58 protein-coding genes and 1 pseudogene (1 of these 59 running past the window's edge) are annotated in these 54,001 nt (G+C 71.0%); 35 read left to right on the top strand and 24 right to left on the bottom strand.

All coding sequences use genetic code 11. The features are described from left to right. The first annotated feature begins 808 nt into the window (after nt 1-808). Together ACFWJX_RS03190 and ACFWJX_RS03195 are read left to right on the top strand one after the other, a co-directional pair. On the top strand, nt 809-2,572 hold the full coding sequence (locus tag ACFWJX_RS03190; RefSeq protein WP_383236044.1) for an ABC transporter ATP-binding protein: 1,764 nt from the start codon (nt 809-811) through the stop codon (nt 2,570-2,572). A gap of 143 nt (nt 2,573-2,715) precedes the next feature. Next, nucleotides 2,716-2,907, top strand: coding sequence for a DUF397 domain-containing protein (locus tag ACFWJX_RS03195; protein WP_383237314.1), 192 nt, complete (start codon nt 2,716-2,718; stop codon nt 2,905-2,907). Here the strand turns inward: ACFWJX_RS03195 and ACFWJX_RS03200 are convergent. The 7 genes from ACFWJX_RS03200 to ACFWJX_RS03230 all read right to left on the bottom strand — a co-directional run bounded on the left by ACFWJX_RS03200 (nt 2,904) and on the right by ACFWJX_RS03230 (nt 10,761). Further along, nucleotides 2,904-4,970: a pectinesterase family protein gene (locus ACFWJX_RS03200; protein WP_383236047.1), complete on the bottom strand. Its 2,067-nt coding sequence runs from the start codon at nt 4,968-4,970 to the stop codon at nt 2,904-2,906. The genes ACFWJX_RS03195 and ACFWJX_RS03200 overlap by 4 nt on opposite strands. Nucleotides 4,971-5,094: 124 nt before the next feature. After that, nucleotides 5,095-6,525, bottom strand: a complete 1,431-nt coding sequence (locus tag ACFWJX_RS03205) for a sensor histidine kinase (protein ID WP_383236049.1) — start codon at nt 6,523-6,525, stop codon at nt 5,095-5,097. Further along, nucleotides 6,522-7,253: a response regulator transcription factor gene (locus tag ACFWJX_RS03210; protein ID WP_383236052.1), complete on the bottom strand. Its 732-nt coding sequence runs from the start codon at nt 7,251-7,253 to the stop codon at nt 6,522-6,524. The genes ACFWJX_RS03205 and ACFWJX_RS03210 overlap by 4 nt, the downstream gene beginning before the upstream one ends. 55 nt (nt 7,254-7,308) lie before the next feature. Continuing rightward, a complete protein-coding gene (locus ACFWJX_RS03215) occupies nt 7,309-7,518 on the bottom strand; it encodes a hypothetical protein (RefSeq protein ID WP_383236055.1) in 210 nt (69 codons plus the stop codon). A 29-nt stretch (nt 7,519-7,547) separates the two neighbouring features. Continuing rightward, nucleotides 7,548-8,702, bottom strand: coding sequence for a S1C family serine protease (locus ACFWJX_RS03220; protein WP_383236058.1), 1,155 nt, complete (start codon nt 8,700-8,702; stop codon nt 7,548-7,550). A gap of 169 nt (nt 8,703-8,871) precedes the next feature. Continuing rightward, complete coding sequence (locus ACFWJX_RS03225; protein ID WP_383236062.1) at nt 8,872-9,894, bottom strand: LacI family DNA-binding transcriptional regulator; 1,023 nt, start codon at nt 9,892-9,894, stop codon at nt 8,872-8,874. 87 nt (nt 9,895-9,981) lie between these two features. Continuing rightward, nucleotides 9,982-10,761 carry a winged-helix domain-containing protein gene (locus ACFWJX_RS03230; protein ID WP_383236064.1) on the bottom strand — a complete coding sequence of 260 codons (780 nt, stop codon included), beginning with the start codon at nt 10,759-10,761 and terminating at the stop codon, nt 9,982-9,984. A 174-nt stretch (nt 10,762-10,935) separates the two neighbouring features. Here ACFWJX_RS03230 and ACFWJX_RS03235 point away from each other — a divergent pair, with 174 nt between their 5' ends. From ACFWJX_RS03235 to ACFWJX_RS03275, 9 genes are all read left to right on the top strand, one after another. Then, the gene (locus ACFWJX_RS03235) at nt 10,936-11,775 is read left to right on the top strand and encodes an alpha/beta hydrolase (protein ID WP_383236067.1); all 840 of its coding nucleotides are present in this window, start codon (nt 10,936-10,938) and stop codon (nt 11,773-11,775) included. Nucleotides 11,776-11,838: 63 nt separating this feature from the next. Continuing rightward, nucleotides 11,839-12,093, top strand: a complete 255-nt coding sequence (locus ACFWJX_RS03240) for a MoaD/ThiS family protein (RefSeq protein WP_383236070.1) — start codon at nt 11,839-11,841, stop codon at nt 12,091-12,093. A gap of 1 nt (nt 12,094) precedes the next feature. Beyond that, nucleotides 12,095-13,366: a hypothetical protein gene (locus tag ACFWJX_RS03245; RefSeq protein WP_383236073.1), complete on the top strand. Its 1,272-nt coding sequence runs from the start codon at nt 12,095-12,097 to the stop codon at nt 13,364-13,366. A gap of 115 nt (nt 13,367-13,481) precedes the next feature. Next, a complete protein-coding gene (locus ACFWJX_RS03250; RefSeq protein ID WP_383236076.1) occupies nt 13,482-14,216 on the top strand; it encodes a DUF2993 domain-containing protein in 735 nt (244 codons plus the stop codon). 208 nt (nt 14,217-14,424) lie between these two features. After that, nucleotides 14,425-14,508 carry a putative leader peptide gene (locus ACFWJX_RS03255; protein ID WP_374684262.1) on the top strand — a complete coding sequence of 28 codons (84 nt, stop codon included), beginning with the start codon at nt 14,425-14,427 and terminating at the stop codon, nt 14,506-14,508. 134 nt (nt 14,509-14,642) lie between these two features. Continuing rightward, nucleotides 14,643-15,482 carry a sulfurtransferase gene (locus ACFWJX_RS03260; RefSeq protein WP_383236079.1) on the top strand — a complete coding sequence of 280 codons (840 nt, stop codon included), beginning with the start codon at nt 14,643-14,645 and terminating at the stop codon, nt 15,480-15,482. Nucleotides 15,483-15,525: 43 nt separating this feature from the next. Beyond that, nucleotides 15,526-15,813, top strand: coding sequence for a DUF1416 domain-containing protein (locus ACFWJX_RS03265; RefSeq protein ID WP_383236082.1), 288 nt, complete (start codon nt 15,526-15,528; stop codon nt 15,811-15,813). Nucleotides 15,814-15,870: 57 nt separating this feature from the next. Then, nucleotides 15,871-16,224: a DUF3099 domain-containing protein gene (locus ACFWJX_RS03270; protein ID WP_383236085.1), complete on the top strand. Its 354-nt coding sequence runs from the start codon at nt 15,871-15,873 to the stop codon at nt 16,222-16,224. A 10-nt stretch (nt 16,225-16,234) separates the two neighbouring features. Then, nucleotides 16,235-16,621: a VOC family protein gene (locus ACFWJX_RS03275; RefSeq protein ID WP_383236088.1), complete on the top strand. Its 387-nt coding sequence runs from the start codon at nt 16,235-16,237 to the stop codon at nt 16,619-16,621. A gap of 10 nt (nt 16,622-16,631) precedes the next feature. On the opposite strand, the gene ACFWJX_RS03280 is transcribed toward ACFWJX_RS03275, so the two are convergent. Next, nucleotides 16,632-16,994 (bottom strand): DsrE family protein, encoded by a 363-nt coding sequence (locus ACFWJX_RS03280; RefSeq protein ID WP_073495028.1) that lies wholly within the window; start codon nt 16,992-16,994, stop codon nt 16,632-16,634. A gap of 91 nt (nt 16,995-17,085) precedes the next feature. Between ACFWJX_RS03280 and ACFWJX_RS03285 the strand changes: the two genes are divergently transcribed. From ACFWJX_RS03285 to ACFWJX_RS03310, 6 genes are all read left to right on the top strand, one after another. Then, a complete protein-coding gene (locus ACFWJX_RS03285; RefSeq protein WP_383236091.1) occupies nt 17,086-17,874 on the top strand; it encodes a hypothetical protein in 789 nt (262 codons plus the stop codon). Continuing rightward, the gene (locus ACFWJX_RS03290) at nt 17,871-19,001 is read left to right on the top strand and encodes a hypothetical protein (protein ID WP_383236093.1); all 1,131 of its coding nucleotides are present in this window, start codon (nt 17,871-17,873) and stop codon (nt 18,999-19,001) included. Before ACFWJX_RS03285 ends, ACFWJX_RS03290 begins: the two co-directional genes overlap by 4 nt. Next, the gene (locus ACFWJX_RS03295; protein ID WP_383236095.1) at nt 18,998-19,918 is read left to right on the top strand and encodes a hypothetical protein; all 921 of its coding nucleotides are present in this window, start codon (nt 18,998-19,000) and stop codon (nt 19,916-19,918) included. The genes ACFWJX_RS03290 and ACFWJX_RS03295 overlap by 4 nt, the downstream gene beginning before the upstream one ends. A gap of 242 nt (nt 19,919-20,160) precedes the next feature. Beyond that, on the top strand, nt 20,161-20,736 hold the full coding sequence (locus tag ACFWJX_RS03300) for an FABP family protein (protein WP_383236098.1): 576 nt from the start codon (nt 20,161-20,163) through the stop codon (nt 20,734-20,736). 66 nt (nt 20,737-20,802) lie between these two features. Further along, nucleotides 20,803-21,276, top strand: coding sequence for a Fur family transcriptional regulator (locus ACFWJX_RS03305; RefSeq protein WP_383236101.1), 474 nt, complete (start codon nt 20,803-20,805; stop codon nt 21,274-21,276). A gap of 9 nt (nt 21,277-21,285) precedes the next feature. Continuing rightward, complete coding sequence (locus tag ACFWJX_RS03310; protein WP_383236104.1) at nt 21,286-22,251, top strand: YgfZ/GcvT domain-containing protein; 966 nt, start codon at nt 21,286-21,288, stop codon at nt 22,249-22,251. Nucleotides 22,252-22,261: 10 nt separating this feature from the next. On the opposite strand, the gene dtd is transcribed toward ACFWJX_RS03310, so the two are convergent. After that, a complete protein-coding gene (gene dtd, locus ACFWJX_RS03315; RefSeq protein ID WP_383236107.1) occupies nt 22,262-22,687 on the bottom strand; it encodes a D-aminoacyl-tRNA deacylase in 426 nt (141 codons plus the stop codon). Nucleotides 22,688-22,844: 157 nt separating this feature from the next. Here dtd and ACFWJX_RS03320 point away from each other — a divergent pair, with 157 nt between their 5' ends. The 3 genes from ACFWJX_RS03320 (at nt 22,845) to ACFWJX_RS03330 (ending at nt 26,065) form a co-directional block, all read left to right on the top strand. Then, nucleotides 22,845-23,423 (top strand): aerial mycelium formation protein, encoded by a 579-nt coding sequence (locus ACFWJX_RS03320; RefSeq protein ID WP_383236110.1) that lies wholly within the window; start codon nt 22,845-22,847, stop codon nt 23,421-23,423. A gap of 147 nt (nt 23,424-23,570) precedes the next feature. Next, complete coding sequence (locus ACFWJX_RS03325; RefSeq protein WP_383236113.1) at nt 23,571-24,827, top strand: GNAT family N-acetyltransferase; 1,257 nt, start codon at nt 23,571-23,573, stop codon at nt 24,825-24,827. A gap of 314 nt (nt 24,828-25,141) precedes the next feature. Further along, on the top strand, nt 25,142-26,065 hold the full coding sequence (locus tag ACFWJX_RS03330) for a GntR family transcriptional regulator (protein WP_383236116.1): 924 nt from the start codon (nt 25,142-25,144) through the stop codon (nt 26,063-26,065). On the opposite strand, the gene ACFWJX_RS03335 is transcribed toward ACFWJX_RS03330, so the two are convergent. Then, nucleotides 26,055-26,237 (bottom strand): hypothetical protein, encoded by a 183-nt coding sequence (locus ACFWJX_RS03335; RefSeq protein ID WP_073499159.1) that lies wholly within the window; start codon nt 26,235-26,237, stop codon nt 26,055-26,057. The two genes, ACFWJX_RS03330 and ACFWJX_RS03335, sit on opposite strands and share 11 nt — an antisense overlap. A gap of 165 nt (nt 26,238-26,402) precedes the next feature. Between ACFWJX_RS03335 and ACFWJX_RS03340 the strand changes: the two genes are divergently transcribed. The 3 genes from ACFWJX_RS03340 to ACFWJX_RS03350 all read left to right on the top strand — a co-directional run bounded on the left by ACFWJX_RS03340 (nt 26,403) and on the right by ACFWJX_RS03350 (nt 30,450). Next, nucleotides 26,403-27,278, top strand: coding sequence for a winged helix-turn-helix domain-containing protein (locus ACFWJX_RS03340; RefSeq protein ID WP_383236119.1), 876 nt, complete (start codon nt 26,403-26,405; stop codon nt 27,276-27,278). Beyond that, on the top strand, nt 27,278-28,030 hold the full coding sequence (locus tag ACFWJX_RS03345) for an HAD family hydrolase (protein ID WP_383236121.1): 753 nt from the start codon (nt 27,278-27,280) through the stop codon (nt 28,028-28,030). Before ACFWJX_RS03340 ends, ACFWJX_RS03345 begins: the two co-directional genes overlap by 1 nt. A gap of 248 nt (nt 28,031-28,278) precedes the next feature. Next, complete coding sequence (locus tag ACFWJX_RS03350) at nt 28,279-30,450, top strand: phosphotransferase (RefSeq protein WP_383236124.1); 2,172 nt, start codon at nt 28,279-28,281, stop codon at nt 30,448-30,450. Nucleotides 30,451-30,500: 50 nt separating this feature from the next. Here the strand turns inward: ACFWJX_RS03350 and ACFWJX_RS03355 are convergent, their stop codons facing one another. Next, entirely contained in the window at nt 30,501-31,466 is a 966-nt protein-coding gene (locus ACFWJX_RS03355) for a zinc-binding dehydrogenase (RefSeq protein WP_383236127.1), read from the bottom strand. Nucleotides 31,467-31,569: 103 nt separating this feature from the next. On the opposite strand from ACFWJX_RS03355, the gene ACFWJX_RS03360 reads away from it, so the two are divergent. The 3 genes from ACFWJX_RS03360 (at nt 31,570) to ACFWJX_RS03370 (ending at nt 34,801) form a co-directional block, all read left to right on the top strand. Continuing rightward, nucleotides 31,570-32,187 carry a TetR family transcriptional regulator gene (locus ACFWJX_RS03360; protein WP_383236130.1) on the top strand — a complete coding sequence of 206 codons (618 nt, stop codon included), beginning with the start codon at nt 31,570-31,572 and terminating at the stop codon, nt 32,185-32,187. 79 nt (nt 32,188-32,266) lie between these two features. After that, entirely contained in the window at nt 32,267-34,312 is a 2,046-nt protein-coding gene (locus tag ACFWJX_RS03365; protein WP_383236133.1) for a HelD family protein, read from the top strand. Between the two features lie 21 nt (nt 34,313-34,333). Then, nucleotides 34,334-34,801, top strand: coding sequence for an HAD domain-containing protein (locus ACFWJX_RS03370; protein WP_383236136.1), 468 nt, complete (start codon nt 34,334-34,336; stop codon nt 34,799-34,801). Nucleotides 34,802-34,844: 43 nt separating this feature from the next. On the opposite strand, the gene ACFWJX_RS03375 is transcribed toward ACFWJX_RS03370, so the two are convergent. After that, nucleotides 34,845-35,687 carry a GNAT family N-acetyltransferase gene (locus tag ACFWJX_RS03375; protein WP_383236139.1) on the bottom strand — a complete coding sequence of 281 codons (843 nt, stop codon included), beginning with the start codon at nt 35,685-35,687 and terminating at the stop codon, nt 34,845-34,847. A gap of 101 nt (nt 35,688-35,788) precedes the next feature. Between ACFWJX_RS03375 and ACFWJX_RS03380 the strand changes: the two are divergent. The 4 genes and pseudogenes from ACFWJX_RS03380 to ACFWJX_RS03395 form a co-directional block, all read left to right on the top strand. Next, nucleotides 35,789-36,010: pseudogene (locus ACFWJX_RS03380) on the top strand (SAM-dependent methyltransferase); the annotation flags it as partial. 87 nt (nt 36,011-36,097) lie between these two features. Beyond that, on the top strand, nt 36,098-36,550 hold the full coding sequence (locus ACFWJX_RS03385) for a helix-turn-helix domain-containing protein (RefSeq protein WP_383236142.1): 453 nt from the start codon (nt 36,098-36,100) through the stop codon (nt 36,548-36,550). A gap of 89 nt (nt 36,551-36,639) precedes the next feature. Next, nucleotides 36,640-37,302: a hypothetical protein gene (locus ACFWJX_RS03390; protein ID WP_383236145.1), complete on the top strand. Its 663-nt coding sequence runs from the start codon at nt 36,640-36,642 to the stop codon at nt 37,300-37,302. Between the two features lie 162 nt (nt 37,303-37,464). After that, nucleotides 37,465-37,803, top strand: coding sequence for a DUF2516 family protein (locus ACFWJX_RS03395; RefSeq protein ID WP_383237317.1), 339 nt, complete (start codon nt 37,465-37,467; stop codon nt 37,801-37,803). A gap of 54 nt (nt 37,804-37,857) precedes the next feature. Here ACFWJX_RS03395 and ACFWJX_RS03400 read toward each other — a convergent pair whose 3' ends face one another. From ACFWJX_RS03400 to ACFWJX_RS03410, 3 genes are all read right to left on the bottom strand, one after another. Continuing rightward, nucleotides 37,858-39,222, bottom strand: coding sequence for a PP2C family protein-serine/threonine phosphatase (locus ACFWJX_RS03400; protein ID WP_383236148.1), 1,365 nt, complete (start codon nt 39,220-39,222; stop codon nt 37,858-37,860). Between the two features lie 326 nt (nt 39,223-39,548). Beyond that, nucleotides 39,549-40,649 carry an NlpC/P60 family protein gene (locus tag ACFWJX_RS03405; RefSeq protein ID WP_383236151.1) on the bottom strand — a complete coding sequence of 367 codons (1,101 nt, stop codon included), beginning with the start codon at nt 40,647-40,649 and terminating at the stop codon, nt 39,549-39,551. Between the two features lie 321 nt (nt 40,650-40,970). Further along, complete coding sequence (locus tag ACFWJX_RS03410; protein ID WP_383236154.1) at nt 40,971-41,822, bottom strand: class I SAM-dependent methyltransferase; 852 nt, start codon at nt 41,820-41,822, stop codon at nt 40,971-40,973. Between the two features lie 225 nt (nt 41,823-42,047). Between ACFWJX_RS03410 and mshA the strand changes: the two genes are divergently transcribed. The 3 genes from mshA (at nt 42,048) to ACFWJX_RS03425 (ending at nt 44,765) form a co-directional block, all read left to right on the top strand. Beyond that, nucleotides 42,048-43,385, top strand: coding sequence for a D-inositol-3-phosphate glycosyltransferase (gene mshA, locus ACFWJX_RS03415; RefSeq protein WP_383236157.1), 1,338 nt, complete (start codon nt 42,048-42,050; stop codon nt 43,383-43,385). 7 nt (nt 43,386-43,392) lie between these two features. Continuing rightward, nucleotides 43,393-43,896, top strand: a complete 504-nt coding sequence (locus ACFWJX_RS03420; RefSeq protein ID WP_383237320.1) for a YbjN domain-containing protein — start codon at nt 43,393-43,395, stop codon at nt 43,894-43,896. Between the two features lie 62 nt (nt 43,897-43,958). Continuing rightward, nucleotides 43,959-44,765: a hypothetical protein gene (locus ACFWJX_RS03425; protein ID WP_383236160.1), complete on the top strand. Its 807-nt coding sequence runs from the start codon at nt 43,959-43,961 to the stop codon at nt 44,763-44,765. Here the strand turns inward: ACFWJX_RS03425 and ACFWJX_RS03430 are convergent. Next, nucleotides 44,758-45,594, bottom strand: coding sequence for an AraC family transcriptional regulator (locus ACFWJX_RS03430; protein ID WP_383236163.1), 837 nt, complete (start codon nt 45,592-45,594; stop codon nt 44,758-44,760). The two genes, ACFWJX_RS03425 and ACFWJX_RS03430, sit on opposite strands and share 8 nt — an antisense overlap. On the opposite strand from ACFWJX_RS03430, the gene ACFWJX_RS03435 reads away from it, so the two are divergent. Next, a complete protein-coding gene (locus ACFWJX_RS03435) occupies nt 45,593-46,069 on the top strand; it encodes a DUF2000 family protein (protein ID WP_383236166.1) in 477 nt (158 codons plus the stop codon). The two genes, ACFWJX_RS03430 and ACFWJX_RS03435, sit on opposite strands and share 2 nt — an antisense overlap. A 91-nt stretch (nt 46,070-46,160) precedes the next feature. Here the strand turns inward: ACFWJX_RS03435 and ACFWJX_RS03440 are convergent, their stop codons facing one another. Further along, nucleotides 46,161-47,444, bottom strand: coding sequence for an MDR family MFS transporter (locus ACFWJX_RS03440; RefSeq protein ID WP_383236169.1), 1,284 nt, complete (start codon nt 47,442-47,444; stop codon nt 46,161-46,163). Between the two features lie 162 nt (nt 47,445-47,606). Here ACFWJX_RS03440 and ACFWJX_RS03445 point away from each other — a divergent pair, with 162 nt between their 5' ends. Then, the gene (locus ACFWJX_RS03445) at nt 47,607-48,368 is read left to right on the top strand and encodes a phosphoglyceromutase (protein WP_319257254.1); all 762 of its coding nucleotides are present in this window, start codon (nt 47,607-47,609) and stop codon (nt 48,366-48,368) included. Nucleotides 48,369-48,446: 78 nt separating this feature from the next. On the opposite strand, the gene ACFWJX_RS03450 is transcribed toward ACFWJX_RS03445, so the two are convergent. From ACFWJX_RS03450 to ACFWJX_RS03480, 7 genes are all read right to left on the bottom strand, one after another. Continuing rightward, nucleotides 48,447-49,685, bottom strand: coding sequence for a tyrosine-type recombinase/integrase (locus ACFWJX_RS03450; RefSeq protein WP_383236174.1), 1,239 nt, complete (start codon nt 49,683-49,685; stop codon nt 48,447-48,449). A 72-nt stretch (nt 49,686-49,757) separates the two neighbouring features. Further along, complete coding sequence (locus tag ACFWJX_RS03455) at nt 49,758-50,000, bottom strand: helix-turn-helix domain-containing protein (protein ID WP_383236177.1); 243 nt, start codon at nt 49,998-50,000, stop codon at nt 49,758-49,760. A 442-nt stretch (nt 50,001-50,442) separates the two neighbouring features. After that, entirely contained in the window at nt 50,443-51,924 is a 1,482-nt protein-coding gene (locus ACFWJX_RS03460) for an ATP-binding protein (RefSeq protein ID WP_383236179.1), read from the bottom strand. Between the two features lie 2 nt (nt 51,925-51,926). Then, complete coding sequence (locus ACFWJX_RS03465) at nt 51,927-52,766, bottom strand: bifunctional DNA primase/polymerase (RefSeq protein WP_383236181.1); 840 nt, start codon at nt 52,764-52,766, stop codon at nt 51,927-51,929. Then, a complete protein-coding gene (locus ACFWJX_RS03470; RefSeq protein WP_383236184.1) occupies nt 52,763-53,320 on the bottom strand; it encodes a DNA methylase in 558 nt (185 codons plus the stop codon). Before ACFWJX_RS03470 ends, ACFWJX_RS03465 begins: the two co-directional genes overlap by 4 nt. Before the next feature lie 87 nt (nt 53,321-53,407). Further along, nucleotides 53,408-53,932, bottom strand: coding sequence for a hypothetical protein (locus ACFWJX_RS03475; RefSeq protein ID WP_383236187.1), 525 nt, complete (start codon nt 53,930-53,932; stop codon nt 53,408-53,410). A 17-nt stretch (nt 53,933-53,949) separates the two neighbouring features. Further along, a protein-coding gene (locus ACFWJX_RS03480; protein WP_383236190.1) for a hypothetical protein crosses the window boundary here: on the bottom strand, nt 53,950-54,001 show its 3' portion. The gene runs 239 nt beyond the window's last position; the window shows 52 of its 291 coding nt (coding positions 240-291); the start codon falls outside the window, past its right edge — the gene reads right to left on this strand; the stop codon is at nt 53,950-53,952.

The raw sequence follows: 54,001 nt of genomic DNA on the forward strand, positions 1-54,001 counted from the left end.
GCCCCGCGGTTTCCCACCCTTCAACCCTCAAGTAACGCCCGGGGGCGGGGGGGGCCACCCCCCCGGGGGCGGCGCCGCCCCCCCGCCCCCCCCCCGCCTCTCTGCGTATGCGCGTATGCGCGTATGCGCGTATGCGCATACGCGCGTATCAAGGCCATGCGCGTAATAAGACCTGTGTAAGCCAGGATTTGGTTCCCGGAGTCACCTGAAAACTCATCTCAGCTCCAATTAATGGAGGTCTAAGCGGAATTGGCTTTCCCTGCCTCTCGTGTCCCGTAGTGTTTTCCATGTCGAAAGCGAACGACGCAGAAGCAAACAACGCGAAGGAGAGCCCGATGAGCTTCCACAAGATTTCCCCGGCCAAGAAGACCCGTAAGGCCGCCGCGGCGCCCAAGAAGAAGGTGGCGAAGAAGGTCACCCCGAAGCGTCGCCCCGTCTCCCGCAAGGGCTGACAAGGTCGGTCGACAAGACAGTCGGCAAGGCGTACGCCTAAGTAAATCAAATCAATTCACAGGTAATTGCATCCGAAAGGAACAACCGTCATGAGCTTCCACAAGGTCACCCCCGTGAAGAAGACCCGCAAGGCCGCCGCGGCGTCCAAGAAGAAGGCAGCCAAGAAGGTCACCCCGAAGCGCCGCCCCGTCTCCCACAAGGGCTGAGACACCAGAATGCCACGAGGCGGGGCCACCGGTGGGCGAGCACGACTCGCGCCGGGGGCCCCGCCTCGGCCGTGACCGCCGTCCCGTACCGCAGCACCACTGTTCCGTACCGCACGACCGCCGTTCCGTACGAAAGGGAGTAGTCGACCATGAGGGAAGTCCGTGAGGCCTTCCGCCGCTTCTGGCCGCTCACCCGCGGCGACCGCAGGTGGCTGCTGGCGATCATCGCCTGCGTGGTGGTGTCCGCGCTCGCCGAGACCGCCTCGATCCTGCTGTTCGCGGAGCTGACCGACAACGCCCTGAAGGCAGGCTCGCTCGACGCCTTCTGGGGCCCGGCCGGCGCCTGGCTGGCCGTGGCCGTGCTGGGTGCGCTGGTCGGCTACCTCGGCAACTCCCTCGCGAGCTGGACCGCCGAGAGATTCGTCCTGCGCCTACGGGCAGGCGTCTTCCGGCACGTCCAGGACCTTCCCCCGCACTTCTTCCAGAAGCACCGCCAGGGAGACCTGGTCGAACGCCTCACCGGAGACGTGGAGGCCATCGAACAGATGGTCGTGTCCGGTGTCGTGGGCACGGTGTCGGCCGCCTTCTCCGCCGTCTTCTACGCGGCCGCCGCCTTCTGGCTCCGCTGGGACCTGGCCCTCGTCACCTTCGTCCTCGCGCCCCTCTTCCTCCTCGCCGCCCGCCGCTTCACCGGCCGCATCAAGGAGGCCTCGCAGGACGAGCGGGTCGCCGACGGCGCGATCACGTCGGTGGTCGAGGAGTCCCTCGGAAACATCGTGCTGACCCAGGCGTACAACCGCCAGGGCGACGAGGCGCAGCGCCTCGACCGCGAGGCCCGCGCGTGGATGAAGGCATCGGTGCGTGGCGCCCGGCTGAGCGAGATGTACGAGCAGTTCGTGGAGGTGGTCGAAACCCTCTGCGTTCTCACGGTCATCGGCCTGGGCGTCTGGGAGATCTCCGCCGGCCGCATGACCCTCGGCCAACTCCTGGCCTTCGCAGCCTTCATCGGCTACCTCTACCCCCCGGTCCGCAGCCTCGGCCAACTCGGCCTCACCCTCACCGCGGCGACCGCGGGCGCCCAGCGCCTGAACGAGATCCTCGACGCGGAGCCGTCGGTGAAGGACCCCGCCGCCCCCGTCCGAGCCTGGCCGGTCCAAGGCTGGGTCGGCTTCCACGGGGTGTCGTTCCGCTACCCGGGCGCGACCCGCGCATCGCTCGACGAGGTGACCTTCACGGCGTCCCCGGGCGAACTGGTCCTCATCACCGGCGCGAGCGGCGCCGGAAAGTCGACCCTGTCCACACTCCTCACCCGCTTCTACGACCCCTCGGCGGGCGTGATCACACTGGACGGCGTCCCGCTCCCCGACGTACCCCTGGCCTTCCTCCGCGAACAGGTGGCCCTGCTCCCGCAGGAGACCCTGATCCTCAACGGCACCGTCCGCGAGAACATCGAGTGCGGCCGCCCCGGCGCGACCGCCGAGGACATCGAACGCGTCGCCCGTGCCGCCGCCGCGCACGCCTTCATCACCGCGCTCCCCGAGGGCTACGACACCCGGATCGCCCCCGGCACGGCAGCGCTCTCCGGCGGCCAGCTGAAGCGCATCACCATCGCCCGAGCGATGCTCCGCGCCGCCCCGGTCCTGATCCTCGACGAACCCACAGCCGGCCTCGACTCCGTCGCCGCCCGCCAGATCATGAACCCCCTCCGCCGCCTGATGTCCCACCGCACCACCATCCTCATCACCCACGACCTCACCCTCGCCCCGGACGCCGACCACATCCTGGTCGTGGACGACGGCCGACTGGTGGAGACGGGCACGCACGCGGAGTTGGTGGCGCGGGGTGGGGTGTACGCACGGCTGGCGGGGCCTGTGCCGGGGAGGGTAGAGGACACGTTGGTGCTACGCGTGTGACGCGGCGGACCGAGCCGCTTCCACGTCGTCGGCGAGCCGGGAGAGTCTGCTGTCGGCGCTGTCGGCGCTGTCGGCGCTGAGGCAGCAGGGTTGGGCTTCTGGGGTGATCAAGGGGAGCAGGCGGAGACCTCGGTCCAGTGGATGTGGCTCCGCGATGTGTTGCCACTCGGCGCGAGTCGGGCTACAGCGACGGGGGAGCGAACAACTGCGTCGAGGTCGCCGACGGCTGCCCCGTCCTCGTCCCCGTCCGGGACAGCAAGGCCCCGGACGGAGATGTGCTCGTCTTCGGCGCGACCTCGTGGGCCGCGTTCCTGACTCACACGGCGCGCGGCTAGGCCGACGGCGTCCAGTCGCCCAGCCAGTCCGCGACCTCCTGGTCGGCGGCCTGGGCGTCGGTCAGGAGGGGGCGGTCGGTGCTCGTGGGGCCCGTGGCCGCGCCCGCGCCCTTGTTCGTGTACTCGGCGAAGCGGTCGTCCTTCCAGGAGAAGCCGCTCATGTCGGTCCAGGGGGTGGTCCGGATCGCGGCGCTCAGGGTGGTGTTGCGGACCGTGGTCTGCGGGTCGAGGGTGGCGTCGCCGCCGGCGTGCCAGGGACGGCCGAGGTAGAAGGTGCGGTCGGAGACGTCGCCGTTCACCGTGGAGTTGGCGATCAGGATGCCCTTGCGGCCCGCCGCCGTGCTCGGGGCGGTGACGTAGCCGGCGGAGGTGCCGTTCCAGCGCTTCTTCAGGGTGATGACCGACTTGTCGATCACCGCGGTCGCCCGGCCGAAGATGAAGTCGACGTTGCCGATGACGTACGAGTTGGTCATGTAGACGCGGCCCAGCCTGTCCTTGGCCGCGGTGTCCACCAGCAGGGTGTCCTGGTCGCCGCTGACGATGACGCCGTCGAGGAACACCTTGTCGGCGGCGGTGCGCAGGGCGACCGCCTGACCGGCGATGTCCTGGTGTGCGCCCTCGTCGAAGTCGTTGGAGATGGTCAGGTTGCGGGCCTGGAAGTCGTCCGCCTCCACGGCGACGGTCGCGCTGCCGCCGGTGCCGTAGGTGCCGGAGCCGTCGGGCTTCGGTGTACCGGACGCGTTGTTGTAGACGATCGTCGTGTCCTTGCGGCTGCCGCCGGTGCCCTGGATGGTCACGTGTGGCTTGTTGGACGGGACCTTGACCAGTTCGCGGTAGGTGCCCGGTTTCACGGAGATGACGACGCGCGAGGGATTGTTCGCCGGTACGGCGTTCACGGCGGCCTGCACGGTCCTGTACTGCCCGGAGCCGTCGGCGGCGACGGTGAGCGTCGTGGCGGCGGCCTTGGTGGTGGCGGAGGCGGTGCCGATGTTCGAGCGCGGCCCGACGCCGGCCTTGAGGAGCGCGGGCACGTCGGCGGTCTTGTCGAGGGTGTAGGCGTAGAAGGCCTTCGGGTCGAAGGCGGTGCCGCCGCTCTCGTTGCGCCCGCTCGTCCCGACGAAGGTGTTGCCCTTCTGGACGATCGTCGCGGTGCTGTCCCTGGTGACCGGGTTGTTCATGCCCTGGAAGTAGGAGTTCTCCAGGACCATCTTCGTCCTGCCGCGCGAGTAGTTGCCGTACGACGACTTGATCGTGGTGCCGGCCGCGTCCTCCAGGAAGTTGTTGTAGAGGTGCGCGTGGGCGGCGTTGTCCGTGGACGGGTTGCGCTGCTCGGTCTCGCGGAACCAGTTGTGGTGGATCGTGATGTCGGTGACGACGTTCGTGGTCCAGCCGATGCCGAAGGTCTTGTTGTTGTCGCTCAGCTTGTTCCAGGACACCGTGATGTTGGTGCTGTCCTTGCGGACGTCGATGAGCCCGTCGGCCATGTGCCGCAGATCGTTGTGGTCGATCCAGACGTGGTGCGCCCCGTCCATCTGGATCGCGTCGAAGTCGTGGTCCTTGTCGTTCCAGATGCCCTGGTACGCGTCCCGGATGGTCAGGTTCCGGATGATCACGTTGTGGACGCCGGTGCCGAGGAAGAACCCGCCGCCGACGATCTGCCCGGAGGTCCCGGAGCCCACGATCGTCTTGTCGGAGGCGACCTTGATCTCCTTGCCGACCGGGTTCATGTCGATCGTCGCCGCGACGACGATGACGTACGGCTCGGCCGCCGTCGCGTACTTCTCAAGATCGGCGAGCGTCTTCACGGTGACGGTCCTGCCGTCCCGGCCGCCGTACGTCCCGTTCTGCCCGAGCGCATTGACGGACGCGAAGCCGTCGGCGGCGGCGGTCGCCCAGGCCGGCGCGGCGGTGGCAGCGGACGCGTTGGCCTGCGCGTCCGCGCCGAACAGTCCGAGGTCCGTGCCGTAGGCGAAGGTGCCGGCGGCCGTGAGGGCGAGGGGCACGCCCATCGCCACGACGGTCCTGCGCCTGCGGTGCCGCGGCTTTCGACGGATGTCGGTCATGTGGGGTTCCGTTCCGTGGGAGGGGGACCACCCGGAAGAGGTGCCGGTCACCGGGTGGTCGCCGCCCACGGCGGAAAGGTTGCCGAACTCACCGACATTCGTGGGGAGTACGGCCGCGCATGTCCTACGGCAGCTCGGGCGGAGGCGTCGGCGCCCCCGGCAGCCGTACGGTCACCAGCGTGCCGTCGCCCTCCGCGCGGGCCACCGTGATCTCGCCGCCCGCCTGCTGGACCGTACGCGCGACGATCGACAGGCCGAGGCCCGAGCCCGGGAGGGCCCTCGCGCTCGGAGAACGCCAGAACCGGTCGAAGACGTGCGGGAGTTCGTCCTCCGGAATGCCGGGGCCGTGGTCGCGGACGGTCAGGACACCGTCGGCCAGACCGACCTCGACGGAACCGCCCACCGGGCTGAACTTCACCGCGTTGTCCAGGATGTTGACCACCGCCCGCTCCAGCGCGGCCGGCTCCGCCCGGACGTACCAGGGATCCAGCGAGGCCGTGATCGTCAACTCCGGGCCGCGCAGCCGCGCCCTGCGCAGGGCCGACTCCACGGTGTCCTCGAGCGAGACGACCTGGACCCGCTCACCCCGCTGGGCGTCCGAGCGGGACAGCTCCTGCAGGTCGCCGATCAGCGCGGCCAGTTCGGTCATCTGCGCCTTGACGGAAGCGAGCAGTGCCTTGCGGTCCGCCTCCGGGATGGGACGGCCCGTCTCCTCGCTGCGGCTGAGGAGTTCGATGTTGGTGCGGAGGGAGGTGAGGGGCGTACGGAGTTCGTGGCCCGCGTCGGCGATCAGCTGCTGTTGCAGGGCGCGGGAGTTGGCCAGGGAGGCCGTCATCGAGTTGAAGGAGCGGGAGAGACGGGCCACCTCGTCCTCGGCGTCCTCCTCCACGGGGATCCGGACGCCCAGGTCATCGGTGCGGGCCACATGCTCGACGGCCTCGGTCAGCTTGTCCACGGGGCGCAGGCCCGCGCGGGCGACGGCAAGACCTGCGGCGCCGGCGCCGAGGACTCCGATCCCGGAGACGAGGAGGAGGATGAGGGCGAGTTCGTTGAGGGTCGACTCGGTGCTCTTGAGAGGGGTGGCGAGGACGAGTGCCACCGGCCCATCGGTGGTCTGCACGGGCAGCGTCAGCACGCGTACAGCCTCACCGTTCTCGGCCGTGCTGTCGTAGAAGACGCCGTCGGCGGTGTCGTCCGCGTTCGCGATGACCTTCCGGTCGGTGGCGGAGACCTTCACCTTGCCCGCGGAGAACGAGTTGACGCAGACCGTGTCGTCTTCCGTCACCACCTGGAAGTAGCTGTTCCCCAAGAAGCTCTTGTTGGGTTGTGTGTCCTGCGGACACGTCCGGAGCACGTTCTCGATCTGGTCCTCGAGCCTCGGCTGCGCCACCATCTTCTGCAGATCGCCGTCGACCTGCTCGTACAACTTCCCCTGCACGATGAACCAACAGGTCACCGAAACCGCCGCCACCGCGAACGCGACCGCCGCGGCGACCAGCATCGACAGCCGGGCCCGGATCGGAAGGGTCCGGAACCGCCGTACGACCCTGTTCACTCCGCGCCGCCCTGCCGCAACACGTACCCCACGCCCCGCACGGTGTGCACGAGGCGCGGTTCGCCGCCCGCCTCCGTCTTGCGGCGCAGGTACATGACGTACACGTCGAGGGAGTTGGACGAGGGCTCGAAGTCGAAACCCCATACGGCCTTGAGGATCTGCTCGCGGGTGAGGACCTGGCGCGGGTGCGCGAGGAACATCTCCAGGAGGGTGAACTCGGTCCGGGTCAGCTCCACGGCCCGCCCGGCGCGGGTCACCTCCCGGGTGGCGAGGTCCATGCGCAGGTCGGCGAAGGTGAGGGCCTCGTCGTCGGGGTCGGCGCCGGCCGCCGCGGCGTAGGAGCTGCGTCGCAGCAGGGCCCGTACGCGGGCGAACAGCTCGTCCAGTTCGAACGGCTTGACCAGGTAGTCGTCGGCGCCCGCGTCGAGCCCGGTGACGCGGTCGCCGACGGTGTCGCGGGCGGTCAGCATGAGGATCGGGGTGGTGTCCCCGGCCCCGCGGATGCGGCGGGCGGCGGTGAGGCCGTCCATGCGGGGCATCTGGATGTCGAGGACGACCAGGTCGGGCCGGTAGGCGGTCGCCTTCTCGAGGGCGTCCGCGCCGTCCACGGCGACCTCCGTGTCGTAGCCCTCGAAGGCGAGGCTGCGCTGGAGGGCTTCGCGCACCGCCGGCTCGTCGTCGACGATCAGGATGCGCTGGGTGTCACGGTCGCCTTCGGCGGGGCTCATGGCGTGGATTCCTCGGGTGGGGTGGGGCGGCGGGGTGCTGCGGGCGGTATCGCTCTCAGCCTCGCATCGTAGTGAGCCGGTTCAACGGCACCTTGCGACGGTGCGGGCGGGCGGCGCTGGTGCGCAGGCCCATCATCTGCGGGGCGGCGACCTCGGGGGCCCGGGTCGGCGCCGTCGGGGCGTGCAGCTCGTACGCCACGTCGAGGGCCAGGGCGAGGTCGGCCGCGCCGACGCCGGTCACCGTGTGCGAAACCTGCTTGATCATGACGTACTCCCTGAGTGCTGGAAGGTGGTTCAGCTGTCGGAGCCGCCGGCCCGCAGTGTGGCGAGGTCGGCCTTGACGGTGTTGATCGGGATGGCGAAGCCGAGGCCGACGCTGCCGGCGGTGGAGGAGGTGGCGTCGGCGGCGGAGTACATCGCGGAGTTGATGCCGATGATGTTGCCGTTGGCGTCGATCAGGGCGCCGCCGGAGTTGCCGGGGTTGAGGGAGGCGTCCGTCTGGAGCGCCTTGTACGTCGTGGTGGACGAGCCGGTGTCGCCGTTGAACTCCTGGCCGCCGAACTCGAACGGCCAGCCGCCGCCGCCCTGCTGCTGTTGCTGCCGGCCCTGGCTCTCGTCGGTCGAGACGGTCACGTCCCGGTCGAGGGCGGAGACGATGCCGCTGGTCACGGTGCCGGTGAGGCCCTCGGGGGAGCCGATCGCCACGACCGTGTCGCCCACCTTGACGCCGTCGGAGTTGCCGAGGGTGGCCGTCTTCAGGCCGGAGGCGTTCTCCAGCTTGATCAGCGCCAGGTCCTTCTTGCTGTCGGTGCCGACGACCTTGGCGGTGTACTCCTTGCCGTCGCTGGTCGACACCTTGATCGAGGAGGCACCGGAGATGACGTGGTTGTTGGTGAGGATCTCGCCGTCACTGGTGATGATCACGCCGGAGCCGGTCGAGGAGCCGCTGCTGAGGGTGGCGTTGATCTCGACGACGCTCGGGCTGACGGCGGCGGCGATGCTGGCGACGTCGCCGGTCTTGCTGGACGGCACCACGCTGGTCGTCGTGGAGGAGGCGACCACCTGGTCCTTGCCGGTCAGCTCCTGGATGCCGTAGGCGGTGCCGCCGCCGATGGCCGCGGCGACGATCGCCACGGCGGCGAGCAGCGCCATCGGGCCGCGCGTCGCGCGCTTCTTCGGGGGGACGGGCGCGGGCTCGGCGGCCACGGGGGGCAGGAGAGCGGTCCCGCCGCCGTTGCCGTCACCGGCGGCCGCGGTGTCCCAGGCGGCGCCGGGCTGGGCCGGCGTCTGCCACACGGCGGTCGGCTCGACGGGCTGCGGCGCGGCCGGCCGGTACGCCGGCGGGGGCGGCCACTCCGGGTTCACGGGGGCGGAAGCGTGCTGCGGGGCGCCCTGGTACGGGTTCTCGTGGTTCTCGTACTCGCCGCTGCGGCGGATGCTCTCGGTCATGGAACAGAGCTTTCCGCCCGACCATGAGAGCCGCCTGAGTGCTCCCTGAGAAGCCCGGCAGAACCTCGTATGCCCGATATAAGGAAGCTTCCGGCAAGGGACCGGCCGCTCTCAGGGAAGCCTCGTACGACGCGCCCGGAGGCTCATGTGGGAGCCGGCCCGTACGGGCTCACTCGCAGCCGCAGGAGCGGCGGACCACCAGCCGGGACGGGAACACCTTGAGCCGCTCACGGCGCGAGCCCGCGACCCGCAGACCGTCGTCGAGGACCAGGTCCACGGCCGAGCGGGCCATCGCCGAGCGGTCGGAGGCGACCGTGGTCAGCGGCGGGTCGGCGAGCGCGGCTTCCTTGATGTCGTCGAAGCCGGCCACGCCCAGCTCGCCGGGCACGTCGATGCGCAGCTCGCGGGCCGCCCGCAGCAGGCCGATCGCCTGGTCGTCGGTGGAGCAGAAGACGGCCGGCGGCCGGTCCGGGCCCGACAGCAGGTCGAGGCCCACCTTGTAGGCGTCGTAACGGTTGTAGGGGGCCTCGAAGAGCCGGCCCTCGGTGGGGATGCCGGCCTCGTCCATGGCCCGCCGCCAGCCCTCGACGTGGTCGGACACCGGGTCGCCGACGGAGGGCGTGTCCGCGGTGCCGCCCACACAGGCGACGTAGTCGTAGCCGTGCTCCAGGAGGTGGCGTACGGCGAGCTGGGCGCCGCCCAGGTCGTCGGTGACGACGGCGACGTCGTCGATGGCCTCGGGCCGCTCGTGCAGCAGCACCACGCGGGCGTCCCAGGCGTCGATCTCGGCGGCGGCGTTGTCGTTCAGCGCGTGGCTGACGAGGATCAGGCCGGACACCCGCATGCCCAGGAAGGCGCGCAGATAGTGGACCTCGCGCTCGCCGATGTAGTCGGAGTTGCCGACCAGCACCATTTTCCCGCGCTCGGACGCCGCCTGTTCGACCGCGTGCGCCATCTCCCCGAAGAAGGGCTGGCGCGCGTCCGGGACGATCAGGCCTATGAGGTCCGTGCGCCGCGACGCCATGGCCTGCGCGACCCGGTCGGGCCGGTACCCCAGCTCCTTGATGGCGGCGAGGACACGCTCGCGCGTGGCCGGGGCAACCGGCCGGGGTCCGTTGTTGATGACATAGCTGACGACAGCGGTGGACGTCCCCGCCAGCCGTGCCACATCATCCCTGGTTACCTTGGCCACGCGCGGAGTCTACGCGGATGGATCCCCCCGGGGGCAGGGCGTCTCAAAGCTTCCCCGTGCGGGAGCGACGCCCGGCCTGACCGGCGGCTACGCCTCCGCGGAGATCTCTTCGGCACCCACGGGTGCCTCGTTGTCCGCATCCTCCGGCTTTGCCCGGTCCGCCGTGGCCTTGGCCTCCTCGGCGGCACGGTCGATCTTCTCGGGAGTAACGAATCGATAACCGACGTTGCGGACGGTTCCGATCAGCGACTCGTGCTCCGGGCCGAGCTTGGCGCGCAGCCGTCGTACGTGCACGTCGACCGTTCGGGTGCCGCCGAAGTAGTCGTAGCCCCAGACCTCCTGGAGCAGCTGGGCGCGGGTGAAGACGCGGCCCGGGTGCTGCGCGAGGTACTTCAGGAGCTCGAACTCCTTGAAGGTGAGGTCGAGGACCCGGCCCTTGAGCTTGGCGGAGTAGGTCGCCTCGTCGACCGACAGGTCGCCGTTGCGGATCTCCATGGGGGAGTCGTCGTTGACGATCTGCTGCCGGCCCATCGCCAGCCGCAAGCGTGCCTCGACCTCCGCCGGGCCGGCGGTGTCGAGCAGGACGTCGTCGATGCCCCAGTCGGCGGTGACGGCGGCGAGGCCGCCCTCGGTGACGACCAGGATGAGCGGACAGCCGGGGCCGGTGGAGCGCAGCAGCTGGCACAGGCTGCGGACCTGCGGGAGGTCACGGCGCCCGTCGATCAGGATGACGTCGGCACCAGGGGTGTCGACGAGAGCGGGGCCTTCGGCCGGGGCCACTCGCACGTTGTGCAGCAGGAGGCCGAGCGCGGGCAGCACCTCCGTCGACGGCTGGAGGGCGTTGGTCAGGAGCAGCAGAGAACTCATACGTCTGGTTCCTCCTCGGTCCCTGCGAGGACGTTTGCGGCACTGCGGCACTGCTCTGCGCGTCCCGGGGCCCCGTACACCTGCGGTTTCCCACTTCGTATACAACGCTTCCGAAAGCACAAAAGGACCCGGGGGCTACGCTGCCCGAGTCCTCTGCCCAGCAGAATAGCCCACATGAGCAACGGTCCGGCAGGTCATGTGGCATGTTCCACCGTTCGTCCGAACACTGAGACGGTCACGGGCACACCATTGCGGACGTTTCTGCCCACGGCCGACGGTATTTCCATCGATTCCGTATACGACCCGCGTGCGGTTGTATACGACGCCTCCGCGCCACCCTCCCGTGACCTGGTGTTCGTCGTGGCCCATGGGTTCACCGGCGACGCGGACCGCCCGCACGTGCGCCGGATCGCGTCGACGCTCGCCCGGCACGGGGCGGTCGTCACCTTCTCCTTCCGCGGACACGGACGCTCCGGCGGCCGGTCCACCGTCGGCGACCGTGAGGTCCTCGACCTGGACGCGGCGGTCGCCTGGGCCCGCCGACTCGGGCACACGCGCGTGGCCACGCTCGGCTTCTCCATGGGCGGCTCGGTGGTGCTGCGGCACGCGGCCCTGCACACCGGCACGGTCGACGCGGTGGTCTCCGTCAGCGCCCCCGCCCGCTGGTACTACCGGGGTACGGCCCCCATGCGCCGGCTGCACTGGCTGGTCACCCGCCCCGCGGGCCGCCTGGTCGGCCGCTACGGCTTCCGCACCCGCATCCACCACCGCGAATGGAATCCGGTTCCGCTCTCCCCGGTGGAGGCGGTCCCGCGGATCGCGCCCACACCTCTGCTGCTGGTCCATGGCGACAGCGACGGCTACTTCCCCCTCGACCACCCCCGCATGCTGGCCGAGGCCGCCGGTGACCACGGCGAACTCTGGGTGGAGCACGGTATGGGTCACGCCGAGCACGCGGCCACCGACGACCTCCTGACCCGCATCGGTACCTGGACGGCCGCACGGGCGGGCTAGCCTGACCCTGTCGACCACCGAAGAAGTGTCGACCACCGAGAAGCAGACCGACCGAGGGACGAGATGGCAAAGGTCACGGTGCGCTACTGGGCGGCCGCCAAGGCCGCGGCCGGCGTCGCCGAGGAGCCGCACGACGCGGCCACCCTCGCCGAGGCGCTCCAGGCCGCGCGCGAGCGACACCCCGGCGAATTCGTGCGTGTCCTGCAGCGATGCTCGTTCCTCGTCGACGGTGACCCCGTGGGCACCCGCGGACATGAGACGGTACGGCTGGCCGACGGCGGCACGGTCGAGGTGCTCCCGCCGTTCGCAGGAGGGTGAGATGACCGACCAGCCGTACGAGGGCCAGTACCCGCAGGGGTACGACCCGTATCAGCAGGCCCAGCCGCAGGCCCCGCAGCAGGACTGGCCCGCCCGGCAGCAGCCGTACGGGTACGAGGACCCGCAGGCCCACCTCCAGCACACCCAGCAGTGGCAGGGCCAGACCTGGGAGACCAGCGTCCAGCCGCCCGTGGCGGCGGCGGACCCGGCGGAGACGGCGTACCTGCCCCCGCAGACGGGCGAGGCCCCGGCCTGGCAGCAGCAGGCACCCGCGTACCAGCGGGATCAGTATCAGCAGCCCCAGTATCAGCAGCCGCAGTATCAGCAGCCGCAGTACCAGCAGCCGCAGTACCAGCAGCACCCGCACGAGCAGCAGGGGCAGTATCAGGCGTCCTACGGGCAACAGGTGCCGTACGGGCAACAGGCCGCCCCCGCCCCGGTCGTCCCCGAGGCGATGCCCGAGGGCGAGGCCGGGGGGCCGTCGTACGGGCCCGCCACCATGGCCGGCAACGCGCGCATCACCGATGCCCAGCGGGCCCGCCTCGAAGGCCGTTCGCCGGTCATCGAACCCGGGATGCAGCCCGCAGCGCTCACCGCGCTCCTCGGCCTGCTCCTGTCCGGTACGGCGGCGATCGGCACGTACGCGCTGGTCGTCCCGCTCGTCGTCCTCCAGGCCGTCACGGCGGCCGGCTGGTTCCGGCTGAACGGCATGTGGCCGGCCCGGCAGGGCATCGCGCTGGCCTTCCTCGGCGCGCTGGTCTCCGACGTGGCGCTCCTCGGGGCCGGCCGCGAGAACGCACCGGCCGCGATCCTGGGCAGCCTCGGCGTCTGGGTCCTGCTCTGCCTCGTCCTCCAGCTCCGCTCGCACGCCGACCCCGACGAGCGCATGTACGGCCTGATGGCGACGGTCACCTCGGCCGCGCTGGCGATCCTCGCCACCGGCCACCTCGGGGCCGACCCGGACGCGGTGACGGTCGGCGCCGCCGCGGTCGCCGTCGCCGTACCGGCCCGCGCGCTGCCGCTGCCGACCCCTGCCTCGGTGGTCGTCGCGCTGCTCGCGGCGGCGGGTGCGGGCATCGCGGTCGGCGGGATGACCGGACTGGGCGCGAAGGGTGCCCTGCTCGGTGCGGGTGCGGCGGTCTGCGCGCTGATCGGCCACCGGGTGGCGAGCTACGACTACCCGTCGCGTTTCGTGCACTTCACGGCGGGCGTCGCCCTGCCGCTGGCCGCCGCGGCACCGGCGGTGTACGTGCTGGGACGGGCGGTCGGGTAGGGGGCCGAGGGTCGCCTGTGTCACAGGTGATCGACAAATTCCGGCCACTCTCCGCGTCCGGAGTTACCGTGAGTGGTCAATGACTGTCCGACCATCCGGGTGGGGGAACAACCGCATGCGAGCGCTTCGAATACTGCTGGTCGTCGTCGTGGTCCTGGGCGGCCTGTTCGTGCTCGCCGACCGCCTCGCCGTGAACTTCGCCGAGGGCGAGGTCGCGGACAAGCTGCGGGCGAACGAGGGCCTCGCGGCCACCCCGGACGTGTCGATCAAGGGCTTCCCGTTCCTCACCCAGGTCGTCGGCGGCGAGCTGGACGACGTCGAGGTCGGCATCGACGACTACGAGGCCGCGGCCGGCGCCCAGGGCCAGAAGATCCGCATCGACGATCTCAAGGCGAACATGAAGGGCGTCGAGTTCTCCGGCGACTACAGCTCCGCCACCGCGACCAGCGCCACCGGCACCGCGTCCATCAGCTACGCGGAGCTGCTGAAGACCGCCAAGTCCGAGCCGACCGAGGTCGGTCCGGCCACGGCCCGGGTCATCGGTCTCTCCGACGGCGGCAACGGAAAGATCAAGGTCACCGTCGAGGTGAGCGTCGGGGGCACGAAGCTGCCGCAGCCCGTCTCGGTGCTGAGCACGGTCACCGCCGAGGGTGACACCGTCCGGGTGCACGCCGACTCGCTGCCCAGCTTCGGCCCCTTCCAGGTCGCCGAGGACGAGGTGCGCGGCATCACCGACTTCGAGCAGAAGATCGACGACCTGCCGGGCGGCATCCAGCTCGACAAGGTCGAGGCCGCGCAGAACGGCGTGGAGATCACGGTGAAGGGTTCCAACGTCCGCCTCGCCGGGTAGGACCATCCCCGGTGGACGGCGGGTGTCCGACAGGCGAGACACCGCCGTCCGCAGCGCAGATGGGGTGACGGATACAGAGGGATACGGGCGCCCGACAGTCGTGCGACGACTGTCCGGGCGCCTTCTGTTTCCCAATATGCGGACGATCGCGTCTCACCATGCGGAGCGTTGGTGACACGTCCGCCCATACGTCCCTACGATCGACCGCATGAAGCAGCGACAGGCGGATCTCACGAAGCGGCGGGCAGTAGACCTGTGCCGCGTCGCCGCCATGCTCTGTCGCCCTGCCTGAGCGGAAGCCCAGCCGGCCTTCCGCGCCCTCCCGACGCCCCCTTCGAGGGCGTCCGTGCGTCGGCCGCCGGCGAGACCCGGCCGCGCACCCTCCTTTCTTGCACCCCGCCGTAACTGCCCCGGAGGAGAACGAGCATGAGCCGCAGCGACGTCCTGGTCGACGCCGACTGGGTCGAGGCAAACCTCGACAACCCGGACATCGCCATCGTCGAGGTCGACGAGGACACGTCCGCGTACGAGAAGAACCACATCAAGAACGCGATCCGGATCGACTGGACCCAGGACCTCCAGGACCCGGTCCGCCGTGACTTCATCGACCAGGAGGGCTTCGAGAAGCTCCTGTCGGCGAAGGGCATCGGCAACGACACCCTGGTGATCCTGTACGGCGGCAACAACAACTGGTTCGCGTCCTACGCCTACTGGTACTTCAAGCTCTACGGCCACGAGAACGTCAAGCTTCTCGACGGCGGCCGCAAGAAGTGGGAGCTGGACGCCCGCGAGCTGGTCGAAGAGGTGCCCGAGCGCCCGGCGACCACCTACAAGGCCAAGCCGCAGAACAGCGCCATCCGCGCCTTCCGCGACGACGTCGTGGCGGCCATCGGCACGCAGAACCTGGTCGACGTCCGGTCGCCCGACGAGTTCTCCGGCAAGCTGCTCGCCCCGGCCCACCTGCCGCAGGAGCAGTCGCAGCGTCCGGGCCACGTCCCGAGCGCCCGCAACATCCCGTGGTCGAAGAACGCCAACGACGACGGCACCTTCAAGTCGGACGAGGAGCTGAAGACCCTCTACGCCGACGAGCAGGTCGACCTGGCCAAGGACACCATCGCCTACTGCCGCATCGGTGAGCGCTCGGCCCTGACCTGGTTCGTGCTGCACGAGCTGCTCGGCGTCGAGAACGTCAAGAACTACGACGGCTCGTGGACCGAGTACGGCTCCCTCGTCGGCGTGCCGATCGAGCTCGGCGCCAACAAGTAACCCACCGACCCGACCTTCTGGTCAGACCCCTCTGGAGAAAGACATGTGCGGAGCGAAGGCCGGCGGCCCGGACGCCTCGACGATCAAGCCCGGTGAGACCACCATCCAGGGTCAGGTGACCCGCGACGGCGAGCCGGTGACGGGCTACGTCCGTCTGCTCGACTCGACCGGCGAGTTCACCGCGGAGGTCCCCACCTCCGCCACCGGACAGTTCCGCTTCTACGCGGCCGAAGGCACCTGGACCGTCCGCGCCCTCGTGCCCGGCGGCACCGCCGACCGCACGGTCGTCGCCCAGCAGGGCGGCCTCGCGGAGATCGCGATCGCCGTCTGAGACGGCCGCAGACAGGCGCAGTCGGACGCAGTCGGCCGAAGGGCCGCACCTCTCGGGTTGGACACCTGGGGTGCGGCCCTTCGGCCTGTCCGACTCTTCCGACTTCTGTTCGACCGGGCCCGACCGTCTGCCGGGACCTACGCTGGACATATGTACGCCCGCCGTCGGCACGCCTACTTCGCCATGATGGGCACCTGCGTCGTGCTGTTCGTCCTGGCCTGGGCCGTCGTACGTCTCTGGTCGGTTCCCGTGGCCGTCGGGATGTGCGTGGTCGCGATGGTCATCCCGCCGCTCGCGGCCGTGGTCGCCAACCGGCGCGGCCCCGAGGACCGGTGGTGGGACGACCCGTCCGGTGATCCGAAGTCCGACGAGTGGTGGGACGAGCTGGACGGGAAGAAGCGGCACCAGTAGGAAGGTGGGCATGTCCTCCGCGAGGTTGTCCACCGTGGTGCTCGACGCGTACGACGCGCACGAGCTGGCCGGGTTCTACAGGCGTCTGCTCGGATACGAGGTGCGTGCCGAGGAGCCCGACTGGGTCCTCATCGGCCCGCCGCCCGGAGCCCCCGGCACGGCGCTCGCCTTCGAGAGCGAACCCGGATACGTCCCGCCCGTCTGGCCCACCCGCAGGCCGGAGGAACAGCAGATGATGCTGCACCTCGACATCGAGGTGGACGACCTGGAGGCGGAGACGGGGCGGGCCGTCGCCGAGGGCGCGCGGCTCGCGGAGTACCAGCCCCAGGAGGACGTACGGGTGCTGCTCGACCCCTCGGGACACCCGTTCTGCCTGTGGACGGAGACGCCCGAGTAGGGCTTGGGTCTCAGTAGACGAGCGCCTGGGTCTCGTCCGCCAGCGCCTCCTGCACGAACACCTGCGCCCCGGCGATCCGTACGCCCTCCAGGACGTCCTTCTCGGTGATGTCCCGCCGGGCCGCGCACTGCGTGCACAGCGTGACCCGGCCGCCGAGCAGGAGCGAGTCGAGCAGGTCCGGCAGCGGGGCGGCGTGCGGCAGCTCGAACTCGGCGGCCCGGCCCGGCAGCGCGAACCACGCGGACTCCCCGGTCAGCCACAGGGAGACCTCCACACCGCTGGCCACGGCCACCGCCGCCACCGTGAACGCCTGAGAACACCGTTCGGGGGCATCGGCCCCGGCCGTCACCTTGATCACGAGCTTCTTCGCCATGCCCGAATCGTAATCAACATCACGACAACCCCCTGAGTTGACCATGAGTCATCTGTGAAGCGCGCATACGGAATACGCGCTTCACGTTCTGATGGGGGACGTTGTGGAAGAACCCGAAGGGGCAGCGGAACCGGAGAGAGCGCCGGCCGACGAGGCGGCTCCCGCACCCCGGCCCCGCCGCCGGGGCCGGACCACGCTGCTGATCGCCGCGGCCGCCACGCTCGGCGTCGTCGCCGGCACCTGCACCGGCTACCTGGTCCAGGCCGACCGCGAGCCGACGAAGCTGCCGCCGCTGTCCCAGCCGGTGCTCGCCCAGGCGAAGGGGCCCGAGCCCGAACCGCTGTCCGCCGCACAGGACCGCAAGCTGCGGACCGACGGCGACCTGCGCGAGCTGCTGCTGAAGAAGCCCAAGGGCACGAAGGACGCCGAGTGGCTGGAGGGCTTGGACGGCTGGGTGGACCTGGCCGGCTACGCCGACCTGTACGAGGAACCGGGCGACGTGTTCCCCGACCTGGTCGGGGACGAGTTCCGCCGGGCCGCCGTCACCGGCTGGACCGAGGGCGGGTCGTACACCGTGGAGATCCGCCTGGTGCAGTTCCGGCAGGAGGAGACCCTGCAGGCCGACGAGTACAGCGACAACAACCAGTACTGGGCGGACGACGAAGACGCCACCGACAGCTGGGACCTCCCCGGCACCGAGGACGGCATGGTCTACGTCCACCGCGAGCCCGAGACCGAGCCGGGCTATGTGCCGGTGTACTCCGCCGAGGCGCACGCCTGGCGCGGTGACATCACGATGGAGATCTGGGTCTCCGGCACCAAGACGATTCCCAAGAAGAAGATCATGGACCTGGCCCGCCGGCAGATGGAGCGGCTGTGAGCGACGAGAAGGAGCACCCCGCCGCCGAGGCCGCCGAGGCCCCTGAGGCCCCTGAGGCCACCGAGGCCACCGAGGCCCCTGAAGCCATCGCGGCTTCGGAGGCCGGAGATCCCTCGGAGGCCCGTGAGGCCGCGAAGGCCAGCGAGGCTTCTGGGGTTGTGGGGGCCCACGGGGCGCTAGGGGCCGGTGAGATTCTGGAGGCAGAAAAGGCCTCCGAGGCCACTGAGGCCGTGGCGACTCCGGAGGCCAGAGAGGCCTCAGAGGCAAGTGAGGCGAGTGAGGCCGCGAAGCCCGCTGAGGCCACCACCGACGTCGTGGACGCGATCGAGCCCGCCGACGTCACCGAGTCCGCGCCCCTCGTGCCCGAGGCCGCTGCCGGGCGCAGGCGGATACGCGTGGGCAGAATCGCCTCCGTCGCCGGTTGCGTGCTGCTGGCCGGCGCCGTCGTCGCCGGTGTCGGCGGCACGGTCGTCGCCGTGCGGGACGCCGACCGGGACGCGGGCGCCCCCGTCTGGAAGTTCCCCGAGAACAAGGCGGTGAAGGCGAAGTCCGCCCCCCGGACAGGACTGTCCGGGATGCTCGTGCCCTACGGCGACGGCTGGGCGCGCGGCCAGGACCTCGGCGAGTTCGGCTACGACCGGGAACTCAGCGGTGCCCAGGCCACGGCCATGCGCAAGGAATCTTTGAGCGACCTGCCCCGCTCCCAGCGCAAGCGGCTGGAGAAGGAGATCGACAAGCAGCGCGTCAAGGGCATGGCCATGCGCAGCTATGCCCTGACGGCCGACAACTCTCTCTTCACGGACGAGCCGGTGACGGTGAGCGTCGTGCTGACCCAGATGGAGAGCAAGGCGGCCGTCCGGGACATCGTGACGTTCCAGAACGAGTTCCTCGAAGCCCTGGGCGCCTTCCGCGACGGACCGACGATCAAGGGCCACAAGAACGCCAAGTGCTTCCTGACGCCCAAGGACGACGAGGAGGACATCGACCTGATGACCTGTTCGGCGTACCAGGGAGAAGTCCTGGTCAGTGTCAACGCCGAGGCCGTCAAGCCGATGAACACCAAGGCCGTCGCGGCACTGCTGACCGACCAGCTCGACCGTGTCGAGGAACCGGGGGAGGCCGTATGACCGAGCAGACGCACGAAGCGCAGGAAGCGCAGCAGACAGAGGCGACCGGGGAGCAGCCGGCGGTCCCGCCGCCGCCCGCCGTCGCCCCCGGGGTCCAGGCTGTGCCGGCTGTGCCGGACGCCCTCGGTGAGCCGGTCCCCCCGCGGCCCAGGAAGGACCGCCGGGTACTGCGGGCCGTGCTGCGCTGGACGACCGTCGCCGTGGTGTTCGGGGCGGTCGGGACGGCGACGGCGTACGGCATCACGGGGATGGAGCGGACGGATGTGCCGGGGCTCGCCACGGAGTCGGACGGTCGCTGGGACTACCCTTTGCTGGTCAAGCCGCCCCTGCCCTCCGGCAGCCCCGGGCCCCTCGCCACGGAGAACCTGGCCGGCACGCACCACGCCGACCTGCGCGCCCTCCTGCTGCCCGCACCCGAAGGTGCCAAGGAGGACAAGGCGCTGCGCGGCGCGGACGGCTGGCTGCCGACGAAGGACTACCTCGCGGAGTACGAACTGGAGGAGGACCGCGAGGAGCTGGGCCAGAGGCTCGTCGACCGGGGTCTGCGGCACATCGCGGCCCGCGGCTGGACCACTGCGGACGGCACCCGGACCCGGATCTACCTGCTCCAGTTCGGCACGGCGGCCGTCGTGGACAAGCTGATCGCGACCGACGCCGTCGCCTTCGTCCCGCCCGCCTACCAGGTGCGGGGCGCCGCCGAGGTCGAGTACGACGAGGGCTTCCCGCAGTTCGCCGACGTGTCGGGGGTGGAGAACTCTCCCTACGCCGAGACCAAGCCGTACGGGCCGGAGCAGGTGCGGTTCGCCCATCTCGCCGTCGGTGACGTGTACGGCCTGGTCGTCCAGTCCCGCAAGGGCGCTGCCCTCGCCGTCCCCTTCCAGCAGACGGTGACGTTGCAGAGCCAGTTGCTGGGCTGACGCCCGCGAGGGTGTACCTCACAAAGAGGGCCGGTCCCCGGCCGCGTAAGCTGGGGCCCGGCCCTGTTGTACGTATCCGAGTCGTACGTACCCCGAAGCACGCTCATCCGAGGAGCACCCGTGGAGATCTTCTTCGAAGCCCTGCTGGTCCTGGTCTGCGTCGGCGTCCTCGCCTTCGCCGGGCTGACCGTGAAGAAGCTGTACCAGGGCCAGCGCTGACCCACGTCTAGGAAGTGCCACCGATGATCGAGATCCCGTCCGACCTGCACAAGGACCTCGTCCCCCTCGCCTTCCTGCTGGGCAGCTGGGCGGGCGCGGGCGTGCACGACTTCCCCGGCTCCGAGAAGTGCAACTTCGGGCAGGAGGCCACCTTCACGCACGACGGCCGGGACTTCCTGGAGTACCGCTCCCACACCTGGGTGCTGGACCAGGACGGCAACAAGGTCCGCCCCCTGGAGTCCGAGTACGGCTTCTGGCGGATCGACGCCGACCGCAAGGTCGAGGTGACGATGGTCCGCGACGACGGCGTCGTCGAGATCTGGTACGGCGAGCTGGCCGACAAGAAGCCGCAGATCGACCTGGCCACGGACGCGGTTGCCCGCACGGCCGCCTCCGGCCCGTACACGGGCGGCAAGCGCCTCTACGGCTACGTCAAGGGCGACGTGATGTGGGTCGGCGAGAAGCAGACCCCCGAGGTCGAGCTGCGCCCCTACATGTCGGCCCACCTGAAGAAGGTCGTCACCCCGGAGGACGTCGAACGCTGGGCGAAGGCCCTCCCGGACGACATGCCGGACGACGGCATCGCCTTCTTCAAGTAGGTCCGTCGTTCGGGTGAGGCCCGCGAGCCCGGCCTGATCCACACGAGAAGCCCTAGACTCATCGGTGTGGTGAGCATCGACTGGAAGAGCGATCTGCGGCAGCGCGGCTACCGCCTGACCCCGCAGCGGCAACTCGTCCTCGAAGCCGTGGACACGCTGGAGCACGCGACCCCCGACGACATCCTCGTGGAAGTGAGGAAGACGGCGTCGGGGGTCAACATTTCCACCGTCTACCGGACGCTGGAGCTGCTGGAGGAGCTGGGGCTGGTCAGCCATGCCCACCTCGGGCACGGGGCGCCGACGTACCACCTCGCCGACCGGCACCACCACATCCACCTCGTCTGCCGCGACTGCGGCAACGTGATCGAGGCGGACGTGGGCGTGGCCGCCGAGTTCACGGCCAAGCTCCGTGCGACCTTCGGCTTCGACACCGACATGAAGCACTTCGCGATCTTCGGCCGCTGCAAGGACTGCGTGGCCGAGGCCGCCAAGGGGTCGACCACGGGTTCGACGGCCAAGAGTTCAACTACCGAGTCGTAGGCTTGTCCCATGAAGAGCCCTCTGCTGTCCCTGCCCGGCGCCGTCCCCGCCGAGGGCGTGGACGAAGGCGTCGCCGCCCACTACGGCGACCTGTTCCGCGAGCAGCGTGCCCTCGCCGAAGGCACCGGCTTCGTGGACCTGTCGCACCGCGGAGTCGTCACCGTCTCCGGCGACGACCGGCTGAGCTGGCTGCACCTCCTGCTCACCCAGCACGTCAGCGACCTGCCCACCGGCCGGGCCACCGAGGCGCTGATCCTCTCCGCGAACGGCCACATCGAACACGCGCTCTACCTGGTGGACGACGGCACGACCGTCTGGGCCCACGTCGAACCGGGCACCCAGGACGCGCTGATCGCGTACCTGGAGTCGATGAAGTTCTTCTACCGGGTCGAGGTCGCCGACCGGACGGCGGACATCGCGCTCGTCCACCTGTCCGCCGGTTCGATCGCCGAGGTGCCCGAGGGTGTCGTCGTCCGTGAGACGGCGTACGGCCGTGACCTGTTCCTGCCGCGCGCGGACCTGGAGTCGTACGCCGCGAAGTCCGGCCCCGCCGCCGGGCTCCTCGCCTACGAGGCCCTGCGCGTCGAGCAGCACCGGCCCCGCCTCGGCTTCGAGACCGACCACCGCACCATCCCGCACGAGCTTGGTTGGATCGGCAGCGCGGTGCACCTCCAGAAGGGCTGCTACCGCGGCCAGGAGACCGTCGCCCGCGTGCAGAACCTGGGCAAGCCGCCGCGCCGGCTGGTCTTCCTGCACCTCGACGGCAGCGAGGTGTACCTGCCGCCCGCCGGGACCGAGCTGCGCCGCGCCGACGAGGGCCCCGACGCCCGCAAGATCGGCGTCATCACCACCTCCGTACGCCACCACGAGCTGGGCCCGGTGGCGCTGGCCCTGGTGAAGCGGAACGTCCCGCTGGACGTCCCGCTGCTCGCCGACAACACGGCGGCGGCCCAGGAGGTCGTGGTCGAGCCGTAGGGCCCCTCGGCTACATCTCGATCAGCACGGTGAACGGGCCGTCGTTCGTCAGGGACACCCGCATCTGCGCGCCGAAACGGCCCGTCGCCACCGTGGCGCCCAGCGCGCGCAGCTGGGCGACCACCTCGTCGACGAGCGGCTCGGCCACATCGCCGGGGGCGGCCGCGTTCCAGGTGGGGCGGCGGCCCTTGCGGGCGTCGCCGTAGAGCGTGAACTGGCTGATGACGAGGAGCGGGGCGTCGATGTCGCTGCACGACCGCTCCTCGCTCAGCATGCGGACCGACCACAGTTTGCGGGCCAGCTGGGCGGCCTTCTCCTTGGTGTCCTCGTGGGTGACCCCGACGAGGACGCACAGCCCCTCGCCCTCGATCGACCCCACGGTCACGCCGTCCACGACGACGCTCGCGCCGTCCACTCTCTGCACCACCGCACGCATGCGCCCATCATGCCGTGCGGCCGGCGGACCCCCCGCGGGGGCTTCTTTTTTGATCCTTAAGCCACCATCTGGGCCGTTCGGGGGCACTCGGTCACATTGGGGCCACTTGGGGTGGCACGATGCTTCCCACACGCCGGTCGAGGGGACGGTAGAGCACATGAGCACACCGAGTACCGGGCAGCTGGGCCTGACCACCCAGCGTCCGCCCGTGCAGCGCACGGAGAGTCCACCGTGTCCGCTGCCGACGGAGCCGCCCGCGCACGACCTGGCCCGGCTGAGCCTGCCCGAACTGCGCACCCTGCGCCGGGACGCCCAGCGCGACGAGGCCGACCTCAGTTACGTACGACGGCTGCTCCAGGGCCGTATCGACATCCTGCGCGCGGAACTGGCCCGGCGTTCTCCTGCCGGGGCGGCGTCCGTGGTGGACCGTCTTCCGGAGATCCTCACGGACGCCCCGGCCCGGCACCGTTCCTCCGCCCGGCACGTCACGCTGGGCACCCCGCAGAGCGAGGAGTACCGGCGCCTGGCCTCGGAGATGCTCTCCGAGGTCGAACTCTCCGACCTGGGCGCCCGCACCGACCCGGAACTCCACGAGGCGATGGCCCGCCTCGTCGGCTACGAACACCAGGTCTCCCGCCGCCGTCAGCACCTCCAGCACACCGCGGACAAGTGCGGCAAGGAGGTCACCCGCCGTTACCGGGACGGCGAGGCCCAGGTGGACGACCTCCTGGTGTGAACCCTCCACCTGTCCGGGTGAGTTGAGGACGAGGCCGGAGGCCGACAGCGGGGTCTGGGGGCGCAGCCCGGGGTTCGGGACGGGAAGGGGCGGCGGGGGCGGGAAAATCCCCCGCGGCCCCCGCCCCGCCCCGCCTACCGTGACCTCATGACCACCACCCCCGCCGACATAGACGTACGCCGGATCACCGACGCGGAACTCGCCGCCTGGATGCGCACCGCGAAGACCGGCTTCCTCCGCCCTCCCACCGTCACAGAAGCCGACCTCGCCGCCCGCCGAACCGCCCACATCGGCTCCCGCACCTACGGCGCCTTCGACGCCGGCTCCTGCGTGGCGACCTTCCGCTCCTTCCCGCAGGAGCTGACGGCGGTCGGCGGCACCCCCGTCCCCGCCGACGCCATCTCCAACGTCGCCGTCCTCCCCACCCACCGCCGCCGCGGCATCCTCACCCGCCTGATGACCGAGGACCTGAGCGCCGCGAAGGACCGCGGCGACGTCGTGGCCACCCTCATCGCCGCCGAGTACCGCATCTACGGCCGCTACGGCTTCGGTCCGGCGACCAGCGCCGCCGAGTGGACGATCGACGTGCCCCGCACCGGTCTCGACCCGCACTGGCCGGGCCCCGAGGACGGCGGTCGCATCGACTTCGTCGGCCTGGAGGAGGTCCGCAAGACCGGCCCCGAACTGCACGAGCGGCTGCGCCGCGGCCGGCCGGGCGCGGTCAGCCGTACCGACGTGTGGTGGGAGACGGACACCGGCGCGCTGCGCGGGTACGGGGAGTGGAGCGAGCCGTTCTACGTCGCCTACCGGTCGACGGACGGCGAGGTGCAGGGGCTGGTCTCCTACAAGACGGACGACCAATGGGGCGACGCCAAGCAGCCGCTGAACACGGCGACGGTCGAGTGGCTGATCGCCACGACCCCGGCCGCGGAACGCGCCCTGTGGCACTACCTCTGCTCGATCGACTGGGTGGTGCGGGTCAAGTCGGGCGCCCGCTCTCCCGACGACCTCCTCCCGTCCTTCCTGCCGGACCCACGGGCGGCGAGCATCACCACCCAGACGGACTGGCTGTGGGTACGGATCCTGGACGTCGTACGGGCCCTGGAGGCGCGCACCTACGGCGGTTCGGGGTCGCTGGTGCTGGAGGTGGCCGACCGCGCCGGGTTCACCGGGGGCCGTTTCCTGCTGGAGGCCGGCCCCGACGGGGCGTCCTGCACGCCCACCGGCCGCAGCGCCGACCTCACCCTGGACGTGGCCACGCTGGCCTCGCTCTGGCTGGGCGACGAGTCGGCGCCGCGGCTGGCGGCGCTGGGACGGCTCGGAGAGGAACGAGCGGGCGCCGCCCTGGAGGCCGACGCCCTGCTGCGTACGCCCAGGCGCCCGTGGTGCCCGGACATGTTCTGAGCGCTCCCTCCTGCCTTCCTGCCTGCCTTCGTGCTTGCTGTGCGGTTGTTCATCCGTAGCTGTTCAGTTGTGGCTGTGCTGGTACGGCTGTTCAGTTGTGGCTGTGCGGCGCTCTGAAGTTGTGACTGTGCGTCGGTGTCGGCCAGCCCGGGCTCCCGGCTCCCCTCCGGAAGGGAGCTCGACTGGCCAACCGTCTGAAAGTTTGACCATGTTGTGGAAGTTGGCAGCCAACTTCACTGTACTTATGTCCGCCTGGAAGCGGCCTATAACCATCTCTCCTTGAACTGCCGCAAGATGGCGAGAAGTTGTAGTGTTTGGCCGTGGAGCCGGAACATGCCTCCGTCAATGGGCAGAAGAGGCCGGAGCGGTCGCCGCGACCGCAGCGGTCCCCCCGTGACGTGGCCGACGAGCTGCGCGCCCGGATCAGGGCCGGGGTGCTGCGGCCGGGTGAGCGCATGCCCACCCAGGCCAGGCTGGCGGAGGAGTTCGGCGTCGAGCGCGGAGCCGTCCGCCAGGCCCTGCGCATCCTCCAGTCGGAGCACCTGCTCACCAACGTCTCCAAGGGCGCACCGGCGACGGTCGCCCCGGATCTGGGTGCCGGCGCCCTCCTGACCGGCCCCGGAGCCTCGCCGCAGCCCACGATGGCGGCGCTGACCCCGCGCATCGCCGAGGCCTTCGCGGCCCCGCACGTCGAGATCGACGCCCTGTGCCTGACCGCCGTGTCGCTCACGCTGGCGATCGGTGAGCCGCTGCGCCGGATCCACGCGGGGGAGCTGAAACCGGCCAAGATCGATGTCCGGGTCCTGCTGCCGTCCCGGGACATCGACCTGGCGTTCCCGACGGCGGTGGACGGCTCGTCGGCCGAGCGGCTGCAGCGGCACTGGCTCGCCCACCGCAACGCGCAGGGCCAGGTGCTGCGGCACAACCTGCTCACCCTGCGCGCCACGCACGGCATCGACGTCCGGGTCAGCTTCCGCGCACTGCCCTTCACCCCGCCGGTCAAGCTCTACCTCCTCAACGGGACGGAAGCGCTGTTCGCCTACTACACGGTCAAGCGGCACGAGCAGCAGGTCGACCAGGAGCAGCTGGAGATGTACGACGCCGAGGGCACCCGCTCGGTTCTGTTCGCCTTCGAGCAGGGTGCCGGAGCGCGGGACACGACGTTCGTGGAGCAGTCGCTGCTGTGGTTCGACGCCCTGTGGGAGACCATCAGTTCGGACCTGGTGCTCACGAGCTGAGGGCGGGCCCGGTGACCAGGAGGGCGAGGATCACGGCACCTGCGGAGCTGAGGGTGGGCCGCCTGGACCTGATGCCGACGGTGAGCAGGAGCAGGCCGATGGTCCCGGCGGTGCCGTACTTCCACTGGACGGTCTGTTCGAGGACGACGGAGAGGATGGCGAGGGCGGGCATGGTGTTCCTCCCTTCAGAGGCGGGAAGCGCGGGGGAGGTGCGGAGGACGAACTTCCGCCAACTCTGCCAAGTTGGCAACCAACTTCAACTATGTTGTCCCCACTTGGTGACAACCGCTAAACAACTTCCGGGTAACTCCCGCCAGATGGATCGAAGTTGTAGCGTTTGGTCGTGACTCAGGAGAACGTGGCAGTGAACGGCAGCCGAAGGCTTTCGCCGCAGGAGATCGCCGATGTCCTGCGCGAACGCATCCGTGCCGGAGAACTCAGGGCCGGTGACCGACTGCCCACGCAGGCCGAACTCGCCGACGAGTTCGGCGTGGAGCGCGGTGCCGTGCGCCAGGCCCTGCGCGCGCTCCAGGACGACGGTCTCCTCACCAACGTGAGCAAGGGCAGCCCGCCGCGCATCGCGGAACAGGCGTCCGCCCGGGACGAGCCCCAGCCCACGATGGTTGCCCTGGCCTCCCGGCTGACCGCTGCCTTCTCGGCCCAGCACGTCCGCATCGACGCGGCCTGCCTCACCGCCGAGAGCCTCATTCCGGCCCTCAGCGAACCCGTCCGGCTGATCCACGGCGGCAGTCTCCGCCCGCAGAAGATCGACGTCCGCATCCTGCTGCCCTCCCGCGACATCGACCTCGCCTTCCCGGTCCCGGTCGACGCCCGCGGCAGCGATGACCCGGTCCACGAGCGCTGGCTGGCGATGCGCAACGCCCAGGGCCACGTCCTGCGCCACAACCTGCTCACCCTGCGCTCGCACGGCATCGACGTGAGCGTGTCCTTCCGGGCACTGCCCTTCACCCCGCCGGTGAAGCTGTACCTCCTCAACGGGCAGGAGGCGCTGATGGCGTACTACATGGTCATGCGGCGCGAGGAGTCCACCGACGACGGAGTCCTCGACATGTACGACGTGCTGGGCACCGAGTCGCTCCTGTTCTCCTTCGAGAAGGCGACCGGCGCGCGTGACGCCATCTTCGTGGACGAATCCCAGAAGTGGTTCGACGCCCTCTGGGAAACCATCACCTCGGACCTGACACTCTCTTAGTGACCTCTGATACGACGCAGACCGAACAGGTGGCATCCGAGACCGAGAACGACAGGAACGAGGCGCTGGGCGCACTGCTCGCGCCCGCCCGCGTGGTCCTCTGGGACTTCGACGGGCCGATCTGCCGGCTGTTCGCCGGGCACTCGGCGGAGCGGGTGGCGGTCGGCCTGGTCGAGTGGCTGGAGATACAGGGCCTGCGCGGACTGCTGACGGAGGGCGAGCGGGAATCCCCCGACCCCCATGCCGTCCTGCGCGCCGTGGACCTGCGCCACCCCGGCAGCGACCTGGTCGCGGAGCTGGAGGAGCGGCTCACCCAGGAGGAACTGAAGGCCACCGCCTCGGCGATGCCCACGGCGTGGGCCGACCCGCTGATCCGCACCCTGACGGCGGTGGGCCGCCGCCTGGCCATCACGACGAACAACTCCCCACGCGTCGTGACCACATACCTGACGAGCCGCGGCCTCGGCTCCTGCTTCACCCCCCACATCTACGGCCGCACGCGCGATCTGCACCTCCTCAAGCCCGACCCGGACTGTCTGAACCGGGCGCTGCGCGCGGTCGGCGCGGCTCCGTCCGCCGCCCTGATGATCGGCGACACCCCATCGGACTGCGTCGCCGCCCGGCAGGCCGGTGTCCCCTTCCTCGGCTACGCGCGCAACAAGAGGAAGGAGGAGCTGCTCAGGGACGCGGGCGCGAGGAACGTGGTGGACTCGCTGGAACCGGTGCTGAAGGCGGTCCGGAGCCAGGCCTGAGCCGGTCAGGCCGCGTCGGCCAGGCCTGAGCCATCTTCACGAGTAGGCCGCGGGCGTGCGCTAGCATGCCCGGACCGCGCGGGGAATCCCTCTCACCCATCCGAACGAGACGGCGATCCGCAGGCGCGGACGAAGGTTCGGACCACCCGTTCGGCCACTTCGCCGCCGCTCCCGTTGGTTCGTCGCCCCTTGCGGCACTTAACGTTTGCCTTACCCATCCGATCGCGTGTGAGTAACCGGAGCGGCCAGTGGTCGAGCCCTTCGTTCCCCGGGAGCTTCTCGGGGTTCGACCCGCGGGTGACCCGTCGGACGCCCTGTTCCGGCGGTTCGTGACGGTCGCCGAGTCCACTCCCGCGACCAGCGGACACCACAACAGCAACCATGTGCTGCCGTTGACGGAGGACGTGGCGGCGCTGCTGGGGCGGCAGGCCGGAACGCCGGTGACCGTGCGGATCCCGCGCGCCGACGCGCTGCCGGTGGTGATCAGGACCTGGCGGGACGAGGCCGCGATCCTCGACGCGGTCCACGAGGTCCTTCCCCATGTCCCCGAGTGCCTGGTCAGACGGCCGGACTTCGCCGTCCACAGCTATGTGGAAGGCGTCCCGCTCTCCGCCGTCTGCGGGAACGGCAAGCCCGTCGACGCCCTGCTGATCGAGGCACTGGCCGAGCTGCTGTGCCGGATGACCGAGGTACGCCGGTCGGCCCTGCCGCCCCTGCCGGCCGACTGGCCGAGCAACCACACCGACAGCCAGGGCTTCCTGAAGTCCCTCGCACGCCTCGCCGACCGGCAGATCCGCCGCCCCAACTGGGAGCGGTTCGGCGGCCTCTTCAAGGCGCTGAGCATCCCCGAGGACGCCCTGCTCGACCTCGCCGACCGGATCCCCCCGATGGCGCGGCGGCCGTACAGCCTGCTCCACGCGGACCTGCACCGGGACAACCTGATCATGTCCTACGACGGTTCCCCGCCGCTCGTCTGCGTCGACTGGGAACTGGCCACCTACGGCGATCCGCTGCACGACCTCGCCACCCACCTGGTGCGGATGCAGTACCCCGCCGACCAGTGGCCCGAGGTGGTCGAGGCGTGGGCGCGGACCATGGGGCGCTACCGCCCGGCCGCGGTCAACGGCCTCTCCCGGGACCTGCGGCACTACCTCGACTTCGAACGGGCGCAGTCCGTCTACCCGGACATCATGCGGGCCGCGCGCGCGGTCCAGGGCCCCTTCACCCAGCAGAGCCTGGACGAGGTGACCGCGGAGGTGGGCCGGGCCCTGGAGGCGGCGGCGGAACCGCTGCGGCTGAGGAGCGTGCCGTCCCGCGGCGAGATCGAGGGCGCCCTCTTCCGATGGCTGGCGTCACGCGGCGACGTGAGCGGCCGCTCCTGGGCCGCCAAGGTCTACGGCTGGCGGCCGGACCCCCGGCTGCCCGAGCGGGACGGCTTCCCCGCCGCCGCCGTCCGCGAGGCCCTGCTGGCGGAGGGCGCCGCCCCGGCCGACCGCGTGTTCAAGGGCACCGCGCACCTCAACTCCGTGGTCTGGGCGGGGAATCCGGGAGCCCCCGTGGTCGTCCGGCGCAAGCTGCCGAACGTCACACGGCGGGAGCCGAGCTACCTGAGCGAACACAGGGTCCTGGAGGCCATCCAGCGGTCCCGGGCGAGGGTCGCCGCGCCACGGGTTCTCGCACTGGGCGAGAGCTACCCCAACGAGCCGTTCGCGATCCACACCTACGTCGGACCGCCCAGGCACCCGGTGCACGGACTGCTCCCGCACGAGGCGGACGCCCTGGTCGACCAGCTGTGCGAACTGACCACGGTGGACCACAGCCTGGTCGAGCCGGGTGCCGACAAGGTCGACTTCCACCGATGGCTCACGGAACAGCTGGTCGGCCTGGTGCGCAGCCTGCCGAAGGAGTCCCTGCAACTGGCCCGGATCCTCGGCCTGCCCGACGACGAGCGGCTGCGGGAACTCCTGTCCCGGCACCGGCTGAGCCGCCGGGAGCCCGCCCTGCTGCACGGCGACCTCAACCCGTGGAACCTGGTCCGGCGCCCCGACGAGCTGGCGCTCACCCTCATCGACTGGGAGATGGCCCTCGTCGGCGACCCCCTGTACGACCTGGTCCGGCACATGCATCTGACCCCGACCAGACCGGAGATCAGGCAGCGCATGTTCTCGCGCTGGGAGAGCAGGCTGCCCGCGGAGTACACGCGGGACTGGCGCGCGGACTGGCGGGTCTACCGGTGGATCGAGATCGTCCGCTCGGCCTACATCGACCTCGACCGGCTGCGGACCGGCGCCGGCCTGGACGCCCCCAACGTCCGCCGCGCCGTCGCCTCCTACCCCGAGACCCTCGCCGCCGCGACCGCCTCCCTGGGCCTGCCCCTGCCGGCGACCGCGAACCCGTTCCTGGCGCGGGCGTTGGCGTAGCGGGTCTCGGCCCGTGGCTCCCCTGTCGTGGCTCGCGCGTCGGCGGAGCCTCACGCCTTCAGGAGCACCTTTCCGACGAGCTGCCGTCCCTCGATCGCGGTGTGTGCGGCCGCCGCCTCCGTCAGCGGGAAGTCCCGGCCCACCACCACCCGCAGCCGTCCGGCCGCCGCCTCCTCGAGGGCGGCCGTCCGCAGCCGCCGTACGTCGGTCTCGTCGAACTGCACGTCGGCGATGCCGAAGAGGGTGACGTTCCGTTGCTTCGCCTCCTCCGGGTCCACGGGGGCGAAGCCGCCGGTCGGGGCGCCGTGGGCGGAGAAGCGCCCGCCGTCGGCGGCCAACGCGAACGCCTGAGCGCCGAGTTCGCCTCCGACGCCGTCGAGGACGACGTCCGCGCCGGAGCCGTCGAGGGCCGCCCGTGCCGTCGCGGGCCACCCCTCGGCCGAGATGTCGACGACCGCGTCCGCGCCCAGTTCCCGCACCAGCGCGGCCTTGCGCTCACCGCGCACGCAGGCGACGACCCGGGCGCCGCGCGCCTTCGCCGACTGCACCAGCAGGGTTCCCATCCCGCCCGAGGCGCCCAGGATCAGGACCCGGTCGCCGGCGCGGACGCCCGTGACGTCGAGGATGCCCTGGGCGGTCACCCCGTCGTGCACCAGGGCCGCGGCCGTTCGCAGGTCGAGGCCGTCCGGGACCGGGCTGAGAGAGGTGACGGCGGCGGTGGCCCGCTCGGCGTAGCCGCCCCGCACGAACGATGTCACCCGCCGGCCCAGCCAGCCGTCCGCCACCCCCGCGCCGACCGCGGCGACCGTGCCGGAGACGCCGCCGCCGGGGACGTACGGCGGCTCGGTGTCGAAGTGCTCGCGGCCCCAGCCCGCGCGGATCTGGGTCTCCACGAAGATCGTGTCCACGTGGTCCACCTCGATCAGGACCTCGCCGGGTCCGGGGACCGGGTCGGGCAGGTCTGCCGTCTCCAGGACCTCCGGTCCGCCGAACGCCTTCACCTGTACCGCTCGCATGACAACTCCCGTCGTGAACCGTATGCGTGTGCATCCACAGGCTCCGACCTCAACCCGAGTTGAGGTCAAATCGTCTCTCCCGGCCGGCCCGTAGGCTCGCCCCATGAGTGAGACCGGGCTGCGTGAGCGCAAGAGGCAGCGGATGTACCAGGAGGTGTCGGACATCGCCGTCCGGCTCTTCGTCGAGCGGGGCTTCGACGCGGTGTCGGTCGCGGAGGTCGCCGCCGCGGCCGAGATCTCCAAGCCGACGCTGTTCCGGTACTTCCCGGCGAAGGAGGACCTCGTCCTGCACCGGTTCGCCGACCACGAGCGGGAGGCGGCCGAGGTGGTCGCCGCGGGGCGGGCGGAAGGGGTCGCGCCGCTGGCCGCCCTGCGCCGGAACTTCCTCGACGGGATCGCCGCGTCCGACCCGATCACCGGCGTCAACGACCACCCCGAGGTCCGCTCCTTCTGCGCCCTCCTCTACGGCACCCCCGCCCTGGTCGCCCGCCTCCACGCCTACCTGGAGCGGTCGGAGGCCGCGCTGGCGGAGGTCCTCGGCGGCGACCTCGACGCGCGGCTCGCGGCCGGGCAGATCGTCGCCGTCCGGCGGATCCTCGCCCAGGAGAACTGGCGGCGGATCGAGGCGGGGGAGCGGGTGGCGGACGTACGGCCGGTGGCGACGGCGGCGGCGGAGCGGGCGTTCGCGGCGCTGGCGGCGGGGCTTCCGGAACTGGTCTGAACGCCCGGACGCCCCCCTGCACAATCTGAGGCTCGGTAAGAAATTTAACTCGGTTACGTTATTCGGGTAGCCTGCCCGTATGACGTCACCCGACCCCGCCCCGAAAGAGCCGGCCGACCCCCTCCGCGACTCCCTCCGCCGGGAACGCGCCCACCACGACGCCTGCCGCGCCGCGCTCGCCGCGATGCGCGCGGGCGCCGACCTCCAGGTGGTCACCGGCGAGGACGTCTCCGCCTCCGGTGCCGACGCGGAAGTCCTCGGACACCGGCTGCGCAGCCAGGCCAAGGCCCTGCACGAACTGCCCGACGGGCCCCTCTTCTTCGGCCGGCTCGACTTCGCCGAGGGAACCGGCGGCGAACACGCCGGCCTCGCCCACCACATCGGCCGGGTCCGCATCAGCGAACACCCGGCCGTCCCGCCCCTCGTCGTCGACTGGCGCGCGCCCGTCTCCCGCGCCTTCTACCAGGCCGGCGCCCGCGACCCGCAGGGCGTCGCCGTCCGCCGCCGGTTCGGCTGGGCGCCTGGCAGCCGGGGCGACTCCGCCGACCTCACCGGCCTGGAGGACGAACACCTCGGTCGCGGCGAGTCCCGGGAGAGCGACCTAGTCGCCCGCGAGATCGAACGGCCCCGCGTCGGTCCCATGCGGGACATCGCCGCGACCATCCAGCCCGAACAGGACGACCTCGTCCGCGCGGAGCCGTCCGCCTCGGTGTGCGTGCAGGGCGCCCCCGGCACCGGCAAGACCGCCGTCGGCCTGCACCGGGCCGCCTACCTCCTCTACACCCACCCCCAGCGCGTCCGCCGCGGCGGACTCCTCATCCTCGGCCCCAACCGCACCTTCCTCTCCTACATCGCCGAGGTACTGCCCTCCCTCGGCGAGACCGGCGTACGGCAGTCGACGCTCTCCGACGAGATCGCCCGCCACCCGGTCACCGGCACCGATCCCGAGCCGACGGCCGTCGTCAAACACGACGTCCGCATGGCGGAGGTACTGCGCCGGGCCCTGTACGCACGAGTGGACGCCGCCGCCGCGGACGACCTCACCGTGGCGGAGGGCTCCAACCGCGTGCGGGTCCCCGGCGCCGAGGTCACACGGATCGTGACGGATGTGCTCGCTGAGCAGCCGCCGTACGAGGTGGGGCGCGAGCGGGTGCGCAGCCGGATCGCGCGGCGCCTCCAGGAACAGGCCGAACGGCACAGCGGTACCCGCCCGGCCGCCTGGCTGCGCCGCACGGAACGGTCCCGTCCGGTGAGCGCCTGCCTGGACGCCGTATGGCCCAGGGTGAGGCCCGAGGAGGTCGTCGCCGCGCTCCTCGGCGACCCGGCCGAGTTGGCGCGGGCCGCGGACGGCCTCCTGGACCCCGGCGAGCGCGAGGCCCTGCGCTGGCCCCGCCCGCCGCGCTCGTACCGCTCCGCGCGCTGGTCGGCGGCCGACCTCGTCCTCCTCGACGAGGTGGCCGGCCTGCTGGCCCGCCCGCAGGGGTACGGCCATGTCGTCGTCGACGAGGCGCAGGACCTCTCCCCGATGGAGTGCCGGGCCATCGCCCGCCGGGTGCCGTTCGGTTCCCTGACGGTCCTCGGCGACCTGGCGCAGGGCACCACGCCGTGGGCCGCGCGCTCCTGGCACGTCCAACTCGCCCACCTGGGCAAACCCGAGGCGAGCGTGGTCCCGCTGACCATCGGCTTCCGCGTCCCCGGCGCGGTCCTCGCCCTCGCCAACCGGCTCCTCACCCGCCTCGGCACCGATGTGCCACCCGCCCGTTCCCTGCGCCGCGACGGCGCACTCCACGTCCGGCGGGCCGACGGCGACCTCCCCGCCGCGGTCGTCTCCGCCGTACGCGAGGCCCTCACCCACGAGGGTTCCGTCGGCGTCATCACCGCCGACGCGGACACCCCGCGCATCCGCCACGCCCTCAGCACGGCGGGCCTCGACACCGACCCCCGCCTGACGGCCGTCCCGGCGACCCTCGTCAAGGGCCTCGAGTACGACCATGTCGTCGCCGTCGAACCGGCGGCGATCGCCGAGGCGGAGCGACGCGGCCTGAACCGGCTGTACGTCGTCCTCACCCGTGCGGTGTCCCGCCTGGACGTGGTGCACGGGCGGGCGCTTCCGTGGGAGGGGTGAGGCGGGGCATCCTGGCGTCCGATGCTGCTCTTCCTCGACGTGGACGGCCCGCTGATCCCGTTCGGCGGCCCTGACCCGTACCCGCTGTACGGCCCGCACGCCGCCCACCCCCTGCTCCCCCGCCTGGACCCGGCCCTCGGCCCCCGGCTGCTCGCCCTCGGCTGCGACCTGGTGTGGGCGACGACCTGGGGCGAGGACGCGAACACGGTCGTCGGCCCGTGGCTGGGTCTGCCGCCGTTGCCGGTGCTGGACCTGAAAGAGGGCCCGTCCGTCCCCGGCGTCCACTGGAAGACGCGGCCCGTGCTGTCCTGGGCGGCGGGCCGCCCCTTCGTCTGGCTCGACGACGAGATCACCCCCGCCGACCGGGAGTACGTCGACGCCGACCACCCGGCCTCGGCACTGCTGCACCGCGTCGACCCCCGGCGGGGCCTGACTCAGCCGGACCTCGAGGCGGTGGAGGCCTGGCTGCCACGGCCTCCGCTCACGTGAAGCCGTAACTCACGTGAAGCCGTAACTCACGTGAAGCCGTAGCTCACGTGAAGTCGTACACGACGAAGTCGGTGACCCGGACGTACCCGAGGCGCTGGTAGAGGGCGTTGCTCGTGGGATTGGCCGCGTTCGTGTACAGCACGACCTCCTTGGCGCCCGCGGCCAGCGCGGCCCGGCTCACCTCGACCGTCACGGCACCCGCGTAGCCGCGACCGCGCAGGTGGGCCGGGGTGTAGACGGGGTCCACCCGGACCTGGCCGCCGACCAGCGGGTTGGCACCCGCCATGGAGACGGGCGTACCGTCCGGGGTCTCCCAGTAGGTGTAGCGCTTCTCGGCGAAGCGGGTGCCGCCCCAGGAGTCGGCATCGATGGTGACGTCCTCCCCGACGTCCGCGGCGAACTCACGGCACCAGCCCATCAGGTGCTCGTGTTCCCGCTCGCCCACGAGTCGGCCCCGTCCGGCGGGGACCGGCTCCGGCGGGGTGAGTGCGCCCAGGCGGTACAGGTGGAGCCGGACGCGGGGCGACGGCGTCGCGCCCGTGTGCCGCTGCCAGGCCTCGGCGAAAGCGGTGGCGGTGCTGTCGTCCGCGGTGACCCAGGGCAGCGAGTGCCCGAGCGCGACCAGGTGGGCGGCGAGGGCATCGGCCTGCTCGGGAGTGAGGGAGGTGACGCTCAGGCCGCGGGACGGGAAGCGGTAGAAGGTGGCGCCGACCTCGCCTCCTCGCTCCAGCCGCCCGAACACGGCGCCCTCGGTGCCCTGCGTCCGCAGCTTCTCGGTCACCGACAAGGCAGTGGTGTGCAGGGCGGGGCGCGAGCGCAGGAAGTCTCCGGCGCGGGCGAGGAATTCGTCGACGTCTTCGGTGAGTTGCCAGTCATCGGTGCGCATGCCTCATCCTCGCGCGGGCCACTGACAACGGCCGTCCCCCTCATCGGGGCCGCCCGCCCGCAGCCGGTCAGCGGCGGCGGAACCTTCGGGGCCGTTCCGGAAGCGTGCCGCTGGTGACGTTCCGCTGGACGTATGTGTTCGCCGCGGACGGGAAGGTGCTGACGTCGGGTTCCACGCTGCGCTTCCGCGAGCGGCGGGAGGTCGGGGCGGAGCTGGCCGCGCAGGGGTATGCGGTGGAGGACGTACGCGACGCTCCTGACCGGCCGGGCAGGGAGTTCGTCTTCGTCGCACGGCGTCCTGGTCCTGGGGCGGACGGCCGTTGAGCGGATCGGGTGGTCTTCGGCGTGGCGCAGCGCACTTTTGCAAGCGGGTGCTTGCAATTGTTAGCGAGAGTGGGGCACTGTGGAGGCATGGCATCGCTCAACGTCGGCAATCTCGGTGAGTATCTGCGCGAGCAGCGGCGGAACGCCCAGCTCTCGCTGCGGCAGCTCGCCGATGCCGCCGGGGTGTCCAATCCGTACCTGAGCCAGATCGAGCGAGGGCTGCGCAAGCCGAGCGCGGAGGTGTTGCAGCAGGTCGCCAAGGCGCTGCGGATCTCCGCCGAGACGTTGTACGTCCGGGCCGGCATCCTCGATGCCGAGCGCGACCGGGACGACGTCGAGACGCGGGCCGTCGTCCTCGCCGATCCCACGCTGACCGAGCAGCAGAAGCAGGTGCTGCTCCAGATCTACGAGTCCTTCCGCAAGGAGAACGGGTTCGTGGGCGGCGACGGCGCGGTGGACGCCCAGCGCGGTGAGGACGCCGTACCCGGCACCCGCACGGTCGGCGGCACCGACGCCGATCCGCAGCAGACGGCCAGTTGACCGGACCAGGGGACCGGCCGCCCGACTGCGGACCCGCACCAACCGACATCGACGAACACGACGAACGCGAATACGGGAGGACCATCACCATGGCCATCAGCGACGACCTGCGCAAGACCTTCAGCGACCCCACCCCGCTCTACTTCGCCGCCGGCACCGCCGACCTGGCTCTCCAGCAGGCGAAGAAGGTGCCGGGCCTGGTGGAGCAGCTGCGCACCGAGGCGCCCGCCCGCTTCGAGGCCGTCCGCAACACCGACCCGAAGGTCGTCCAGGAGCGGGCCGCCACCCGCGCCAAGGAGGCCGGCGTGAAGGCGAAGGAGGCGCAGGAGACCTTCCAGACGAAGGTCACCGAGTTCATCTCCTCCCTCGACGGCGACATCAAGAAGCTCGGCACCACGCTCGACGCCGACCTGAAGAAGTTCGGCGAGTCCGCCCAGGACATCGCGCTGCGCAGCGTCGGCGTCGCCGCCGAGTACGCCGTCAGGGCCCGTGAGACCTACGAGAAGGTCGCCGAGCACGGCGAGCAGGCCGTGAAGACCTGGCGCGGCGAGGCCGCCGAGGACATCGAGGAGCTGGCCATCGCCGTCGAGGGCAAGGACCAGCCCGCGGCCGCGGCCAAGCCGGAGCCGGTCGCGGTCAAGGACGAGCCGAAGCCCGCCGTGGCCGACGCCGAGACGAAGACGGCCCCGGCCAAGAAGGCCCCGGCCGCCCGCAGGCCCACCGCGAAGAAGACGACGCCCCCGGCCAAGTGAGACCGGCGGCGGACACGCGGTACGGATCCGGAAACGACGACGGGCCGGGCACTCGGGGAGTGCCCGGCCCGTTGTACCGGATAGTGCGAGCGCGGTTGCGGGTACGGTGACCGCGTAAGGACGAGCCATGTCGTGCCGAGTCGGGTGGTGGACGTAGTGCTGATGGAAGGTTTCGCGGGGTTCATGTCTCTGCTGAGCCTGGCCCTGATCGTGTTCAGCGGCTTCGCTCTGTTCGACGCGGCCATCCGCCGCGAGGACGGCTTCCGGGCCGCCGACAAGAAGACCAAGCCGTTCTGGATGATCATTCTCGGCATCGCCTTCGTGGTGAGCCTGATCTTTCCCATCCTGTCGTTCCTGCCGATCATCGGCCTGATCGCGAGCATCGTGTACATGGTCGACGTCCGGCCCGCCCTGCGCTCCCTGCCGGGCGGCGGCCGCAGCAGCAGAGGCGGCGGCTCCAGCAGCGACGGACCGTACGGGCCGTACAACGGCGGACGCTAGCCGCGCCCCCGTCAGGCTCCCGGACGCCAGCCGCCCCCGTCGGGCTCACGGCGCCTACGGCACCCGGTCCAGCAGGACCACCGCCACGTCGTCCGTCAGCTCGCCGCCGTTCAGGTCGCGGACCTCGTTGACCGCTGCCCGCAGCAGATCCTCGCCGCTCAGCCCGGCCGCGAGCTGGCGGCGGATCATCTCCACCATGCCGTCCTGGCCCAGCCGCTCCCGGCCCTCCCCGATGCGGCCCTCTATCAGTCCGTCGGTGTAGAGCATCAGGCTCCACTCCGCACCCAGCTCGACCTGCATGCGCGGCCAGCGGGCGCCCGGCAGCAGCCCCAGCGCGGGGCCGTTGTTGTCGTACGGCAGCAGTCGGGCCGGCTGGTCGGGGCGGGCGATCAGCGGCGCCGGATGACCGGCCAGGCACAGGCCGGCCCGTCGGCCGTCGGGCGCGATGTCGACCGTGCACAGCGTCGCGAAGATCTCGTCGTCGTCGCGCTCGTGCTCCAGCACCTGCTGGAGCGTGTTCAGCAGCTGGTCACCGCACAGCCCGGCCAGCGTCAGCGCCCGCCAGGCGATCCGCAGCTCCACGCCGAGCGCCGCCTCGTCCGGGCCGTGCCCGCAGACGTCGCCGATCATCGCGTGGACCGTACCGTCCGGGGTGCGGACGGTGTCGTAGAAGTCGCCGCCGAGCAGCGCGCGTGAGCGGCCGGGGCGGTAGCGGGCGGCGAAGCGCAGCGGGGAGCCCTCCAGCAGGGGTGTGGGCAGCAGGCCGCGCTCCAGGCGGGCGTTCTCCTGCGCGCGCAGCCTGCCCTCGGCGAGCCGCCGCTCGGCGGTGTCCGACCGCTTGCGCTCGACGGCGTACCGGATGGCGCGGCTCAGCAGCCGTCCGTCCAGCTCGTCGCGGAACAGGTAGTCCTGGGCGCCGACGCGCACCGCCTCCGTGCCGCGCTCGGCGTCACCGGACGCGGTGAGCGCGAGCACGGCGTGCCGGGGTGCCAGCTCCAGGACATGCCGGAGTACGGCCAGCTCGTCGTCGGCGGCGCGGCCGGGTGCCGGCAGGGCGAGGTCCAGCAGGATGCAGTGGACGTCGTCGGTGAGCAGCCGCTCGGCCTCCGTGAGGTTGCGGGCGGTGCGCATGCGGATCGGCTTGCCGGCCGAGTCGAGCAGGTCGGGCACGATCGGGGCGGCCGTGGGGTCGTCCTCGATCAGCAGCAGTGTGAGGTTGGTGTGGGCGGCGGTCACGTCGTGGGGGACGCCGTCGCCGGGCGTGGCGTTGTTCTCGGCCGTCGCTTCCTTGCGACCGTCGGTCCGGTCGTCCGTGCTCGGGGTCCCTTCGGTGAGGGGACCCCCGGCTGCGGGCGCGGCCTGCGCCTGACCACACTCCACGGCCGGGATCGCTCTCTGCCGCGGTACGGGTACGGGCATCGTATTGGGTTCCTTCCCTCCCCCCGAGGGCATGGCGGGGACGAGGGACCTCGACCCACCGACGGGGACCATAGCGGCAGAAGGCGCCGCAGCGGAATGGTGTACGGCACGTCGCTTGATCTCTGGCCAGCGTCATATGCCGCGTTCCCTACCGCAGTTGGGCAGTGCGGTACGAGGGCCGGGATGACGAAGGTCACGTCCCTACGGGGTTTGGCGCCAGGGGGACGTGCCGTGCGTCACGTGGCCGTGGTCACGCGGGTGGTACGGCGGGCGGTACGACGGTTCGGTGACCGCCCGCTGCCGTACGCGGACACCCATCCGGTGTCCTATGCGCCGGGCCGCACCACGCCGAGGATCGGCATCGAACCCGCCCCCGCGAGCGTGACCGTCCGGCCGGGGCGCGGGGCGTGGACCATCGTGCCGTCGCCGACGTACATCGCGACATGGCTGGCGTCGTCGAAGTAGATGATCAGGTCGCCGGGCCGCATGTCCTTGACGGCGACCTGCTTCAGCTGCCGCCACTGCTCCTGGGAGGTGCGCGGGATGGTGACACCGGCGCCGGCCCAGGCTTGGGAGGTCAGGCCGGAACAGTCGAAGGTGTCCGGGCCCTCGGCGCCCCACACGTACGGCTTGCCGATCTGCGCGGTGGCGTACCGGACGGCCTGCGTGCCTTGCGCGGTGGCCTTGCCGCTGGTGGCGTCGTCGAGTATCCCGGTGTCCAGCCACGCGGTCTGCGCCCTCTGCGCGGCCTGTTCCTGGAGCCGGGCGAGGCGTTCCTTCTCCTCTTTCTCCAGCGTGGACTCGAGCTTCTCGGCCGCCGCGATCTGCTTCTCGATCTTCTTCTGGGCGGTGGCCTTGGCCTTGCGGTTGTTCTCCAGCTTCTGCCACTGGGCGGAGGCGTCCTTGGTGTACTGCTCCAAGTCCTCCTGGGTACGGGTCATTTCGCCGAGCAGGCCCTTGGTGGCGCGCTGACCCTGGATCACCCGGCCCGCGCCGTCCAGGAAGTCGCCCGGGTCGTCGCTGAGCAGCAGTTGTGCCTCGTCGGGCAGGCCGCCGCCGCGGTACTGGGAGCGGGCCGCGGCGCCGGCGCGGTCCTTGAGATCGTCCAGCTTCTCGCGGCCCTTGACGATCTTCTTCGCCAGTTCGACCAGCTCCGCCGACTGCTTCTTCGCCTGCTCCTCGGCCGCGTTGTAGGCGTCGGTGGCGACGGCGGCGTCGTGGTACAGCTCGTCGAGCTTCTCGCGGACCGCCTCGAGATCCTCGTTGGTCGCGGGCGGTGCCGTCAGGTCGGGGGCCGTCGTAGGGGCCGTCGACGGGGCCGGGGTGGGACTCGGACTCGCGAACGCGGTGCCCGGTACCGCCAGGACGGTGACCGCGCAGACCACGGTCACGGCCGCCGCGAGCAGGCTGCGCTTGCCCGAACCCATAACGTCCCCCAAAGCTGATTTACCGTCAGTAACTTATGGTCACCCGGGGGATCGTGCCACGCCACGACGGAAAACGACAGAGGCAGTCCTTCCCCCCGCTCCCGCCCCGACATGACGATCTCCCCTTCTTTGTGACGAACGCCTCACGGGGATCGTTCCCGAGGCCGGGAGCAGTTGGAGGTGCCGGAGGTGAACGAGGCGTCTCCGGAGAGGGATTCCGCGCGAGTTCCGCACCCGCGGCGGTCTTGTGTCCGCGGCCCGGCACCTGCGGTTGGCACCCGCAGCCCCGAACCCGCTCCCCCCCCGGCCACAACCTCGTCCCTACCCGCGAGGCGCCAACGCCCCCCACGCCACGGTCACTTCCCCCTGCCGCCACCGCACCGGTCCGTCCGTCACCGGCCAGTCGGTGGTGAGGGCCCGCGCCGTGCGGATCCACCGCTGGCGGGCGCCGTAGGAGGCGTAGGGCGCGGCCGCGGCCCAGGCGCGGTCGAAGTCGCGCAGGAAGGCGTGCACCGGTTCGCCGGGCACATTGCGGTGGATCAGCGCCTTCGGGAGCCGTTCCGCCAGGTCCGAGGGCCGCTCCAGGGACCCCAGCCGGGTCGCGAAGGTGACCGTGCGAGGCCCCTCCGGGCCGAGCGCCACCCACACGTGCCGCCGCCCGATCTCGTCGCACGTCCCCTCGACGACCAGCCCGCCCCGCGACCCGCTCGCGGGGTCGGCAGGGGAGAGCCGGGCGCACAGCCGCTCCCAGACCGCGGCGACCTGGTCCTCGTCGTACTGGCGCAGCACATTGGCGGCGCGGATGAGGTGCGGCGGCCGGGTCACCGGGACCTCGAAGCCGCCGTGCCGGAAGGCGAGGCCGTCGCGTTCGTACGGCTTCGCCGCGGTGACCCGGGCCGGTTCGATCTCGACGCCCACCACGCGCGCGTGCGGGGCGACGGACCGCAGCCGGGTCAGCAGCTCGACGGCCGTCCAGGGCGCGGCGCCGTAGCCGAGGTCGACGGCCACGGGGCCGTCGGCGCGGCGCAGCTCGGCGCCGTGGACCGCGGCGATCCAGCGGTCCATGCGGCGCAGCCGGTTCGGATTGGTGGTCCCGCGCGTGACCGTGCCCACGATGGGGGTCCCCCCCGAGCGAAGCCGAGAGTGAGGGAGGGGCGGCGTGCGGGGGGACATGCCTACGAGGGTATGCGGTACCCGCCAGGGGGACCCTCGCCGGTCACGGGAGCCCCAGACGCCAGCCGTCCTCGAACGGTTGAGCGACAGACGGTAACGGCCAGGCAAAAACCGCCCCGCCTCACATCCGTACGGAATGGGAATGCCTCGTTCCCGCGTTGGACCCCCTTGGAGGGCGCCCCACACCCTCCGTCCGGCATGCCCGCAGCAAGGAGGAAACGCCACGTGAGCCAGTACGTCAGCAGGCTCGGGCGTCGCTCTTCGGCGGCACCCTCACGACTGCGACTGCACCGCCGTCCCCGGCGTGTCGCCATGCTCTCCGTGCACACCTCACCCCTCCACCAGCCCGGCACCGGCGACGCCGGCGGCATGAACGTCTACATCGTGGAGCTGGCCCAGCGCCTCGCCGCGATCAACATCGAGGTCGAGATCTTCACGCGGGCCACCACCGGCGGCCTCCCGCCCACCGTCGAGCTGGCCCCCGGCGTCCTCGTCCGGCACATCGACGCCGGCCCCTACGAGGGCCTCGCCAAGGAGGAGCTGCCCGCCCAGCTGTGCGCCTTCACGCACGGCGTGATGCAGGCCTGGGCCGGCCACCGCCCCGGCCACTACGACCTGGTCCACTCGCACTACTGGCTCTCCGGCCACGTCGGCTGGCTCGCCGCCCAGCGCTGGGGCACCCCCCTCGTGCACGCCATGCACACCATGGCCAAGGTCAAGAACGCCAACCTCGCCGACGGCGACACCCCCGAACCCGCCGCCCGCGTCATCGGCGAGATGCAGATCGTCGCCGCCGCCGACCGCCTCATCGCCAACACCGCGGAGGAGGCCGGAGAACTCGCCCGGCACTACGGCGCCGAACCCGGCAAGATCGCCGTCGTCCACCCCGGCGTCAACCTCGACCGCTTCCGCCCGGCCGACGGCCGCGCCGCCGCCCGCGCCCGCCTGGACCTCCCGCAGGACGCCCTGATCCCGCTGTTCGCCGGGCGCATCCAGCCGCTCAAGGCCCCCGACGTGCTGCTGCGCGCCGTCGCCGTCCTCCTCGACCAGCGCCCCGACCTGCGGTCGAAGATGGTCGTACCGGTCGTCGGCGGCCCCAGCGGCAGCGGCCTCGCCAAGCCGGAGGGCCTCCAGAAGCTCGCCGCGCGCCTCGGCATCTCCGACGTCGTACGGTTCCGCCCGCCCGTCGGACAGGATCAGCTCGCGGACTGGTTCCGGGCCGCGTCCGTCCTCGTCGTGCCGTCCTACAGCGAGTCGTTCGGGCTGGTCGCCATAGAGGCGCAGGCCACCGGCACACCCGTGCTCGCGGCCTCGGTCGGCGGGCTGCCGGTGGCCGTCCGTGACGGCGAGACCGGCTTCCTGGTGCAGGGCCACGAACCGGCCCGCTACGCGCGCGTGCTCGCGGAACTCGCCGACCACCCCGAGCTGCCCGCCCGCATGGGCGCGGCCGCCGCCCGGCACGCGCAGTCCTTCGGCTGGGACACCGCGGCCGCCGCCACCGCCGACGTCTACACGGCCGCCGTACAGTCCCACCGCCGTCACGTACGCTCCCAGCATGGGTGAGGCCAGCATGAGTGACGCCGACAAGACTGCCGCGCGGGTCATCGAGGACGTCCTGAAGGACGCCGAGCTGGAGTGGGAGAGCCCCGATCCCGGCAGCTACGTCGTCCAGCTCCCCGGCACCCGCAAGCTGAGGACGACCGTCTCCCTGATCGTCGGCCGCCACTCCCTGTCGCTGAACGCCTTCGTCATCCGCCACCCCGACGAGAACGAGGCGGGCGTCCACCGCTGGCTCCTGGAACGCAACCTCAAGCTGTACGGCGTGAGCTACGCCGTCGACCCCCTCGGCGACATCTACGTCACCGCCCGCCTCCCGCTCTCCACGGTCACCCCCGAGGAGACCGACCGGCTCCTCGGCCAGGTTCTGGAGGCCGCCGACGGTGCCTTCAACACCCTGCTGGAGCTGGGGTTCGCCTCCGCGATCCGCAAGGAGTACGCCTGGCGCGTCTCCCGCGGCGAGTCGACCCGCAACCTCGACGCGTTCCGCAACCTGACGCAACGACCCAGCCAGTAGACCCCTGTTGACCTGCTGTTAGCCTGCCGCGACCTGATCCCCACCGGAGAAAGAGGTCGCGCATGCGCGCAGGCAGATCCACCACCGTGGCCGTGGTCGCGGGAGCGCTCGCCCTGACGGCGTTCGCCGCACCGGCCGCGGAGGCGGCGGACACCGGCATCACGGTGTCCAACGTGGTCGTCAACGGCGGCAGGCCCATCGTCGTCGGCACCACCCAGGAAGTACGCCCCGGCGTGAGCTTCCGCGTGACCTGGCCCTCGGGCCACTCGCTCGCCACGATCGACGCGAACCCCTTCCTCCACCGCCATGACACCACCGCCGCCAAGGGCTTCGTCAGCGGCGGCATCTGGATGGGAGGCATCACCTGCGACGAGGACGGCTCGCGCGCCGCGAACTGCTCGGGCGACTTCTACATCGACCCGCCGTACCGCCTGGACTCCAACGGGGACGCCACGACCTGGAAGGTCGCCTTCAACGCGATGGTCTGGACGGCGGACGACCGCCTGAAAAGCCAGGAATACCTGACCGGCCTCGGCAGCACCCAGATCAAGCGCGCCGCGAAGGCCACCGCCAACGCCTCCCCGGAACCCGTCGTCAAGGGCAAGACGCTCACCGTCACCGGCCGGCTCACGCGCGCGGACTGGGTCAAGCACGCCTACGCCGGATACGGCGGCAAGGCGGCGAAGCTCCAGTTCCGCAAGGCGGGCACCAGCACCTACTCCACCGTCAGGACCGTCAACGCGGACTCGGCGGGCTACCTGCGGACCACGGTCACCGCGAACACCGACGGCTACTGGCGCTGGACCTTCGGCGAGACCGCCACGACCGGCGGCGCCTCGGCGGCCGGCGACTACGTCGACGTCAGGTAGCCGACGCCGCGGGGGCGGACGCGGAGCCGTAACGCCCCGGCGTCACCCCCACCAGCCTGCGGAAGTGCCGGGTGAGATGGGCCTGGTCATAGAAGCCCGCGGCCACCGCGACCTCGCCCGCCGGCAGCCCGTCGAGCAGCAGCCGGCGGGCCCGGTCCACCCGGCGGGCGGTCAGATACTGATGCGGCGCGATGCCGTACGCCCCGCTGAACGCCCGCACCAGATGCGCCGGATGCGCCTGGAGCAGTCCGGCCGCCGTGTCCAGCGTCAGCCCCTCCGCCACGCGCGCGTCGAGCAACTCCCGCAGCCGGCGCGCCAGAACGGGGTCGCGATGCGGCGGCCGTACGGCCTGACCGGGGCGCAGCAGGCCGCGCAGCCGCTCTCCGATGAACGTCAGCCGGCTGTCGGCCTCCAATTCGTCGCCGGGCCGGGACAGTGCGCCGTGCAACTGGCCCACCCGCCGCCGCAGCACCGGATCCCGCAGATCGGGCCCGTCCACGGCCGGCCCGATCAGCTCCTCGCCGAGCACGCTCGCGTCGAGATACAGCACCCGCTTGCGGAAACCGTCCGGGGTGACGGCGGAACCGTTGTGCGGCACGTGGGGCGGCAACAGCGACACGGTGTCGTGCGGGGTGCCGTGCTCATGCCGGTCGAGGTCGTACCGTACGGCCCCGTCGTCGACGATGAGCAGAGTCCACGCCTCGTGCACGTGCATCGGATAGGCGTACCCGGTGAAGTGCGCGTGGAAGACCTCCACGACACCCGGGACCTGCGGGCGCCAGGCGGAGACGGCGGCGGCCGGCTGCGGGGCCGGACGGGGAACGGCCATGCAAAGAACGTACAAGACGCCGTCGTACGCCGGACGGCAGTCTCGTGGCATGAGCACTGAACCCCTCCGCTTCGACACGAAGATCGCCGTCCTGCTGCGCGAGGACCTCGAGACCTGGCAGCGCCTGAACGTCACCGCGTTCCTGGTCAGCGGCCTGGGCACGGAGGTGCCCGAGGTGATCGGAGAGCCGTACGAGGACGCGGACGGCGTCCCCTACCTGCCGATGTTCCGCCAGCCCGTGCTGGTCTTCGAGGGCACCAAGGAGACGCTGACGGCGGCCCACGCGCGCGTGCTCTCCCGGTCCCTCCCGCGCGCGGTGTTCACCGGCGACCTCTTCACCACCGGCAACGACCGCGACAACCGCGCGGCGGTACGGGCCGTGCCGACGGACGACCTGGACCTGGTGGGGCTCGCGGTGTACGGGCTGCGGAACGCGGTGGACAAGGTGCTGAAGGGGGCGCGGATGCATCCTTGAGCGGTGCGGGTGCATCCGGGAGGGGGGAGGGGTGTGAGTGCATCCGGGAGGGGGGTGTGGGTGCATCCGGGAGCGGCGTGGGTGCGTCGGCTCAGGCGGCCGTGCCGACCTCCACGTCCGACGTGGCCGCTGCCGGGCGCTCGGTGGCGGGCTCCTCCGCGGGCAGGCCCCGCATCAGCACGGCATACCCGACGCCCGCCACCGTCCCGACGACCGCGCACAGGCCCCACAGCCACTCCGCGCCGTACCGGTCGATGACGACGCCGGACGTCAGTGGGGCGACGAGCGCGGCCACCGCCCACGACATGGAGTACATGCCCTGGTAGCGGCCGCGGCCGTGGACGGGGGAGAGGCGGACCACGAGGCCGGTCTGGGTCGGCGCGTTGACGATCTCGGCGAGGGTCCACACGCAGACCGTCAGCGCGAACACACCGACCGAACCGGCGAAGGCGGTGAGCCCGAAGCCGTACCCGGCGAGGACGGACGAGATCACCAGCAGCCGGCCCGGATCGCGGTGCTGGATGAAGCGGGTGACGGGGATCTGGAGCGCGACGATCAGGACGCCGTTGACAGCGATCGCCATGCCGTAGTCGGCCGGGGTGAAGCCGGCCGCGCCCATCGCCACCGGCAGGCCGACCGCCCCCTGCTGGAAGACGAACGCGACCAGGAAGGACAGCCCGACCACAGCCATGAACCGCCGGTCGCGCAGTACGGCCCCCAGCCCGACGGCGTCCTTCTCGGCGCCCTTGCCGTCCTTGCCGCCCAGCTCCGGCCGGGACTCGGGCACCTTGAGGAAGACGACGATCGCGCAGGCCAGCGTCATGCCGGCCTCGATCAGGAACCCGGCGAGATAGCTGAACTCGGCGATGAACCCCGCGCCCATGGAGGAGATGGCGAAGCCGAGGTTGATGGCCCAGTAGTTCAACGAGAACGCCCGGACCCGGTCCTCGGGCGGCACGATGTCGGCCATCATCGCCTGCACCGCGGGCCGGGAGGCGTTGGAGGCCATGCCGACGAGGAAGGCGACACCGGCGATGGCGAGCGGGTGGTGCACGAAGCCGAGAGCCGCCACGGACAGCGCGGTGCCGGTCTGCGCGACGAGCATCGTGGGCCGCCGCCCGAGCCGGTCGGCCATCACCCCGCCGGCGAGGGACGAGACGACCCCGCCCAGCCCGTGCAGCGCGGCCACGAGACCGGCGTAGGAGGCGGAGTAGCCGCGGTCGAGGGTCAGATACAGCGCCATGAAGGTGGCGACGAACGCGCCGAGCCGGTTCACCAGGGTGCTGGTCCACAACCACCAGAACTCGCGCGGCAGCCCGGAGACGGTCTCCCGGGCGGCACGTCGGAAGGATCTGACGGAGACGACGGACGACATGACAGATCCCCCGGATGTAAGCGGCGCAGGCGGTCCCTAGAACTTACGAGGGGGTCGGCGACGGCGACCACTCAATTAACAGATCCCGTCAACTGTCCGCCGACTGTCCGCTCCTCGGGCACCGGGCACCGGCCCCCAAAACCTTGGATTACGCTCATAGCCATGGCCGACGCACCGTACAAGCTGATCCTCCTCCGCCACGGCGAGAGCGAGTGGAACGCGAAGAACCTGTTCACCGGCTGGGTGGACGTCAACCTCAACGAGAAGGGCGAGAAGGAGGCGGTCCGCGGCGGTGAGCTGCTCAAGGACGCCGGCCTGCTGCCCGACGTGGTCCACACGTCCCTCCAGAAGCGCGCGATCCGCACCGCGCAGCTGGCCCTCGAGGCGGCCGACCGCCTCTGGATCCCGGTCCACCGCTCCTGGCGCCTGAACGAGCGGCACTACGGCGCCCTCCAGGGCAAGGACAAGGCCCAGACGCTCGCCGAGTTCGGCGAGGAGCAGTTCATGCTCTGGCGCCGCTCGTACGACACCCCGCCGCCGCCGCTCGCCCGCGACGCCGAGTACTCGCAGTTCGACGACGCGCGTTACGCGACCCTGCCGCCCGAGCTGCGCCCCCAGACGGAGTGCCTCAAGGACGTCGTCGTCCGCATGCTCCCCTACTGGTTCGACGCCATCGTCCCCGACCTCCTCACCGGCCGCACGGTCCTGGTCGCCGCCCACGGCAACTCGCTCCGCGCCCTGGTCAAGCACCTCGACGGCATCTCCGACGCCGACATCGCGGGCCTGAACATCCCCACGGGCATCCCCCTGTCCTACGAACTGGACACCGACTTCAAGCCGCTCACCCCCGGCGGCACCTACCTCGACCCGGCCGCGGCAGCGGCAGCGATCGAGGCGGTCAAGAACCAGGGCAAGAAGAAGTAGGTTCCGTGATCATGCCCCCGACCTGCACTTATGGTGCAGATCGGGGGCATTCTCACGGCCTGGGCCCACCATGGGCCCTCAGCGCCCCGGATCCTGCGGTGGCCGAAGTGCCAGGGCGAGCGCCTTTCTGGCACGGTCCCGGCTGCTCGGCATGAGGTGCGCGTACACCTTCAACGTCAGCCCCGGATCGGAGTGTCCCAGGTACTCGCTCACGGCCTTGATGCTCTCGCCCGCGTCCAGCAGAACCGACGCGTAGAAGTGCCTCAGGGCGTGCATCCCGTGCTCCCGTGCGGCAGCGTGTTCCCGGCTCTTGGCCTTCGGGATGATGCCGACGGCCGCGAGCGAGGGCTTCCAGTGGTCTTCGTTCAGCGACGTACGCCAGACGTGTCCACCATTGGGGCCGCTGAAGATCAGGCGCTTAGTCACCGGCTGGCCGTTCGCCCGCATCCACGGCAACGTGATCTCGACAGGCGGGAAGCGCTCGATGTGCTTCTTGAGCGCTTCCGCCACAGGATCGGGCAGAGGAACGTCACGGAGCTTGCCGCCTTTCGGGGGCGCGAACACGGCCTTACTCAGGCTGAGCTTGAGCTGCTGCACCACGTGCAGGGTGCCGCTGTCGAAGTCCACCTCATCGACACACAGCCCAAGGATCTCGCCTTGACGTAGGCCGCAGCCGGCGCCCACGTCCACCATGGGCCGGAAGCGTTCGACCATGGCGGCCCGCATGGCGAAGACGCGTTCCGGCTGCCACGGGACGACACGGCGCGTGCCCATTTCGGGGAGTGTCACCGTGCGCGAGTTGCACGGATTCCGGCGAAGGTAGCCGTCCTCAACGGCCGCAGAGAGCACGGCCCGGACGTTGGAGAAGATCACGCGGGCGTACGCGCCAGACATGCCGGACGCTTCCAGTTGCGTCACGAACTCACGGATGTGGCTGGGCTGGAACGACCCCAGGGGACGCGACCCGATGCGCGGGAAGGCGTGCAGCTTGAGCTGCGACTGCATCGACGCGCGGGTGTTCGGGTCCCCGCTCTGGCTCGCGAGCCAGCCTTCGGCGAACTCCTGAAACGACGTTCGGGACGCGTTCGGGTCGATGTAGTCGCCGCGTGCCACGTCCGCCGTGATTTTGCTCAGCCACTGCTCGGCGAGGCGCTTCTGTCCGTCGGGGAAGGACTTGCCCTTGCGCTTGCCGTCGGGCGCGAAGTAGCGGGCCCGGTAGCGCATGCCGGTCCCGTAGCGCTCGGTCTTGACGCGGACGGTCTTGCCGTCGGTGTTGGTCTCGGTCTTGAACCAGCGGTCTTGGATGCTGCCTGCCATATTCGGCGGAGTCCTCTCGCGGCATGGAACAGGGCCGACCGCGCGGCCGGCCCTGCATGTGTGTGAGATGTGTCAGACCGCCACGCGGTCGGTGTTCTTGCGCTCTGCGACGTGAGCGAGCACGTCGGCGGGGTCGTAGCGGATGTACTTGCCGATGCGGAATCCGGGCGGTCCCATGCGCTTCCGGCGCCACTGGTAGACCGTCTCTTTGGGCACTTTGAAGATCACGGCGATGTCGTCGGCCGTGAGGTAGCGGTCCGGCAACCCGCCGCGGAGGGTGGCGCGCGGGTCCGGCTGTTCACGTGCGGTGCTCATGGCATGTCCTCCGTGCGCGGGCGAGGATCCTGTTTCGGGGGCGTGCCTGTCCGAGGTGCGGATTTCTGCGTCATTGCGTCATCAGCGTCATTCAGGCGTCTGACCTGCACTTTTGTGTGACGTAGCGGCTCGGGGGTGCGTCATCGCAGCGTCATGGGCTGCGTCATCGGATGACGCAGATGACGCTGGATGACGCAGAGTCGGCCGTCTGCGTCATGCCTGTCTCCGCAGGTGGGGGGCCATTTTCCGGCTTGCATGACGCAGATGACGCAGCGTTTCCCTCTTAGGACAAAAGAGGGGGTGTCTGTTGTGGTCGGCGCCCTTCCAGCGTGAAGAAGGAGCCGCTGCGCGGCGCGACCTGGAGGCGGCGTTCCGCCGAACAGCAAGAGGAGCACGCCCTGCCCCGTGTGCTCCTCTTGCTTGTCCGGGTGAGCGGCGCGGGTCAGTGCATCCGCTGCTGCTGGTGCGGGGGCAGGGCCAGGGCGACGGTGCGGGTCATTTCGAGGTAGCGGCCCGCCTTGGTGCGGCCCGAGTCGATGAGGACACCACGTGCGGCCAGGGTCGGTTGGAGGCGCTTGAGCCGGTCGGAGAGGACCTTCCCGGTGGTCGGCCACCCCTTGGGCAGGGGACGGCAGTCCTCGCCCGCGTAGAGGTGGCTGAGGCAGTGCAGCCACTCGGTAGATGTCATCCGCTGCGCCGTGCCCGGCTCGATGGTCTCGCCATGCCGAAGAACGGTCTGCGCGAGGAGGTCACCCTCGATCACGTCGTCGTTCAGGTCGTCCAGACTGGCCCGGTACGCGGCGAGAGCCCCCAGGCCGGTTGCCGCGTCAAGCTGCGCACACAGGTGGGCGAAGTCGGCCATGCGCAGATCGGTGGGCGTCTCCGCCTCCGCCGCGCGGACCTTGACCGTCAGATCCAGGAGCGAGCCGAGAACGACGGGCAGCACCTCCGCAAACTCCGCCCACAGTTCCGCCTCGGTGCGCCGGACGCGGGGCCGCTCCAACCGCAGCGGCAGGAGCCGTTCGGCGAGGTCGGGCCGGATGACGCCGACGTCGATGCCGGTCAGGAGCAGGGGCCGGCGGTAGCCGACGCGGAACACGTCCCCGTCGGTGAACAGGGCACGCTTGACGCTCTCGGCACCGGTGACGATGCAGCACATCGCGTCCGACAGGTCCGGCGTCATGTGGGAGAGGTTGTCCAGGGCGGTGACCCAGCCGGCCGCCACCGCCGCGATCAGGTTCTCCTCATCCTTCGGCGCCCGACGCAGGTCACCGCTCATCCCCTCGATGATCCGCACGAGCATCCGGCCACCGGTGGACTTGCCCGCACCCTGCGGCCCCGTGAGAAACGGCGCAGGCACGGGAACGGACGGTCCGAGACAGCCGATCAGCCACGCGATGGCCAGACACTCGGTCTCCGCGTTGGCGAAGTTACACAGCCGCATCAGCAGATCGATGCCCTTGCCGTCGGTGTCCTTGACGGGCAGCGGCAGTTCCCCGGTGAGCTGGGTGCGCCGCCAGCACACCTCGCGCGGGTCGGGGATAGCGATGTCCCAGCCGGTGGGGTGGATACGGACGGACTGCCCGTCATCGCGGCCCAGGTCCAGCCACGTCGCCCCGTCGAATCCGGGGGCCACGCGGATGTTCACGGGCTGCACGTCCTCCGACAGTGCAAGGGCTTCGATCAAGTCCAGTGCCTCCTTGAGAGCGGTCCCGTTGAACACGCCGATCCCGTCCTTGAACAGGCCGACCATGAGTTCTTGGCGGTGGCTGCCGGTGGTGCCCTGGGAGCGGATCGGGCGGGCGACGGGGTGGCCGTTCTTCTGCGCGTAGACGGTTCCGTCGGCGGTGCGGAAGTAGCGGAAGTGCGTTTGCGCGTAGTCGGTGATGACCTCGCGGGCGGGGTTCTTCTCGTCGTCGGCCATGGTCACAGTCCCAACTGGGTGCGGGCGTTGGTCCACGCGTCGGCGCAGTGCCGGGGCGACTCGCCCTTGGCCTGCGCGGCGGTGAACAGCCGCGCGGTGTGCGCCTCGGTCAGGCACCCGCACCGGCCGTGTGTGGACAGCACCGCGAGGAACGTGCGGTAGACGGTGGCGTGCACCGCACTGGATGCCTCGGTGATGCGCTGTTCCGCCATGGCGATGCCACGGTCCAGGTACGTGCGCGTGCGGTGGGGGCACACGCCGTTAGCAGCCCGTGCGGGCACGGTGATGACCTGCGGCGCCGGCCGGACCATGGGGGGCTTCTTCACGGTCAGCGCGCGCACGACGTCCGGCAGGGCCCTGATGGTGCCGGTTCCGGGGCCGAGCCAGCGGGCGTACTGCATGGACGACTTGACGTCGACGCCGGGCCGTACGGCGTTGGCGGACTGCATGACGCCCTGGTAGAGCCAGTGCTCACCACGAGTGGTGCGCACGATGCGGGTGGCGGGCAGGCACGCACGAGCCCACCGGATGGCTTCCGCACTGTCGAGGTCTACGACGGTGAGCCCGGCGCCGCCGGGGTGGTAGGCCACGGCCGCCGCCTCGCGCCAGGCCCGTACCCAGGACGGCGAGTCGATGACGTGGGGGTCGGTGGTGGCGGCGGCCCAGCCGTGGCAGGGCGCCGGGCAGGTGCAGGGCCCGGGGTTCTTCATGTTCGGCCGGCCACCGCACGCATTCTGTGCGCATGCCGGGCAGTTCCCGAAGGGCACCTTCCCCTTGCGCAGCGGCAGCGGAGGCAGACCGTTGGCCGCGAGTCGCAGGGCGATGCGCAGGTGCTCGCTCATGCCGCCACCTCCAGCGCGACCTGGGCGAGGAAGGCGCGGCCGATGTGCTCGGTGTAGGCGGGCGGGATGGCCTCGGTGAGTTCCTCGCGCACATCCGTCCACGTGATGCCCATCGCGGCCTGTAGCTCCGGGACGGTCGGCTTGCCGGTGAGGTCTTTACGGATCTCCGCGCGGCCGTTGGGCTGCTCGATCACGTACGGCAGGCCGGTCTGTTCGAGCAGGTCGCGGGTGGGCGCGACCAGGTCGACGTGGGAGTGGCCCCATCCCTGCGAGGCGTTCGTGCCTACGGTCAGCGCGCATCCGTGCTGGCAGGGCGGGGAGGCGTGGGCGAACGTGTACCGGCGGATCTCGCCCGTGGTGATCAGGTGGGCGAGGTAGGCGAGCGCGTCGCCCCGGTGGTACGGGAACGGGTAGTTGGGCCGGCTGGCGATGTCGCAGCCGTGGACGGTGAAGCCGGCGCGGGCGTAGCCCATGGCGGCGCCGCTGGCGCAGGAGAACAGGTCCAGGAGTAACGGCCGCTCGCCGTCTCGCCGGATGTCGGTGGGTTGGGTCATGCTGGAGACCTCCACAGGTCATTGCGTGACAGGTGGACAAGGGCGGCCCCGCGACTTTGGCGAGATGGGGGGCCGCCCTTGGCGTAGCTACTGGTGGCCGGTGGCCCGGCGGGCGTACTGCTGGCGGACGTAGGTGCGCGGGTCGCAGATGATGCTGGGCTGGTCGAGGTCGAGCAGGTGCAGGGCTGCTGCTTCGGCGGTCTCGGCGTCGCTGTTGAGGGTGTCCGGCTCGTGCAGGAGCGCGATGCGGTCGAGCAGGGCGGCCTTGCGCAGGTAGAACTCGCGTCCCAGCTCGGTGAAGCACTCGGCGGTGGCGAGGAAGCGGGCCGTCCAGCCGATCTCGCTGTTGATGCTGGGGGCGTCGGCGTAGGCCTGCTCGGGGGTGGGCCAGGCCTGCGGGGCGGGCCGGTGGCCGTCGGTGAGCAGACGCCGGGCGACGGCGGCGGCCACGGCGGCGATGTTGCGGGGGTCGTCGACGACCAGGCCCACGGTGGGCTCGATGGTGCACTGCTCGAACACGGCCGTGGCGATGGCTTCCATGAGCGGCTCACCGTCCGTCCAGCCGTTCGGGTTGCTGCCCTCGGGGGCGTTGATGATCACGTGGTCGGTCACGGTGGTCCTTTCCGGGCCTAGAAGAGGGGTTCGTCGCTGTAGCCGTTGGGGCCCCACGGGTCACGGCCG

Source organism: Streptomyces sp. NPDC058335, assembly GCF_042723915.1.
Lineage (GTDB): Bacteria > Actinomycetota > Actinomycetes > Streptomycetales > Streptomycetaceae > Streptomyces.

Coding starts and splice junctions, on each gene's coding strand:
- ACFWJX_RS03220 (WP_383236058.1), bottom strand. CDS start 8,702: ATGACCGAGAGCATCCGCCGCAGCGGCGAGTACGAGAACCACGAGAAC.
- ACFWJX_RS03210 (WP_383236052.1), bottom strand. CDS start 7,253: ATGAGCCCCGCCGAAGGCGACCGTGACACCCAGCGCATCCTGATCGTC.
- ACFWJX_RS03310 (WP_383236104.1), top strand. CDS start 21,286: ATGAAGAGCCCTCTGCTGTCCCTGCCCGGCGCCGTCCCCGCCGAGGGC.
- ACFWJX_RS03445 (WP_319257254.1), top strand. CDS start 47,607: ATGGCCGACGCACCGTACAAGCTGATCCTCCTCCGCCACGGCGAGAGC.
- ACFWJX_RS03255 (WP_374684262.1), top strand. CDS start 14,425: ATGAAGCAGCGACAGGCGGATCTCACGAAGCGGCGGGCAGTAGACCTG.
- ACFWJX_RS03360 (WP_383236130.1), top strand. CDS start 31,570: ATGAGTGAGACCGGGCTGCGTGAGCGCAAGAGGCAGCGGATGTACCAG.
- ACFWJX_RS03400 (WP_383236148.1), bottom strand. CDS start 39,222: ATGCCCGTACCCGTACCGCGGCAGAGAGCGATCCCGGCCGTGGAGTGT.
- ACFWJX_RS03300 (WP_383236098.1), top strand. CDS start 20,161: ATGATCGAGATCCCGTCCGACCTGCACAAGGACCTCGTCCCCCTCGCC.
- ACFWJX_RS03455 (WP_383236177.1), bottom strand. CDS start 50,000: ATGAGCACCGCACGTGAACAGCCGGACCCGCGCGCCACCCTCCGCGGC.
- ACFWJX_RS03375 (WP_383236139.1), bottom strand. CDS start 35,687: ATGCGCACCGATGACTGGCAACTCACCGAAGACGTCGACGAATTCCTC.
- ACFWJX_RS03215 (WP_383236055.1), bottom strand. CDS start 7,518: ATGATCAAGCAGGTTTCGCACACGGTGACCGGCGTCGGCGCGGCCGAC.
- ACFWJX_RS03390 (WP_383236145.1), top strand. CDS start 36,640: ATGGCCATCAGCGACGACCTGCGCAAGACCTTCAGCGACCCCACCCCG.
- ACFWJX_RS03295 (WP_383236095.1), top strand. CDS start 18,998: ATGACCGAGCAGACGCACGAAGCGCAGGAAGCGCAGCAGACAGAGGCG.
- ACFWJX_RS03395 (WP_383237317.1), top strand. CDS start 37,465: ATGGAAGGTTTCGCGGGGTTCATGTCTCTGCTGAGCCTGGCCCTGATC.
- ACFWJX_RS03440 (WP_383236169.1), bottom strand. CDS start 47,444: ATGTCGTCCGTCGTCTCCGTCAGATCCTTCCGACGTGCCGCCCGGGAG.
- ACFWJX_RS03320 (WP_383236110.1), top strand. CDS start 22,845: ATGAGCACACCGAGTACCGGGCAGCTGGGCCTGACCACCCAGCGTCCG.
- ACFWJX_RS03235 (WP_383236067.1), top strand. CDS start 10,936: ATGAGCAACGGTCCGGCAGGTCATGTGGCATGTTCCACCGTTCGTCCG.
- ACFWJX_RS03280 (WP_073495028.1), bottom strand. CDS start 16,994: ATGGCGAAGAAGCTCGTGATCAAGGTGACGGCCGGGGCCGATGCCCCC.
- ACFWJX_RS03365 (WP_383236133.1), top strand. CDS start 32,267: ATGACGTCACCCGACCCCGCCCCGAAAGAGCCGGCCGACCCCCTCCGC.
- ACFWJX_RS03265 (WP_383236082.1), top strand. CDS start 15,526: ATGTGCGGAGCGAAGGCCGGCGGCCCGGACGCCTCGACGATCAAGCCC.
- ACFWJX_RS03335 (WP_073499159.1), bottom strand. CDS start 26,237: ATGCCCGCCCTCGCCATCCTCTCCGTCGTCCTCGAACAGACCGTCCAG.
- dtd (WP_383236107.1), bottom strand. CDS start 22,687: ATGCGTGCGGTGGTGCAGAGAGTGGACGGCGCGAGCGTCGTCGTGGAC.
- ACFWJX_RS03385 (WP_383236142.1), top strand. CDS start 36,098: ATGGCATCGCTCAACGTCGGCAATCTCGGTGAGTATCTGCGCGAGCAG.
- ACFWJX_RS03430 (WP_383236163.1), bottom strand. CDS start 45,594: ATGGCCGTTCCCCGTCCGGCCCCGCAGCCGGCCGCCGCCGTCTCCGCC.
- ACFWJX_RS03405 (WP_383236151.1), bottom strand. CDS start 40,649: ATGGGTTCGGGCAAGCGCAGCCTGCTCGCGGCGGCCGTGACCGTGGTC.
- ACFWJX_RS03420 (WP_383237320.1), top strand. CDS start 43,393: ATGAGTGACGCCGACAAGACTGCCGCGCGGGTCATCGAGGACGTCCTG.
- ACFWJX_RS03250 (WP_383236076.1), top strand. CDS start 13,482: ATGCGAGCGCTTCGAATACTGCTGGTCGTCGTCGTGGTCCTGGGCGGC.
- ACFWJX_RS03435 (WP_383236166.1), top strand. CDS start 45,593: ATGCAAAGAACGTACAAGACGCCGTCGTACGCCGGACGGCAGTCTCGT.
- ACFWJX_RS03245 (WP_383236073.1), top strand. CDS start 12,095: ATGACCGACCAGCCGTACGAGGGCCAGTACCCGCAGGGGTACGACCCG.
- ACFWJX_RS03230 (WP_383236064.1), bottom strand. CDS start 10,761: ATGAGTTCTCTGCTGCTCCTGACCAACGCCCTCCAGCCGTCGACGGAG.
- ACFWJX_RS03410 (WP_383236154.1), bottom strand. CDS start 41,822: ATGTCCCCCCGCACGCCGCCCCTCCCTCACTCTCGGCTTCGCTCGGGG.
- ACFWJX_RS03190 (WP_383236044.1), top strand. CDS start 809: ATGAGGGAAGTCCGTGAGGCCTTCCGCCGCTTCTGGCCGCTCACCCGC.
- ACFWJX_RS03325 (WP_383236113.1), top strand. CDS start 23,571: ATGACCACCACCCCCGCCGACATAGACGTACGCCGGATCACCGACGCG.
- ACFWJX_RS03200 (WP_383236047.1), bottom strand. CDS start 4,970: ATGACCGACATCCGTCGAAAGCCGCGGCACCGCAGGCGCAGGACCGTC.
- ACFWJX_RS03260 (WP_383236079.1), top strand. CDS start 14,643: ATGAGCCGCAGCGACGTCCTGGTCGACGCCGACTGGGTCGAGGCAAAC.
- ACFWJX_RS03465 (WP_383236181.1), bottom strand. CDS start 52,766: ATGAGCGAGCACCTGCGCATCGCCCTGCGACTCGCGGCCAACGGTCTG.
- ACFWJX_RS03240 (WP_383236070.1), top strand. CDS start 11,839: ATGGCAAAGGTCACGGTGCGCTACTGGGCGGCCGCCAAGGCCGCGGCC.
- ACFWJX_RS03450 (WP_383236174.1), bottom strand. CDS start 49,685: ATGGCAGGCAGCATCCAAGACCGCTGGTTCAAGACCGAGACCAACACC.
- ACFWJX_RS03285 (WP_383236091.1), top strand. CDS start 17,086: ATGGGGGACGTTGTGGAAGAACCCGAAGGGGCAGCGGAACCGGAGAGA.
- ACFWJX_RS03460 (WP_383236179.1), bottom strand. CDS start 51,924: ATGGCCGACGACGAGAAGAACCCCGCCCGCGAGGTCATCACCGACTAC.
- ACFWJX_RS03425 (WP_383236160.1), top strand. CDS start 43,959: ATGCGCGCAGGCAGATCCACCACCGTGGCCGTGGTCGCGGGAGCGCTC.
- ACFWJX_RS03370 (WP_383236136.1), top strand. CDS start 34,334: ATGCTGCTCTTCCTCGACGTGGACGGCCCGCTGATCCCGTTCGGCGGC.
- ACFWJX_RS03275 (WP_383236088.1), top strand. CDS start 16,235: ATGTCCTCCGCGAGGTTGTCCACCGTGGTGCTCGACGCGTACGACGCG.
- ACFWJX_RS03355 (WP_383236127.1), bottom strand. CDS start 31,466: ATGCGAGCGGTACAGGTGAAGGCGTTCGGCGGACCGGAGGTCCTGGAG.
- ACFWJX_RS03470 (WP_383236184.1), bottom strand. CDS start 53,320: ATGACCCAACCCACCGACATCCGGCGAGACGGCGAGCGGCCGTTACTC.